55 protein-coding genes and 4 tRNA genes (2 of these 59 cut by a window edge) are annotated in these 57,671 nt (G+C 57.8%); 42 read left to right on the top strand and 17 right to left on the bottom strand.

Features of this window, described 5'->3' with window-relative positions:
* A protein-coding gene (locus tag QP868_RS03705; RefSeq protein WP_284925286.1) for a DEAD/DEAH box helicase crosses the window boundary here: on the bottom strand, positions 1-535 show its 5' portion. It extends 1,232 nt beyond the left edge of the window; 535 of the gene's 1,767 nt are visible here — the first part of the coding sequence; it begins with the start codon at positions 533-535; its stop codon lies beyond the left edge, outside the window.
* Positions 536-771: 236 nt separating this feature from the next.
* Between QP868_RS03705 and QP868_RS03700 the strand changes: the two genes are divergently transcribed.
* The 6 genes from QP868_RS03700 (at position 772) to QP868_RS03675 (ending at position 6,569) form a co-directional block, all read left to right on the top strand.
* The gene (locus tag QP868_RS03700; RefSeq protein WP_284925285.1) at positions 772-2,148 is read left to right on the top strand and encodes a glycine--tRNA ligase; all 1,377 of its coding nucleotides are present in this window, start codon (positions 772-774) and stop codon (positions 2,146-2,148) included.
* Positions 2,149-2,162: 14 nt separating this feature from the next.
* On the top strand, positions 2,163-3,281 hold the full coding sequence (locus tag QP868_RS03695; RefSeq protein WP_284925284.1) for a YibE/F family protein: 1,119 nt from the start codon (positions 2,163-2,165) through the stop codon (positions 3,279-3,281).
* A 93-nt stretch (positions 3,282-3,374) separates the two neighbouring features.
* Positions 3,375-4,127, top strand: a complete 753-nt coding sequence (locus QP868_RS03690; RefSeq protein WP_284925283.1) for an amino acid ABC transporter ATP-binding protein — start codon at positions 3,375-3,377, stop codon at positions 4,125-4,127.
* Positions 4,128-4,137: 10 nt separating this feature from the next.
* A complete protein-coding gene (locus QP868_RS03685) occupies positions 4,138-5,025 on the top strand; it encodes a glutamate ABC transporter substrate-binding protein (RefSeq protein ID WP_284925282.1) in 888 nt (295 codons plus the stop codon).
* Positions 5,026-5,079: 54 nt separating this feature from the next.
* Positions 5,080-5,742, top strand: coding sequence for an amino acid ABC transporter permease (locus QP868_RS03680; protein ID WP_284925281.1), 663 nt, complete (start codon positions 5,080-5,082; stop codon positions 5,740-5,742).
* The gene (locus QP868_RS03675; protein WP_284925280.1) at positions 5,739-6,569 is read left to right on the top strand and encodes an amino acid ABC transporter permease; all 831 of its coding nucleotides are present in this window, start codon (positions 5,739-5,741) and stop codon (positions 6,567-6,569) included. Before QP868_RS03680 ends, QP868_RS03675 begins: the two co-directional genes overlap by 4 nt.
* A 4-nt stretch (positions 6,570-6,573) precedes the next feature.
* On the opposite strand, the gene QP868_RS03670 is transcribed toward QP868_RS03675, so the two are convergent.
* Entirely contained in the window at positions 6,574-7,923 is a 1,350-nt protein-coding gene (locus tag QP868_RS03670) for an L-lactate permease (protein ID WP_284925279.1), read from the bottom strand.
* Positions 7,924-8,012: 89 nt separating this feature from the next.
* Here QP868_RS03670 and QP868_RS03665 point away from each other — a divergent pair, with 89 nt between their 5' ends.
* From QP868_RS03665 to dnaG, 7 genes are read left to right on the top strand one after another with little or no spacing between them, the layout of a single operon-like run.
* Complete coding sequence (locus QP868_RS03665) at positions 8,013-8,945, top strand: ABC transporter ATP-binding protein (protein ID WP_284925278.1); 933 nt, start codon at positions 8,013-8,015, stop codon at positions 8,943-8,945.
* On the top strand, positions 8,942-9,721 hold the full coding sequence (locus QP868_RS03660) for an ABC transporter permease (RefSeq protein ID WP_284925277.1): 780 nt from the start codon (positions 8,942-8,944) through the stop codon (positions 9,719-9,721). Before QP868_RS03665 ends, QP868_RS03660 begins: the two co-directional genes overlap by 4 nt.
* 10 nt (positions 9,722-9,731) lie before the next feature.
* Entirely contained in the window at positions 9,732-10,790 is a 1,059-nt protein-coding gene (locus QP868_RS03655; protein ID WP_284925276.1) for a sensor histidine kinase, read from the top strand.
* Positions 10,787-11,395 (top strand): response regulator transcription factor, encoded by a 609-nt coding sequence (locus QP868_RS03650; RefSeq protein ID WP_284925275.1) that lies wholly within the window; start codon positions 10,787-10,789, stop codon positions 11,393-11,395. Before QP868_RS03655 ends, QP868_RS03650 begins: the two co-directional genes overlap by 4 nt.
* 42 nt (positions 11,396-11,437) lie before the next feature.
* On the top strand, positions 11,438-12,613 hold the full coding sequence (dusB, locus tag QP868_RS03645) for a tRNA dihydrouridine synthase DusB (RefSeq protein ID WP_284925274.1): 1,176 nt from the start codon (positions 11,438-11,440) through the stop codon (positions 12,611-12,613).
* Positions 12,614-13,894 carry a deoxyguanosinetriphosphate triphosphohydrolase gene (locus QP868_RS03640; RefSeq protein WP_284925273.1) on the top strand — a complete coding sequence of 427 codons (1,281 nt, stop codon included), beginning with the start codon at positions 12,614-12,616 and terminating at the stop codon, positions 13,892-13,894.
* A 14-nt stretch (positions 13,895-13,908) separates the two neighbouring features.
* Entirely contained in the window at positions 13,909-15,786 is a 1,878-nt protein-coding gene (gene dnaG, locus QP868_RS03635; protein ID WP_284925272.1) for a DNA primase, read from the top strand.
* Position 15,787: 1 nt separating this feature from the next.
* Here dnaG and QP868_RS03630 read toward each other — a convergent pair whose 3' ends face one another.
* The 7 genes from QP868_RS03630 to QP868_RS03600 all read right to left on the bottom strand — a co-directional run bounded on the left by QP868_RS03630 (position 15,788) and on the right by QP868_RS03600 (position 24,574).
* Positions 15,788-16,402, bottom strand: a complete 615-nt coding sequence (locus QP868_RS03630) for a response regulator (RefSeq protein WP_284925271.1) — start codon at positions 16,400-16,402, stop codon at positions 15,788-15,790.
* Positions 16,399-17,583: a sensor histidine kinase gene (locus QP868_RS03625; protein WP_284925270.1), complete on the bottom strand. Its 1,185-nt coding sequence runs from the start codon at positions 17,581-17,583 to the stop codon at positions 16,399-16,401. The genes QP868_RS03630 and QP868_RS03625 overlap by 4 nt, the downstream gene beginning before the upstream one ends.
* A complete protein-coding gene (gene glpK / locus QP868_RS03620; protein WP_284925269.1) occupies positions 17,584-19,059 on the bottom strand; it encodes a glycerol kinase GlpK in 1,476 nt (491 codons plus the stop codon).
* A 2-nt stretch (positions 19,060-19,061) separates the two neighbouring features.
* Positions 19,062-20,495 (bottom strand): glyceraldehyde-3-phosphate dehydrogenase, encoded by a 1,434-nt coding sequence (locus QP868_RS03615; protein WP_284925268.1) that lies wholly within the window; start codon positions 20,493-20,495, stop codon positions 19,062-19,064.
* A gap of 88 nt (positions 20,496-20,583) precedes the next feature.
* Positions 20,584-21,624 carry a YhjD/YihY/BrkB family envelope integrity protein gene (locus QP868_RS03610; protein WP_284925267.1) on the bottom strand — a complete coding sequence of 347 codons (1,041 nt, stop codon included), beginning with the start codon at positions 21,622-21,624 and terminating at the stop codon, positions 20,584-20,586.
* Between the two features lie 10 nt (positions 21,625-21,634).
* On the bottom strand, positions 21,635-22,687 hold the full coding sequence (gene ppk2 / locus QP868_RS03605; protein WP_284925266.1) for a polyphosphate kinase 2: 1,053 nt from the start codon (positions 22,685-22,687) through the stop codon (positions 21,635-21,637).
* Positions 22,688-22,759: 72 nt separating this feature from the next.
* Complete coding sequence (locus tag QP868_RS03600; RefSeq protein WP_284925265.1) at positions 22,760-24,574, bottom strand: AMP-dependent synthetase/ligase; 1,815 nt, start codon at positions 24,572-24,574, stop codon at positions 22,760-22,762.
* 210 nt (positions 24,575-24,784) lie between these two features.
* Between QP868_RS03600 and leuS the strand changes: the two genes are divergently transcribed.
* Together leuS and nadE are read left to right on the top strand one after the other, a co-directional pair.
* Entirely contained in the window at positions 24,785-27,613 is a 2,829-nt protein-coding gene (gene leuS / locus QP868_RS03595; RefSeq protein ID WP_284925264.1) for a leucine--tRNA ligase, read from the top strand.
* A gap of 90 nt (positions 27,614-27,703) precedes the next feature.
* The gene (gene nadE / locus QP868_RS03590; RefSeq protein ID WP_284925263.1) at positions 27,704-28,531 is read left to right on the top strand and encodes an ammonia-dependent NAD(+) synthetase; all 828 of its coding nucleotides are present in this window, start codon (positions 27,704-27,706) and stop codon (positions 28,529-28,531) included.
* A 26-nt stretch (positions 28,532-28,557) separates the two neighbouring features.
* Here the strand turns inward: nadE and QP868_RS03585 are convergent, their stop codons facing one another.
* From QP868_RS03585 to QP868_RS03575, 3 genes are read right to left on the bottom strand one after another with little or no spacing between them, the layout of a single operon-like run.
* Entirely contained in the window at positions 28,558-28,911 is a 354-nt protein-coding gene (locus QP868_RS03585; protein WP_284925262.1) for a fluoride efflux transporter FluC, read from the bottom strand.
* Positions 28,905-29,279: a fluoride efflux transporter FluC gene (locus tag QP868_RS03580; protein WP_284925261.1), complete on the bottom strand. Its 375-nt coding sequence runs from the start codon at positions 29,277-29,279 to the stop codon at positions 28,905-28,907. Before QP868_RS03580 ends, QP868_RS03585 begins: the two co-directional genes overlap by 7 nt.
* Positions 29,279-29,968, bottom strand: coding sequence for a hypothetical protein (locus QP868_RS03575; RefSeq protein WP_284925260.1), 690 nt, complete (start codon positions 29,966-29,968; stop codon positions 29,279-29,281). Before QP868_RS03575 ends, QP868_RS03580 begins: the two co-directional genes overlap by 1 nt.
* A 103-nt stretch (positions 29,969-30,071) precedes the next feature.
* Between QP868_RS03575 and QP868_RS03570 the strand changes: the two genes are divergently transcribed.
* The 7 genes from QP868_RS03570 to QP868_RS03540 all read left to right on the top strand — a co-directional run bounded on the left by QP868_RS03570 (position 30,072) and on the right by QP868_RS03540 (position 37,177).
* Entirely contained in the window at positions 30,072-31,382 is a 1,311-nt protein-coding gene (locus tag QP868_RS03570) for a UDP-glucose dehydrogenase family protein (RefSeq protein ID WP_284925259.1), read from the top strand.
* On the top strand, positions 31,379-32,275 hold the full coding sequence (locus QP868_RS03565) for a DegV family protein (RefSeq protein WP_284925258.1): 897 nt from the start codon (positions 31,379-31,381) through the stop codon (positions 32,273-32,275). Before QP868_RS03570 ends, QP868_RS03565 begins: the two co-directional genes overlap by 4 nt.
* 102 nt (positions 32,276-32,377) lie before the next feature.
* The gene (locus QP868_RS03560) at positions 32,378-33,115 is read left to right on the top strand and encodes a helix-hairpin-helix domain-containing protein (protein ID WP_284925257.1); all 738 of its coding nucleotides are present in this window, start codon (positions 32,378-32,380) and stop codon (positions 33,113-33,115) included.
* A complete protein-coding gene (locus tag QP868_RS03555; protein ID WP_284925256.1) occupies positions 33,115-35,313 on the top strand; it encodes a ComEC/Rec2 family competence protein in 2,199 nt (732 codons plus the stop codon). The genes QP868_RS03560 and QP868_RS03555 overlap by 1 nt, the downstream gene beginning before the upstream one ends.
* A gap of 45 nt (positions 35,314-35,358) precedes the next feature.
* On the top strand, positions 35,359-36,336 hold the full coding sequence (gene holA / locus QP868_RS03550; RefSeq protein ID WP_284925255.1) for a DNA polymerase III subunit delta: 978 nt from the start codon (positions 35,359-35,361) through the stop codon (positions 36,334-36,336).
* Between the two features lie 95 nt (positions 36,337-36,431).
* Positions 36,432-36,863 carry a hypothetical protein gene (locus QP868_RS03545; RefSeq protein ID WP_284925254.1) on the top strand — a complete coding sequence of 144 codons (432 nt, stop codon included), beginning with the start codon at positions 36,432-36,434 and terminating at the stop codon, positions 36,861-36,863.
* On the top strand, positions 36,863-37,177 hold the full coding sequence (locus QP868_RS03540; protein ID WP_284925253.1) for a transcriptional regulator: 315 nt from the start codon (positions 36,863-36,865) through the stop codon (positions 37,175-37,177). The genes QP868_RS03545 and QP868_RS03540 overlap by 1 nt, the downstream gene beginning before the upstream one ends.
* A gap of 86 nt (positions 37,178-37,263) precedes the next feature.
* On the opposite strand, the gene rpsT is transcribed toward QP868_RS03540, so the two are convergent.
* Together rpsT and QP868_RS03530 are read right to left on the bottom strand one after the other, a co-directional pair.
* Positions 37,264-37,524, bottom strand: coding sequence for a 30S ribosomal protein S20 (gene rpsT / locus QP868_RS03535; RefSeq protein WP_102238159.1), 261 nt, complete (start codon positions 37,522-37,524; stop codon positions 37,264-37,266).
* Between the two features lie 161 nt (positions 37,525-37,685).
* A complete protein-coding gene (locus QP868_RS03530) occupies positions 37,686-38,357 on the bottom strand; it encodes a type II toxin-antitoxin system PemK/MazF family toxin (RefSeq protein ID WP_284925252.1) in 672 nt (223 codons plus the stop codon).
* Between the two features lie 115 nt (positions 38,358-38,472).
* Here QP868_RS03530 and lepA point away from each other — a divergent pair, with 115 nt between their 5' ends.
* Together lepA and hemW are read left to right on the top strand one after the other, a co-directional pair.
* Complete coding sequence (lepA, locus tag QP868_RS03525) at positions 38,473-40,329, top strand: translation elongation factor 4 (RefSeq protein ID WP_284925251.1); 1,857 nt, start codon at positions 38,473-38,475, stop codon at positions 40,327-40,329.
* Positions 40,330-41,538: a radical SAM family heme chaperone HemW gene (gene hemW / locus QP868_RS03520; RefSeq protein ID WP_284925250.1), complete on the top strand. Its 1,209-nt coding sequence runs from the start codon at positions 40,330-40,332 to the stop codon at positions 41,536-41,538. It abuts the gene before it with no gap.
* A 51-nt stretch (positions 41,539-41,589) separates the two neighbouring features.
* On the opposite strand, the gene QP868_RS03515 is transcribed toward hemW, so the two are convergent.
* Together QP868_RS03515 and QP868_RS03510 are read right to left on the bottom strand one after the other, a co-directional pair.
* The gene (locus tag QP868_RS03515; RefSeq protein ID WP_284925249.1) at positions 41,590-42,276 is read right to left on the bottom strand and encodes a DUF4870 domain-containing protein; all 687 of its coding nucleotides are present in this window, start codon (positions 42,274-42,276) and stop codon (positions 41,590-41,592) included.
* A gap of 107 nt (positions 42,277-42,383) precedes the next feature.
* On the bottom strand, positions 42,384-43,229 hold the full coding sequence (locus QP868_RS03510; protein WP_284925248.1) for a DUF3097 domain-containing protein: 846 nt from the start codon (positions 43,227-43,229) through the stop codon (positions 42,384-42,386).
* A gap of 91 nt (positions 43,230-43,320) precedes the next feature.
* Here QP868_RS03510 and hrcA point away from each other — a divergent pair, with 91 nt between their 5' ends.
* The 9 genes from hrcA to QP868_RS03465 are packed head-to-tail and all read left to right on the top strand — an operon-like array spanning position 43,321 to position 51,894.
* Entirely contained in the window at positions 43,321-44,322 is a 1,002-nt protein-coding gene (gene hrcA / locus QP868_RS03505; RefSeq protein WP_284925247.1) for a heat-inducible transcriptional repressor HrcA, read from the top strand.
* Between the two features lie 31 nt (positions 44,323-44,353).
* Entirely contained in the window at positions 44,354-45,460 is a 1,107-nt protein-coding gene (gene dnaJ / locus QP868_RS03500) for a molecular chaperone DnaJ (protein WP_284925246.1), read from the top strand.
* Positions 45,457-46,236 carry a 16S rRNA (uracil(1498)-N(3))-methyltransferase gene (locus tag QP868_RS03495; RefSeq protein WP_284925245.1) on the top strand — a complete coding sequence of 260 codons (780 nt, stop codon included), beginning with the start codon at positions 45,457-45,459 and terminating at the stop codon, positions 46,234-46,236. The genes dnaJ and QP868_RS03495 overlap by 4 nt, the downstream gene beginning before the upstream one ends.
* A 58-nt stretch (positions 46,237-46,294) precedes the next feature.
* Positions 46,295-47,233 (top strand): PhoH family protein, encoded by a 939-nt coding sequence (locus QP868_RS03490; RefSeq protein ID WP_005885046.1) that lies wholly within the window; start codon positions 46,295-46,297, stop codon positions 47,231-47,233.
* Positions 47,230-47,709 (top strand): rRNA maturation RNase YbeY, encoded by a 480-nt coding sequence (ybeY, locus tag QP868_RS03485; protein WP_284925244.1) that lies wholly within the window; start codon positions 47,230-47,232, stop codon positions 47,707-47,709. The genes QP868_RS03490 and ybeY overlap by 4 nt, the downstream gene beginning before the upstream one ends.
* A gap of 3 nt (positions 47,710-47,712) precedes the next feature.
* The gene (locus QP868_RS03480) at positions 47,713-48,990 is read left to right on the top strand and encodes a hemolysin family protein (protein WP_284925243.1); all 1,278 of its coding nucleotides are present in this window, start codon (positions 47,713-47,715) and stop codon (positions 48,988-48,990) included.
* A complete protein-coding gene (era, locus tag QP868_RS03475) occupies positions 48,974-49,909 on the top strand; it encodes a GTPase Era (protein ID WP_284925242.1) in 936 nt (311 codons plus the stop codon). Before QP868_RS03480 ends, era begins: the two co-directional genes overlap by 17 nt.
* Positions 49,910-49,930: 21 nt before the next feature.
* Positions 49,931-50,938, top strand: coding sequence for a cell division protein ZapE (gene zapE / locus QP868_RS03470; protein ID WP_284925241.1), 1,008 nt, complete (start codon positions 49,931-49,933; stop codon positions 50,936-50,938).
* Complete coding sequence (locus tag QP868_RS03465; RefSeq protein ID WP_284925240.1) at positions 50,935-51,894, top strand: PPK2 family polyphosphate kinase; 960 nt, start codon at positions 50,935-50,937, stop codon at positions 51,892-51,894. Before zapE ends, QP868_RS03465 begins: the two co-directional genes overlap by 4 nt.
* Here QP868_RS03465 and QP868_RS03460 read toward each other — a convergent pair.
* On the bottom strand, positions 51,847-52,293 hold the full coding sequence (locus QP868_RS03460; protein ID WP_284925239.1) for a PGPGW domain-containing protein: 447 nt from the start codon (positions 52,291-52,293) through the stop codon (positions 51,847-51,849). The two genes, QP868_RS03465 and QP868_RS03460, sit on opposite strands and share 48 nt — an antisense overlap.
* A 140-nt stretch (positions 52,294-52,433) precedes the next feature.
* On the opposite strand from QP868_RS03460, the gene QP868_RS03455 reads away from it, so the two are divergent.
* The 9 genes from QP868_RS03455 to QP868_RS03415 form a co-directional block, all read left to right on the top strand.
* Positions 52,434-52,506, top strand: a tRNA-Gly gene (locus QP868_RS03455).
* 43 nt (positions 52,507-52,549) lie between these two features.
* A tRNA-Cys gene (locus QP868_RS03450) sits at positions 52,550-52,620 on the top strand.
* Positions 52,621-52,626: 6 nt separating this feature from the next.
* Positions 52,627-52,698: transfer RNA gene (locus tag QP868_RS03445), tRNA-Val, on the top strand.
* A gap of 47 nt (positions 52,699-52,745) precedes the next feature.
* Positions 52,746-52,817: transfer RNA gene (locus QP868_RS03440), tRNA-Val, on the top strand.
* 141 nt (positions 52,818-52,958) lie between these two features.
* Positions 52,959-54,017, top strand: coding sequence for a DUF4190 domain-containing protein (locus QP868_RS03435; RefSeq protein WP_284925238.1), 1,059 nt, complete (start codon positions 52,959-52,961; stop codon positions 54,015-54,017).
* Positions 54,018-54,196: 179 nt separating this feature from the next.
* A complete protein-coding gene (gene thrS / locus QP868_RS03430) occupies positions 54,197-56,149 on the top strand; it encodes a threonine--tRNA ligase (protein WP_473964623.1) in 1,953 nt (650 codons plus the stop codon).
* A gap of 3 nt (positions 56,150-56,152) precedes the next feature.
* Complete coding sequence (locus QP868_RS03425) at positions 56,153-56,710, top strand: HIT family protein (RefSeq protein WP_284925236.1); 558 nt, start codon at positions 56,153-56,155, stop codon at positions 56,708-56,710.
* A gap of 49 nt (positions 56,711-56,759) precedes the next feature.
* On the top strand, positions 56,760-57,377 hold the full coding sequence (pgsA, locus tag QP868_RS03420) for a phosphatidylinositol phosphate synthase (RefSeq protein WP_284925235.1): 618 nt from the start codon (positions 56,760-56,762) through the stop codon (positions 57,375-57,377).
* On the top strand, positions 57,374-57,671 hold the 5' portion of the coding sequence (locus QP868_RS03415) for an NUDIX hydrolase (protein WP_005885067.1). It continues 182 nt past the right edge of the window; only the first 298 of its 480 coding nucleotides appear in the window; the start codon lies at positions 57,374-57,376; its stop codon lies beyond the right edge, outside the window. Before pgsA ends, QP868_RS03415 begins: the two co-directional genes overlap by 4 nt.

Raw genomic sequence — 57,671 nt, 5'->3', positions numbered from 1 at the left:
CCTCTTGGAAGCCCATCTTGAGCATTTCGTCGGCTTCGTCGAGAACCAAATGTTCAACGTGGCTCAAATCAAGCGTGCCACGCTTCATGTGGTCAATAACGCGACCGGGCGTTCCCACGACCACGTGCGCGCCACGTTTCAGACCGGAGATCTGTGGAGTGTAGGACTGTCCGCCGTAGATAGGGAGAACAGAGAAGTCGCCGAGGTGGGTGGCATAGCTGGTGAGCGCCTCGGCTACCTGGATTGCGAGTTCGCGGGTGGGAGCAAGGATGAGCGCCAGCGGGGTCCGTGGGCGTTCCCGCCCGGCAATGCTACTCAAAAGAGGAAGCGCGAAAGCCGCGGTTTTACCCGTTCCCGTCTGAGCCAAACCAATCACGTCGCGACCGTCGAGCAGAAGCGGAATCGTTTGGGCCTGAATGGGGGAGGGAGACTCATATCCTAGTTCAGCGACTGCGCGTGCGACACGTTCGTCGAGATCGAAATCGGAAAAACGAATGTCGTTGTTGTTTGAAGCCTGTTCGTTGGCGTTACCCATGGATATCTCTTTCTTGATTGAACACACTTGACCGCAGATGACTGTTTGGCGGTCTACCGAGGCTCGCGTGTGCAACCCGAAAGCACGAGGAGCCATGAGATGGTTTGGGTGCTGTTCAAGTGTACCCGTGCTTGGACAGGGGCGAGTGTGAGCCTGGGTGTGATCTTGGGTACGCTTACTCACGTGCACATAGGCCCGGCAGCCAGCCGGTTGCACCTAACTAAAAGGAGAGATTCGTGGCATCGACACTAGATTCCGTCATCACCCTGGCCAAACGACGTGGCTTCGTTTTTCAGGCCGGTGACATTTATGGCGGGTCTCGTTCGGCATGGGACTACGGCCCGCTGGGCGTGGAACTGAAAGAAAACATCAAGCGACTGTGGTGGCAAGAATTTGTCCGAGGTCGTGAAGACATGGTGGGGCTGGACTCGTCGATCATTCTTCCGCGTCAGGTGTGGGAAGCATCGGGCCACGTCGAAACCTTCGTAGACCCGTTGGTGGAGTCCCTGCACACGCACAAGCGCTACCGTGCCGACCACCTCATTGAAGCGTATGTGGCAAAGCACGGAAAAGAACCGGAAAACGGTTTGGCCGACATCAACGACCCAGAAACCGGACAGCCTGGCAAGTGGACCGAGCCACAGCAGTTCTCGGGTCTGATGAAAACCTTCTTGGGTGCCGTTGACGACGGTCAAGGTCTCCACTACCTGCGCCCGGAAACAGCCCAGGGTATTTTTGTGAACTTCAACAACGTGGTCACAGCCGCTCGCCGCAAACCACCGTTCGGTATCGGCCAGGTGGGTAAGGCGTTCCGCAACGAAATTACTCCCGGAAACTTCATCTTCCGCACTCGCGAATTCGAACAGATGGAGATCGAATACTTCATCCACCCAGACGACGCGCAAAAGTACTTTGACGAATGGGTCGACGCGTGCTGGAACTGGTTCGTGGACTTGGGGATCAACCCGGACAACATGCGCAAGTTCGATGTGCCAGCAGCCGAACGCGCGCACTATTCGGATGCCACGATTGACCTGGAGTACAAGTTCGGGTTCCAGGGCAACCCGTGGGGAGAGCTCATGGGTGTGGCAAACCGCACGGACTTCGACCTGTCCAACCACACCGACGCCTCGGGTGCCAAACTCCAGTACTTCGACCAGGCGACAGGAGACAGGTACACCCCATATGTCATCGAACCGTCGTTCGGCCTGACCCGTTCCATGATGGCGTTCCTCGTCGACGCATACTGCGAAGATGAAGCGCCCAACACAAAGGGCGGAACCGACAAGCGCATCGTGCTCAAACTCGACCCTCGTCTGGCACCGGTGAAGGCTGCGGTACTTCCGTTGTCACGCAACGAAAAACTGTCACCACAGGCGCGCGCTTTGGCGGCGAACCTGCGCAAGCGTTGGAACATCGACTTCGACGACGCAGGTGCGATCGGTCGCCGCTACCGCCGCCAGGACGAAGTCGGTACCCCGTTCTGCATCACGTTTGACTTCGACTCGCTCGATGACAACGCGGTGACCGTGCGTAAGCGCGACGACATGAGCCAGGAACGCATCGCTATCGACGATGTCGAAAACTACCTCGCTCAGGGCCTGGGCTGCTAGAGCGCTAAGAACTCGTGCACGTCACTTCGCAGCATGAGCCCCGCGCGTCGCGGTACGTGTGGGCGCTCATGCTTGTAGCGCTCGCTCCTTTCGCGCTGCTGACAATTGTGGGCGTGATCGTATACTGGCCGCACCATGTCGAGAGCACTGACGACCGCAATATTTATACGGTCACGGTCACTGCCGTTGACGCAGGGAAATGCCAGGAAGCGGTCACCCCTGAATGCGTGACGGTGAAAGCCGGCGACAATGTGGTGAAGCTTCCTCAAGAAGCGTCCATTCCCGAGGTGTCAGACACCCTGCGTGTCGTCGATGGGCACACCGATGGAGAAGTGGTTTTCATCGACTACGATCGGCGCGTTCCCTTGGGTGTTCTAGGCGCGATCTACGTCTTAGCGATTCTTGTGGTGGCAGGATTCAGAGGTGCCCGTGCACTCATAGGGCTCAGTATCGCGATGGTGGTCATTGTTGGGTTCATGCTCCCATCGATTCTGAGTGGTCATTCAGCGATCGGCGTGGGCCTGACATCATCGGCTGCTATTCTTTTTTCTGTCCTGTACCTGGCCCATGGTTTGAACGCGAGAACGACCGCGGCGCTCATCGGGACGTTGGCAGGTGTCGCAATTTCCGGAGTTCTTGCGGTGATCTGGACGCGCTGGGCACATTTGGGCGGACTGTATACGGACGCACTGTACATTCTGAACACGTACTACGGACTTTCAGCATCTGACATTGTGATTTGTGGTGTGTTGATCTCCGGTATTGGTGTTCTTAACGATGTCGCTATTACACAGGTAGCAACTGTGTGGGAGCTTGCACGAACCGCACCGGGTTCCTCTGTGCGATCTCTTTTCACCTCGGCCATGCGGATCGGTAGAGATCACATCGCCTCGACTGTCTATACCGTGGTTTTTGCATTCGCAGGTAGCTCACTTGCGGTTCTCTTGGTGACTCTGACAAGTGGAGCCAATCTGTTCACCCAGCTCACCTTGGGTGAAATGTCGGCCCATGTTGTCCTTACCCTAGTGACATCTATTGGGCTGGTATGTGCCATTCCGCTTTCGACCCTCATCGCTGCGTTTGTCGTCTCAAGCGACGACGACGCGGCACATTGCTCAACTAACAACGCGTAGTTAGATCAAGAAACGGTTACAAATTACGATAATCGGCCACTGATCGGCGAGCTGAATTGTGACGTAGATCAATAAATCATTAGAGTTCACTTTATGACCGATCAGACTTCAACTCCGCTTGTGGAGCTTACAGGTGTGGAAAAGTATTACGGCGATTTCCACGCTCTGAAAAATGTCAACCTCACTGTCGACAGGGGCGAGGTTGTTGTTGTGATTGGGCCGTCCGGTTCAGGTAAGTCCACGTTGTGTCGCACCATTAACCGTTTGGAAACCATCTCTGAAGGTTCTATCAAGATCGACGGAAAGGACCTCCCACAGGAAGGTGCTGAGCTTGCAGCCCTGCGGTCTGATGTGGGAATGGTTTTCCAGTCATTTAACCTCTTTGCGCACAAGACCATTTTGGAAAACGTTACGCTGGGCCCCATCAAGGTTCGCAAGATGTCGCAGAAGGACGCCGACGAACTCGCGATGCAACTCCTCAAGCGTGTGGGCGTGGATCACCAAGCTCAAAAGTACCCCGCGCAGCTGTCTGGTGGTCAGCAACAGCGTGTGGCGATCGCCCGCTCGCTGGCAATGAAACCCAAACTCATGCTGTTTGACGAACCCACCTCCGCCCTTGACCCAGAAATGATCAACGAGGTTCTGGACACCATGATCAACCTGGCTAAAGAAGGTATGACCATGGTGGTGGTCACCCACGAAATGGGCTTTGCCCGCAAAGCGGCAAACCGCGTGGTGTTCATGGCCGACGGCGAAATTGTGGAAGTTGCCGAACCAGAAGAGTTTTTTACCAACCCCCAATCGGATCGTGCAAAAGACTTTTTGTCTAAGATCCTGACTCACTGAGGAGAAACCAATGAAGAAAGTAACGACACTCGTTGCGGGCTTGGCTGTGGGCATTCTCGCTCTTGCCGGTTGCGGTAAAGAAGGCGCACCTGGCGAACAGGGTGCTGGCGGCGAAGCTCCTGAATACAAGGTTGCTGAAGACGTTGACCTGTCGGACAGCCCCACCTGGAAGAAAGCCAAGGACGCTGGCAAGATCAAGGTGGGCGTGAAGTACGACCAGCCTGGTCTGGGTAATATCAGCGCAGGTGCTGACGAGCCCGAAGGCTTTGACATCGAAATCGCCAAGATGGTGTCCGCAAGCCTGGGATTCAAGGCTGACGAAATCGAGTATGTCGAAACGGTTTCGGCTAACCGCGAACCGTTCCTGCAACAGGGTAACGTCGACATGATCGTGGCAACATACACCATCAACGACCAGCGTAAGGAAGTCGTTGACTTCGCTGGTCCGTACTACGTTGCCGGTCAGGACCTTTTGGTCAAGAATGACTCAGACATTACGGGTCCCGACAGCCTCGCCGGAAAGAAAGTGTGCTCGGTAGATGGTTCGACCCCTGCACAGAACATCCAGGAGAAGTACAAAGACGCTGAACTGGTTACCTACGACGCATACTCCAAGTGTGTGACCGACCTTCAGAGCGGAAACGTTGACGCCGTCACCACTGACGACGCGATTCTGCGTGGATACGCCGCTCAGTACGAGGACGAATTCAAGGTGATCGGCGAACCATTCACGGAAGAGCCGTACGGAGTTGGTCTGCCAAAGGACGACAAAGCTCTGCGCGACGCAGTGAATGACGCTCTCGAAGCGTCGAAGGACAGCGGCGACTGGAAGAAAGCATTCGAATACACACTGGGTGACTCCAGCGGCGTTGAGCAGCCTCAACCTGACCGCTACTAATGTTGATGTGGTCGCCGGGTAATCCTGGCGACCACCAGTCTGAGAAGGATCCTCGTGGATTTCGCTGATCTTTTGATGCTGTTCCTCAGCGGTGTGTGGGGAACGGTCAAACTGTTTGGTGTCACTTTGGTGGGGTGCCTGGTTTTGGGTTCGATCCTCGCCGCTATGCGGGTGTCACCAACCCCGGTGTTGCGCGCCGCCGCCTCGGTGTACATCACCACGGTTCGAAACACACCACTGACGCTCGTCATGTTCTTTTGCGTGTTCGGGTTGCCGTTTCTAGACATTCGCGCAAGCCGTGATTCAGCAATCAACTCGTTCGTGCTCGCGTGCGTCGCCCTGATCGCGTACACCAGCTGTTTCGTCGCAGAAGTTCTCCGTTCAGGTATCTCAACGATTCCGGTAGGGCAGGCAGAAGCAGCCCGTGCGATCGGTCTGAATTTTGGCCAGACCTTGCGGTACATCATCATGCCGCAGGCATTTCGTACGGTGATTCCGCCATTGGGAAGCGTCATTATTGCGATGCTGAAGAACACCTCAATCGCATCAGCGTTTAACAACCGAGAGATCATTTCCGCGATGCGCAACGCGATCGAGGTGCGCGGTGACATCACGCTTCTGGTCATTGCCGGAGCGGCCGTGGCGTACCTGATTTTGGCGCTGATTCTTGGTCGGGTGTTCACGATTCTGGAAAACAAGTGGGTGATTCACCGATGAGCGCGTCTACTCAAGTGCTATTCGATGAGCCGGGCCCCAAAGGCAGACGCAACAATGTGATCCTGTCGATCGTCTCAGGTGTTCTGCTCCTTGGAATTGTCGCGTTTGTTATCTGGAAGTTCTCTGCTGCCGGCCAGCTCGACGCCGCCAAATGGGAACCGTTCGCATACGCGACGATCCAGAAGGCACTTTTTAAAGGTCTCCTTGCTACCTTTAAGGTCGCAGTTGTGGCATCTGTTCTGGCGCTCATTCTGGGGGTCGTGTTTGCGCTTCTGCGCTTGTCATCCAAGAAGTGGATCTCGGTCCCAGCGACCTTAGTGCTGGAGTTCTTCCGTGGACTCCCGGTTCTGTTGTTGATCTTTGCAACGTACCTGCTGTTCGGAAAGACCATTGGGTCGTTCTGGCCGGTGGTGATTGGTCTGACGCTGTATAACGGTATGGTGATCGCCGAGGTCGTTCGCGCCGGGATTTTGGCAGTGCCCCGGGGGCAGCGTGAAGCAGCGCAGTCGATCGGGCTGTCCGATTCGCAGACGATGAGTCTGGTACTGATGCCACAGGCGTTCAGGGCTATGATGCCCACGCTGATCGCTCAGATCGTGGTTCTTCTTAAAGACTCGGCCCTGGGCTACATGGTGACGTACCAAGACCTTCTTCATCAGGTCAACGTTATTGGTCGCCAGTATGGTAACTTGCTCCCTACGTTCATCGTGGGTGCGGTGATCTACATTGCGATCAACCTGATCGTCGCCGGAATTGCGAGGTGGCTCGAATCGCGCATGCAGCGCAAGACCGCGGCTACCACCGGAACTTCTAAGGGCGAAGACTAAAGAACTACAGCCATATCGCCAGCGCTACCGCACCTACAAGTGGGGGAGCGCTGGCGATTGCTATTGCGCGCATGAGCGTGCGGCCGTAGGACTCGCGGTCGCCAGCCAACGTGACGGCCATGAGAACACGCGGTGGGGCCGCCAAAATCATAAACGAACCAGCCACGTTCGCCGCGGCGACAACGCTTAAGCTTCCAGTTGCCGAGAGCGTGGCAATGGTAGGGGCGAACATCGCGTTTGACGCGGTATTTGAACCGGTCAGGATCGACCCCACGGCACCCAAGAGGGGACCCGGCCATGCGCCTGCCGGACTCAACGCCTCTCCAATCGCGGTACTCATATCGGAGGCCGCCATGACCCACCCCAGGATCATGAACAGACCGGTACTCACGCCAATGGGAACCCATGAGCGTAAGGCGTCTGGCACCTCGGCGATCATCCCTGACTGCCCGGGCAACACCCGGTACGCAACGACGCACGCGACAGCCAACCACACGGGCGGTAGTGCCAACCACTCCAGGGCAGGAACCAGCATCGCAACCACACTGGCGCACAACAGTCCGCCTGCTAACACCGCATAAGGGACGAGCTCGCGAACCGGAGGGGCCGGGATGCGGGCCCCACCCATGCGGTACACCACCAAGGACAGCCCCATGAGCAATGCGGAGCCGATCACGCCGGCAAGCGGTGTTCCAATGAGCATGTTTGTCACAAGGATTGAACCCCACAGGAAGCCGGCTGAGGCGAACGTGGGTAGGGCGGCTCGCACAAACCCTGTTCCCCACGCAACCGTAAGCGCAACGACGACGAGCACCACCGAGTTGTACCACCCGGAGATGACTCCCAGGGTGGTGAAATCGAAACCGGTCAGCGAGCTCGCAACGGCGGTGCCGGGAGCCAATGCGCCCCACGGAACTGCGCACAAACCCAGAAGGCCAAACAGCGCTGCTTTGGCGGGTTTATGGCCCAAAGTTAGCAGGATCGGGACGCCCACGGTCACGCCAATTCCAAATCCGGTGACGCATTCGACGAACGGCACCACCCCAAACACCACGAACGCGGTTCCAGCGCCGATCCCAGGGGTGGCGCTTGAGACCCAGTTGCCAATGGAGCGCATCGCGCCACTGATCTGCATGAGTCTGGCCAGGATCATGCCGTTGAGAAGGATGAAAAGGACCTCAGCGGTAATGCCCACATACTCCGGCAGGCTGGGCCAGTCGATGGGAACGCCGGTGAGCAGGACCACCAGCACGGCTGCTCCCACCGCGCTGACGCTGGCAACAGTGGGCGAAAGTCGGCACGCCAACAGCACGCACGGAAGCACGAGAGGCGCAGACGCGAGTAACGGATTCACTTCTCTGTTCTATCAGCATGACATTTGTCATGGCTAGATCATGATGTCTGCCTCATGTGCTCAAACGCTTGGTTCTCAAGAATAAAAGTATGAACGAAAAAAGCTCGCTCACAGGCAGTGGTAAGGATACTCCCGCACTTGAGATCAGACACGTCGTTAAGTCCTTCCGCGGTTCAGGTGGTAAGCGGATACGCGCGGTGAATGACCTCTCACTCACCGTTGGCAAAGGCGAGATCGTGGCCTTTTTAGGCCCCAACGGGGCAGGGAAAACCGTGACCCTTGACATGGTGTTAGGGCTGTCGCAACCAGACGGCGGTTCGCTGAGCGTACTGGGCGTGTGTCCCAAAGAAGCGGTGCGTTCAGGGTATGTTTCAGCAATCCTGCAAACGGGAGCGCTCTTAGGAGACCTCACGGTTAAAGAGACCGTACAGATGATCGCTTCTACGCATACGAATCACATTGGGGTCGATGAAGCTATCAGCCGGGCCGGCATTGAATCGCTTGTACACCGCAGGGTGTCCAAGTGTTCTGGCGGTGAGCAACAGAGGCTCCGCTTTGCTTTGGCGTTGCTTCCGGACCCCCGTTTGCTGATTCTTGACGAACCCACCACGGGGATGGACGTCAACGCTCGTACCGCGTTCTGGGAAACGATGCGCGCAGAAGCTACCGAAGGACGCACCATCATCTTCGCGTCGCACTACCTGAAGGAAGTCGAAGACTTCGCACAGCGGACGGTGCTCATGGCACACGGGCAGATCATTGCCGACGGCTCGACGAGTAAGGTGCGCGCTCGTCTAGGGGGCAAAACAATCACCGCGCATCTGGATGCTGATGTGGATATCAGCAAGCTACCAGGGGTGACGGACGTACAACGGTCCGGAGACCGCGTTGAGCTCACGTGTGACGATGCGGACTCCGTTGCACGCTATCTGCTCACCGAAACCACAGCACGCGATCTAGAGATCCACATTGCCAGCCTCGACAGCGTGTTCGCGCACCTCACAACCAAGGAGAAGTCATGAGTACGATTCTGAACACGGGATATATCTGGATTGACCTCAAGCGCAATCTACGACAGTATGTGGGGCTTTTCTTTGCAGTCTTCTTGCCGGTTTTCATGTTCGTCATTTTCGGAACTATGGCTGACTTCTCGAGTAATGAACTCGGTAGCGGTCGGGCTAATGTGACCGCGAGCATTATGGTGAATATGGGTGCCTACGCCGCGATTACGGCAACGACAGGACTCGCAGGGTCAGCGGCAGTCGAACTTCAACAGGGGTGGGGTCGGCAAATAGGTATTACTCCATTTCCCACGTCTGGCTTCATTGCAAGCAAAGTTGTCGTTGCACTCGCGTATTCGATCCTCGCGGTGGGAGCGGTGTATGTCACGGGGCTGTTCGTTGGTACGCGCATGGACGCGTGGGTGTGGCCAGCGACGTTCGGACTGTTGATTGTAGGCGCAGTGACCTTTGCTCTCTATGGCTTAGCCTTTGGACTGCTGTTCCGTAGTGAAGCGGCAGTGAGTGCTGCTAGCGGGCTCGTTGTTGTCATGATGTTTTTGGGCAACGCGTTTATGCCCTTGTCAGGAATCTTGCTCAAACTGTCGGTGTTTGTCCCGGTGTGGGGCATCACTCGGTTGGCGGCGTATCCACTCGATCAAGGCGAAACTTTCGATGCGGCTACAGGTGACGTGATTCAGTACGAACTGTGGCAGATCCTTCTCAACGTGGTGGCGTGGTCGATTGTTTTCGCGGTACTTTGTGTCCTAGGCGCTCGTCGCGGAACTGGGCGCAAATAGGAAGTAGGGCATGAACGCGCGGAATATGTACGGGTTGATCTGGCTCGTTTTTCTGGTCATCCCGCTGGTGCTCGTGTGGACACTGCACCCGGTAGCACACGGGTGGAAGATCCTGGGGACGTGTGGAACAGTTCTCTTCGGTGCGGTCTACTGCTGGATTGCGGTGAGTGGGCAGAAGCCGTTTAACAGAGACGAACCACTGCAGGTACGACACGTCGCTGTCGCAGCGGGACTCCTGCTCATTCCGGTGTTTGTAACGGTGCCGTCACTGGGCGTGGCGGTAACGTCCTTTGCTCCGTACTTTGCGTCCCTGGGAGTCTTCGGACTGTCGTTCGTTGCCGCTCTGGGTTGGTCAGCTGTGACTCTTCTTCTCACGGTTGCAGTGCCTCTGATTTTTAGTCCACAGACTTTCCTTATGCCCGTAGCGGGACCCGCTCTCGTGATCCTGTGTTTAACATTGGTGAAGTTCATTGAGGTTCGTGAGCTTGCCGAACAGAAGATGAAGAAAGAGCTCGACCTTGTAAAAGAACGCGAAGCGATTTCACGCGACGTACACGACATGCTAGGACACACGCTCACTGTCGTGTCGTTGAAATCCCAGCTTGCCCTGAAAACTGTGCGCACTGACCCGGCGCGATGCGAAGCTGAACTGAGGGAACTCATGACCCTGAACCAGCGTGCGCTTGAAGATGTGCGAACGACCGTTGGACGTTTGCGTACACCAGATTTGGCGACGCAAGTGGATGAAGCAGAAGCTGCCTTGCGTGCCGCCGGTATTCACATTGCTCGCCACGGGGACTGGGCGGCGTGGGATCCGGAACGCCGAGCGGTCGTGGCATGGGCCGTACGAGAAGCCAGCACCAACATCATCCGTCACGCCGGCGCGACATCATGCACACTCGCATTTGATGAAAATGGGGTCACCGTGACGGATAACGGAAACGGCCTAGAAGGAAGCTGTGAGGGACACGGCCTCACTGGGCTACGTCGCCGAGTAGAAGAAGCAGGTGGAACCGTGACGTTGAGTGACTCAGGTGGCGGAACCGAGCTACGTGTGGAGTTTGCATGACCATCAACATTGCTATCGCAGACGATCAGGCGCTTGTCAGGGGTGCCCTTTCGGCACTCCTCGGGCTGGAACCAGATATCACCGTTGTGGGCGAAGCAGCATCGGGAACCGACGCCGTTGACATGTGCCTCAACAACGATGTCGACGTGGCGCTTTTCGACATCGAAATGCCGGGCCTCAACGGAATCGAGGCGACACGCGAACTGTGCAACAAGGGAAGCGATACCAAGGTTCTCATTGTCACCACATTTGGTCGACCCGGGTATCTGCAACGGGCACTTGCTGCTGGTGCGAAAGGCTTTGTCGTGAAAGACGCCCCTGCGGAAGAGCTTGCTGAGGCCGTCCGGAAGATTTACCGTGGCGAACAGGCAGTCGACCCCGCTTTAGCAATCGAGTCGATCTCTTTGGGCCCGTCACCGCTGACGGAACGCGAACGCGAAGTCCTTGCAGTTGCCCACACCGGTGCCAGCGTCCGTACAATCGCAGACTCACTGTTCCTATCCGAAGGGACAGTCCGCAATCACTTGTCATCTGCCATCAGCAAGCTCGGGGTAGACAACCGCTCATCGGCAGCAATAGAAGCCGCCAAACGCGGGTGGTTGTGAGTTCAGCTTCACCCAATTTGACTACCACGAGACAATAGAAGGGTGACTGCTGTAATCGAACGACCCAATGTGCCTGCCACCCCGACCGCGCTCTCAATCGGTCCCATTGAATTGGACTCCCCGGTTGTGTTGGCGCCCATGGCTGGAATCACCAACACGGCCTTCCGCCGTCTGTGCCGCGAATACGGTGCTGGCCTCTACGTCACCGAAATGGTGACCACCCGCGCACTGGTCGAACGCAGCCCCAAAAGCATGCGGATCATCCACCACGAACCCTATGAAACACCTCGGTCGGTTCAACTCTACGGAGTGGACCCGGTAACCGTAGGGCAGGCGGTACGGATGCTGGTCGAAGAAGACCGGGCCGACCACATTGACCTCAACTTCGGCTGTCCGGTGCCCAAAGTGACCCGCAAAGGCGGGGGATCGGCACTTCCATGGAAGATCGACCTTTTCACCGCAATCGTCACCACCGCAGTCCGCGAAGCCGGCGACATTCCCGTGACCGTGAAAATGCGCAAGGGCATCGACGCGGACCACTTGACCTACCTTGACGCCGGCCAGATCGCAGCCCGTGCCGGAGTCGCAGCCATGACCCTGCACGGTCGCACGACCGCCGACCTCTATTCCGGAACCGCCGACTGGGACGCGATCGCCCGGCTCAAAGACACGATCGGCGACGCCGTACCTGTGCTGGGCAACGGTGACATTTTCAGCGCCGAGGACGCCCAAGCCATGATGGCAAAAACCGGTTGCGACGGAGTCGTGATCGGCCGAGGTTGTCAGGGCCGCCCGTGGCTGTTCGGTGATCTGCAGGCGGCTTTGAACGGATCCGATGAACGCATTCGCCCCAACCTAGGCGAAGTCGCCCAAACCGTGTACACCCACGGCGTGTACCTGGCCGAATACTATGACGACGAATTCTACGGCGTGCGTGACCTGCGCAAACACATCGCCTGGTACTTCAAGGGCTACCCCGTGGGCGGAGACCTCCGCAAGCGCCTTGCACACGTGTCCTTGCTGGAAGAACTGCGCGCACTGCTAGACGAACTCGACCACACCGCACCGTACCCCGGTGAAGCGGCAGAAGGGTCCCGAGGTCGCACCACCCGGGCGAAGCGTCCGCACCTTCCCGACGGGTGGCTGTCATCGCGTACCTTCAGCGAAGATCTGCGCGAAGAACTGTCCCTTGCTGAACTCGACGTGTCAGGCGGATAAGTGTTGGTAAGTCAGACAGGCGAATACAGCGACACCGACCGGGAACGGTGGGTCGAAGAAGCCGCAAAGAACCCGCGCCGTTCAGCTTTCCAACGCGACCGAGGTCGTGTCCTGCACTCCTCGGGACTGCGCCGCTTGGCCGCAAAAACCCAGGTCGTCTCACCCGGAACTGACGACTTCGTCCGTAACCGCCTCACCCACTCACTCGAAGTGGCCCAGGTAGGACGCGAACTGGGCCGCTACCTAGGTGCGGACCCGGACATTGTAGAAACAGCGTGCCTGAGCCACGACCTCGGGCACCCTCCCTTTGGGCACAACGGCGAAACCGTCCTCGACGAGGTGACCAAAGACATTGGCGGGTTTGAAGGGAACGCGCAAACGCTGCGTGTCTTAAGCCGTCTGGAACCGAAGGTTCTGCTGGAAGACGGCAGGTCTGCTGGCCTCAACCTCACGCGCGCAACCCTGGACGCCTGTATCAAATACCCGTGGAGCCGGGCAGAAGCCCCCACACCGAAAAGCGCGTCAGGGTCGATTCGAAAATTTGGCGTGTACGACGACGACCGCGACGTCTACGACTTTGTACGCGACGGCCGGGACAGTGGAACCAGGTGTATCGAAGCCCAGATCATGGACGTGTCCGACGACATCTCCTACTGCGTTCACGACGTCGAAGACGCCGTGAACTCCGGCCACTTGAACCTGTTCGCGTACACACATGACGAGGCGCTCGCAGGGCTCATTGACGTGACCCGGTCGTGGTACATGCCAGGCGCGCGCGACGACGACATCGTGGCGGCATTCGACCGCCTGCAAGCCGCCAAGTACTGGCCCAAGGAACCCTACGACGGATCGCGCCGGGCACAGGCAGCACTCAAGCACATGACAAGCCAGCTCATCGGACGGTTCACCTCGGCAACCGAAGCGGCCACGCGTGAAGAATACGGGTGGGAACCCCTGACCCGGTATGCGGGCAACGTCGTCGTTCCGGTTACCACGCGTCATGAGATCGCGGTTCTCAAGGGACTCGCTACCGTGACGGTCATGGTGGCCGAAGACCGCGTGCGCCTACAACGTATCCAAGCCGGGGTGCTTCGCGATCTGTGCGACTACTACATGACCCACCCTGAGTCCATGGACACCCTGTTCTGGTGCGACTACCGTGACGCGGAAGACGACAGTGCACAAGTGCGCATCGTCGTTGACCAAGTGGCCTCGCTCACCGACCACTCAGCATGGGCGGAATACCACAAGATGCAAGCCAACACCGCAACTCTGTTGTAGGCAGTGAAGACACCATGGCAGGACGTATCGGTAGAGAAGATATCGACGAGGTTCGGTCGCGTTCGCCTATCGACGAAGTCGTAGGCGAATACGTATCGCTCAAGAGAGCGGGAATCGACTCGTTGAAGGGCCTGTGCCCCTTCCACGACGAACGTACCCCCAGTTTCAATGTCCGGCCCTCGATAGGGCGCTATCACTGTTTTGGGTGCGGGGAATCCGGCGACATTTTCGAGTTCCTCATGAAAATGGACGGCGTGACCTTCGTCGAAGCCGTTCAACGCCTGGCCGAACGCGCCGGCGTCCAACTGTCATATACCGGCGCACCCAGCGGCGACTCGGGCTCCGTGCGTCAAAACATTCTGGAAATGCACCAGGTCGCAGCGGACTTCTACCGTGAACAGTTCGCGTCGCCTGCCGCGTCGGTTGCACGGGAATATATGGCGGGCCGAGGTTTCGAACAGCAGACGCTGGACACCTTTGGCGTGGGTTTCTCTCCGCAGGGCTGGGATGGTCTGCTGTCGCACTTACGTGGGCGCGGTTTCCGAGTTGAGGACATCGAAAAAGGTGGCCTTGCCATTGCGGGCAGGCGCGGTCACTATGACCGTTTCCGAGGTCGTCTCATGTGGCCCATCAGGGACGTCACCGGGCGGGTGATCGGTTTTGGGGCTCGAAAACTGTTTGACGACGACCAAGGACCCAAATACCTCAACACCCCAGAAACTCCCGTGTATCACAAGAACAAAGTGCTCTATGGCCTTGACCTTGCGAAACGTCCTATCGCAAAGACGAAACGCGCAGTGGTTGTTGAAGGCTACACCGACGTCATGGCCGCCCACATCAGCGGTGTCACCCAAGCCGTTGCCACGTGTGGAACCGCTTTTGGGTCTGAACACGTGAGCATTCTTCGGCGCATGATGAACGACGACGCGACCGCCGAAGTGATCTTCACCTTCGACGGTGACGAAGCCGGCCAGAAAGCAGCCTTGAAAGCGTTCGGTGACGATCAGCGGTTCTTGGCCCAGACCTCGGTCGTGGTTGAACCGGGCGGACGTGACCCCGCAGACCTGTGGAAGGAAAAAGGCGAAGGGGCCGTGCGTGACCTCATCGAATCCAGGCGCCCGCTTTTTGAGTTCGTTATCGACATGACCGTGGCACAGTTCGACGCCTCAACGGTCGAAGGCCAAGTGGCAGCGATCAGAGCGGCCGCACCTGTGATCGCGGGAATCAAGGACGTGGCGCTTCGGCCCGGGTACGAACGCTACGTGGCCGGCCTGGTGGGGGTCGACACCGATCAGGTGGTGCGCGCGGTGCGGGCGTACCAGCGTAATCAAAACCAGCGTCAGCAACCAAACCAGCAACAACCCAACCAGGCTCAACAACAGTTTCAACAGGCTGCTCAGGGTTCGCCCAGTGGGCCAGACCCCAGCCAGTCAGCCGGGTACCGGGTAGAACGCGGAGCACTCATGGTGGCACTCCAGTACCCGCAGTACGTCAACGCCAAACTCTTTGACGCGCTCAACGGAAAAGTGTTCGACGACCCTCGTCACCGCGCCATTCACGAAGCGATGAAACAGGTAGGGGGAGTGCGGGGCGGAGCTGAAGACCCCGCAGCCTGGGCCGACGCTGTCCGTGAAGCCACCCCGGACGAACTCGTTCCCCTGGTGAGCGAACTGACGATGGCATCACTTCCCGCCAACAACGCCGACGGAATCGAGCGCTACAGCCGAGGAATCGTAGCGCGTCTGTTTGACAAAGACATGGTGCGGATCAGCGGGCTCCTCCACGCCCGCCTGCGACGCACGGACCCGAACGACGCCGCAACGACCTCGGAACTGTTACAACAACTCACACTGCTGGAACAGCAACGCGTTCACCTACGGCAGTTCATGTAGGTCAGTCGATCAGTTGCTGTTCGCGTGCTTTCGCAACGGCGCTGGTGCGATTGTCCACTCCCAACTTGTCGAAAATATGCACCAAATGCGTCTTCACGGTGGCCTGGGAAATGAACAACTCCTGGGCAATCTCTTTGTTCGTGTGCCCGGTGGCAACAGCTTGAAGAATCTCAAGCTCACGGGCAGATAAGGACGTGCGCGGTTGCGTGAGCCTGCGGGTTAGGGCCACAGTCACTTGGTCCGACATGACGGGCTTGCCTTCGTTGACAGCGCGAACAGCACGCGCGAGTTCCTCGGGAGGAGCATCTTTCAACAGGTACCCCTGCGCGCCGGCGTTCATGGCGGCCACAATGAGGTTCTCCGTGTCGAACGTGGTGAGAATCAGCACCGGAGGGCCACCGATCTTTCTTAACTCAGCAGTGAGCTCCACCCCGTCCATCTGGGGCATTTGAATATCGCTCACCACGACATCGACCTGAGTGGACGCCAGAACCTCGAGCGCTTCGCGTCCCGTTCCGGCCTGTGCCACCACGTCAATGTCGTCGCCTGTGTTGAGAACCGCGCTCAGGCCCGCGCGCACAACCGGGTGGTCATCGACTAAGAGAACTCGGATCATGTTTTCTCCACGGGAATCACAATGTGAACCGAACAGCCTTCGCCCACGGCGGTTTCGACAGTCAGCTGACCCCGTACACTTGCTACCCTCTCAGTCAAAGCGCGCAAGCCGTAACCGTAGGCTCCTGCAAAGCCCACTCCGTTATCCACAACATCCAAGCTCACATGGGAATTCCAGTACGCCAAAGTCACCTTCGCACGCGTGCACCGTGAATGGAATGACACATTGGACAACAGGCTTTGCGTGGCACGGATCAGCGTCTGTTCCACCTCTGGTGTCAGAGGGTATGGCTCCCCGGTCGCTTCAAATGTGCAGTCGATTTCAGCGCCCACTGCGGCACTCGCCCGCTCAACTGCGTGACATTCGGCTCTCAGAGTGGGGTGTAAGTCCGAGGCGCCAAGAGGGGACCCGTGTAAGAACTCGCGGGCCTGTTGCAAGTTGTTTTGAGCGGTATCTTCGATGAGATGAAGGGTTTCACGCCCGGAAGTGTCCACGTGCGGTTCGAGTGAGCGACTCAATAGAAGGATCGAGGTGAAGCCCTGTGAGAGCGTGTCGTGGACATCCGCTGCGAGCTTCTCGCGCTCAGCAAGACGACCAGCCCGGTGCTGGCTCAAAGAAATCTGCGTTTGTGCACGTTGCAGTTTCTCGTACGCGTTGCCCATGGCTTCGGCCTCTTTGCGTAGCTCTTGGTACAAGATGCTCACAACGGTTGCGACACACGCCCCTATAGTAGGGCCCAACAAGTACCCGGTATTGAATACTCCGTGGCGATACGAGCTGGCCAGAATCGTGAACAACATGACCATGATCACTGGGGCTGCAACATACGGCCGATACGCGTGGAGGACAATAAAGAACAGGGGAAAGCTCACCCACGCGAAACTCATGGACGACAGCATGAGGCCTGCCCACAAAATGAGGATCGCCGCCAGCCACCACGACCTGAGCGGAATAGGGTTGAAACGCTCGGGGTGTTTGGAGTGCTGCATTTCGGCAACCGTGCCCACCAGGTACAGCCCCGCGAGCATCAACGTCAAAATGAGAATCATTATGAGCACGGCCGGGTGCTGATCAAATGTGACGATGAAGCGCACGACTCCAACACCCAGCATGACGGCAAATGCGACATGCAGGGTCACGCGCATAGCGCGCAGGATCTGCGGCAACTGACTGTGCGACACCTAGTTCTCCCAGTTGAGGCTACGTTCGACCGCCTCATTCCACCGGGCACGCAAATGCTCACGTGTACGCGAATCCATGTGAGGGATAAATTCGCGGTCTTTTCTCCACAACGACGCGACGTCCCCGTGCGAATACAAACCCGCTCCCACGCCAGCGGCGAAACTTGCCCCAACAGCAGTCGATTCGGTTTCCTTAGGGCGTACAACCGGAGCGTTGAGAACATCGGATTGGAACTGCAAGAACGCGTCGTTCACGCTCATCCCGCCGTCTACCCGGATCACTCCCAGATCCGTACCCACATCCGAAACCAAAGCGTCAACGACCTCGGCGGCCTGAAAAGCCGTTGAGTCCAAAGCCGCGCGGGCAATGTGGGCCGCGGTCGTAAAACCCGTCATGCCCACAATGGTTCCACGCGCATCCGGTCGCCACCGGGGCGCAAACAGCCCAGCGAACGCGGGAACAAAGAATACGCCACCAGAATCTTCCACGGAAGCAGCCAGCGTTTCGACCTGTTCAGACGTTGAAATGATTCCCAGGTTGTCGCGCAACCACTGAACCAAGGAACCGGCAACCGCAATTGAGCCCTCCAACGCGTAATGGAGAGGCCCGTCTGCGATCTGATACGCCACCGTGGAAACAAGGCCGTGGTTCGAACGCACAATTTCAGTGCCCGTATTGGTCAGCAAAAAACACCCAGTGCCAAACGTGACCTTGGTGTCGCCGGGATTGAAACACACCTGACCAAACGCGGCAGACTGCTGATCACCCAGAACACCGGTCACCGCAGTTCCGCTCAACAGCTGATTGGAACGCACCGTGCCCAGTTCGCCCACTGACGGGCAAATGCGGGGGAGAAGTTGTTCCGGAATCCCAGTGAGCTCCAACATATGCTGCGACCATTGGCCCGTACGAATGTCCATGAGCATGGTGCGCGACGCGTTCGTCACGTCAGTGACGTGCTCACCCGTGAGGTTAAACAAGAGCCACGCGTCGATCGTGCCGAACCGTAGCTCGCCTTTTTCGGCGCGTGCGCGGGCGCCCTCCACGTGGTCAAGAATCCACATGAGCTTAATGGCCGAAAAATACGTGTTGACGGGTAGGCCAGTGATCGTGGCGATGTCGTCAGCATTTTCGCTCAACCGCTCCACATACTCAGTTCCACGCGTGTCTTGCCACACGATCGCCGGGTAAATGGGCCGGCCCGTGGAGGCCTCCCACACGACTGTGGTTTCGCGTTGATTCGTCACTCCCACACACGCGATATCGGTGCCGGTGAGCTGGGCTTTACCCAGAGCAGAGCCGATCACTTGGCGACTTGTGCGCCAAATTTCCAGAGGGTCGTGTTCAACCCAACCGCCCCGCGGAAAGTGCTGTGTGAACTCTTGGGAGGACTGAGCAACAGTGCGGCCATCTTCAGTGAAGATGACCGCACGTGTTGACGTCGTTCCCTCATCGAGTGAAAGAACGTAACCCATCTTTAGGCGCGCTTAGGCAGGGCAGGGAAGTCGACTCCAGCCATGTCAGCCAAACAACGGACTACCTGGCACGAGTAGCCGTACTCGTTGTCGTACCACACGTAGACCACAACGCGGTCGCCGTCGACGATCGTCGCCAGACCGTCGACCACACCGGCACGCTTCGAACCCACGAAGTCGGTGGAAACGACCTCGGGAGAGTTGATGTAGTCAATCTGATTGCGCAGGCTCGAGTGCAACGAGGTGTTGCGCAGGAACGTGTTGAGTTCGTCAACCGTGGTTTCGCGCTCCAGGTTGAGGTTCAGAATCGCCATGGACACGTTAGGCGTGGGGACGCGAATCGCGTTACCCGAAAGCTTGCCCTTGAGTTCAGGGAGTGCCTTGGCAACGGCCTTAGCGGCACCGGTCTCGGTGAGCACCATGTTGAGTCCGGCAGCACGTCCACGGCGCGCACCCTTGTGGAAGTTGTCGATGAGGTTTTGGTCGTTGGTGAACGAGTGAACCGTCTCCACGTGACCGTTCTTGACACCGTATTCGTCGTTGATCACCTTAAGCACTGGGGTGATCGCGTTCGTGGTGCACGACGCAGCTGAAAGGATGGTGTCGCTGTCTTCGATAGCGGAGTTGTTGACACCGTACACAATGTTCTTGATGTCGCCCTTACCAGGAGCGGTGAGGATGACTTTGCCAACACCCTTGGACTTCAAGTGCTGGCCCAGACCCTCTTCGTCGCGCCAACGACCAGTGTTGTCCACAACAATGGCGTCCTTGATGCCGTACTGGGTGAAGTCGACAGAGGACGGGTCGGAGGAGTAGATGACCTGGATGAGGACACCGTTGGCTAGGATCGTGTTGTTTTCTTCGTCCACGGTAATGGAGCCGTCGAACTTGCCGTGAACGGAGTCGCGGCGCAGAAGCGAGGCACGCTTGATGATGTCGTTTTCACCGTTTTTGCGGACCACGATCGCGCGGAGGCGCATTCCGGTTCCACCGTTGCGGTCAATGAGAATACGCGCAACCAGACGACCAATACGTCCAAACCCGTAGAGCACAACGTCGCGTGGCTCTGGGGTTTCGGCTCCGTTGGTGACGTCGGAAAGTTCGTTCTTGAGGTATTCGCCGAGGTCGCCGCCGGCTTCGCGGTATCCGGCAGCCAGGCGACCCAGGTCAAGGCGGGCACCGGACAGGTTGAGTTTCTGGAGTTCGTTGACGATTGCGAGGGTTTCGTTGAGGTCCAGATCTTTTCCGTCAAAGTGGCGTGCGTAGCGGTGCGCCTTGACGATTCCGATTGTGGACTTGTTCAGCAGGGAACGTCCGTAGATAGTCAGCAGAACGTCGTTGTTACGGAACAGACGCCCAACGCCAGGCAGGATCTGTTCGGCAAGTTCGGACTTGGTGTTCCACTCTTGCAGTTTGGTGTTAGCCACTTCGCTCACAGCGACTCCTTCGTGTTTGTGTGCACGCTTTGTGCCGATTTATCTTGCTCGCAGGGTTGCTGCGCTTAAACCTTTTCTTGTGGTGTGTTTATTCACGACCCTCGTACCGTTTGAGGCCAAACAGTGTGAGGAAAATGAGTCCGACAGCAGTCAGCACTGCAAGCAATGAACTAGTGAGGTCGATGTCGTCGTCCTTCTGCTGAGCTTGCAGTGGTTTGCCTTGGGGAACCGTGTGGAAAACTCGGTCGTCGTGGCTGGTACCCATCCACGCGGCGACCATGAGCAGGATCCTGATGAACAGGTTCATGGACAGCATGATCGCAATAATGGGTCCAAAGAGTGCCGCTGTGGGCGAACCGGAGAAGATGCTGATGAGCACGGTTGCCAAGTTCAACAGGACGGTCAGGGCCAAAGCACCTGTCAAGGATCCGATCGCACGAGTGCGCATAGGGATCTTCTTGTCCGGGATCGTGGTGAAGATGAACATGAACAGCAACCAGTTCATGGCAACCGCAAGCGCAATCGTGAGGATATTAAACACGATCGCAAACCAGCCGGGGAGGTTCAGCCAGTTCGCGATTGCGCTTTGCAAACCGGTACCCAACACGGTTGCTGCCAGCGTGAGGAAAATGAGAACCAGAATTCCTAGAAGCGTGTACACATTGTTGATAGTGCGCGCAACAAACGGCTCTTTAGGAATGTTGTCCATGTCGTCGGTGAGCTGCGCCCGAATCGCGACCTTGAGATTCCCGATGAACCCCTGAGCGGTGAACAGGGCAGACAAGATACCCACGATTCCTACAGCTTCCCAGTTGTCCAGGAAGTTCTGAAGCATGGAGACGAGTTTGTCTTGACCAGGAGCCGTTTCGGTAATCCAGTCGTTGACAACCCCCACCCATTCGGGTTTGAGCACGTCCAGTGTGAAGCCCAGGATTGCGAACGCAAACATGAGGATGGGGATGATCGCAAGAACGAGGAAGTAGGTGATCGCTGCGCCAAATTGGTTCCCCAGCCTGGCGCCGAATCGCGCGACCGTGTCCTTGAGGTGAACGACAAACGGCTTGTTGAGCAGTTTCTGCGAACGCGCTTGAGCCGACGAACGCTTAGTCAGAAGAGCTACGTGTGACATTCAATCCTCGTCAGATTTCCAGAGCGTTAAAGTCTGTGGGGCCTTCGCCCTGATCGTAGATATCTTTGGGGCTGCCCACCAGCAAGTGGTCGGGGCGACGTGCGACGCGACGGTCCTTGTTCGGATAGTCGAACTGTGCGAGTACGTGGCGCATCGCTTCCAGCCGAGCGCGTTTCTTGTCGTTGGACTTCACCACGGTCCACGGTGCCTGAGCCGTGTCCGTATAGAAGAACATTGCCTCTTTGGCTTCTGTGTATGCGTCCCACTTGTCCAAGCTCGCCAGGTCAGTGGGGGAGAGTTTCCACTGCTTGACAGGGTCGGTTGAACGGGACGTGAAGCGGTGGAGCTGTTCTTCGCGTCCAACTGAGAACCAGAACTTGATGATCTTGATTCCCGAGTTCACCAGCATGGTTTCGAACTGTGGGCACGAGCGGGTGAAGTCGAGGTATTCAGCTGGCGTGCAGTAGCCCATCACGCGTTCGACACCGGCGCGGTTGTACCACGAACGGTCGAACATGACGATTTCGCCCGCAGCTGGCAAGTGCTGGACGTAACGCTGGAAGTACCACTGGGTCTGTTCGCGTTCCGTGGGCTTTTCTAGGGCTACGACGCGGGCGCCACGTGGGTTGAGGTGTTCGGTGAAGCGCTTGATGGCGCCACCTTTACCTGCTGCGTCACGTCCTTCGAAGATGATGACGACACGTTCGCCGGTTTCCTTGATCCACGTCTGAAGCTTGAGAAGCTCGATCTGAAGTTTGCGTTTTTCGCGTTCATACGCCGGCCGCGCCATTTTAGTGCGGTACGGGTACCCCTTCTTCCAGGCCTTGGATTTTGATTTGGTTCCTGAAACCTGCCTCTGGAGGGAACGCAGAGAGTCAATTTCGTTGGCGAAGTCAGGAATGCCGTCAGGGGTCAGCTCAAACTTAGGTGTTTCCTCAGCTGATTCGCTCTGAGATGCGTCAGCCTTCTTGGAATCAACCTGATTGGCGTCGGCCTCGACACCGTCGTCTACGTTGTGTGGGGCAGTTGTTTCGGTGTCGTTTGTGGGCGTGTTTTCACTCATACCTTTAAGTCTATATTTTGAAGTACCCAGGTGCCACAAGTGGTGGGACCAGAGCCCGCATGAAAGCTAGTATCACGCGTTCTCTGGGCCGTAAATGTCGTCAATGTAGGAGCTGAAGTCCTTGTTGACAATGTGGCGTTTCACGGACTGCTTTGCTGAAAGGTAGCCATTTTGTTCCGTGAGTTGAGCGGGAACAATCCGGTATTCGCGGATCGACTCAGCACGTGAAACCCTGCGGTTGGCCACTTCGATTGCCCGCGAGACAGATTCGTTGATCTTTTCATTGCCGGGTACGTCTTCGAGTGATAGGGCAGGCAGGCCACGGTTTTCCAACCAGGCCGGAAGCATCTCCATGTCCGGGAAGATCAGAACCGAGACGAACTTCTTACCTTCACCAATCACGACTGCTTGGCCAATGACCGGGTGGCGTCGCAGCTCATCTTCAAACGGGGCAGGAGCAACGTTCTTGCCACCAGCAGTAATAATGAGTTCCTTTTTGCGTCCGGTGACACTGACATATCCGTCTTCGTCAAGCGTTCCAAAGTCACCCGTGCAGAACCATCCGTCGACAAAAGCGTCTTGGGTAGCTTGCGGGTCGTTGAGGTATTCCTTAAAAACGCTGACACCTTTGGCAAGAATCTCGCCATCAGGTGCCACTGCAACCGTGTTTCCAGGCAGTGGCACGCCCACGGTTCCAATCTTGGACTTACCGGGAGTGTTTACGGCGATTGGGGCGGTGGTTTCTGTCAGTCCGTACCCTTCGAGAATGTCCACGCCGATTCCCTTGAAGAAGTGTCCCAAGCGGAAGCCCAGCGGGCCACCGCCGGACACGGCGTGCGTTGCCTGTCCACCCAGAACTGCGCGGAGCTTGGAGTACACCAAAACGTCGAAGAGTTTGTGCTTGGCTTTGAGCCATGGGGATACCTTGCCTTCGCTCAAAGCAACGGAATATTGCACTGCGACGGCTTCAGCCGCCCGGAAAATGGGTGCCTTCTTCTCAGCCTCAGCTTTTTGCAGTGCGGAGTTGAAGACCTTTTCAAAGACGCGCGGGACACCCAGAATAAACGTAGGACGAAACGCTCCCAGAGCCTCCGTGAGTTTCGTCAGATCCGATTCGTGTGCCAGCGTGACACCGTGAAGAATGCTCATCACTTCAATGAAACGGGCGAACACGTGCGCGGTGGGAATGAACAGGAGACACCGGGCGCCAGGAGTGACAACCTGGTTGATCTGTACGGCGGCGCTGGCTGCGGTGTCAACGAAGTTCGCGTGGGTGAGAACGCATCCGCGTGAGCGGCCCGTTGTTCCCGAGGTGTAAATGATGGTCGCGTCGTCAGACTTCTTGCGTGAGGAGCGGGCGGCCTCGACGACCTCGGCGGTCACATCCCGGCCAGCGACGACAAGCGAACGGCGACCGTCCTCATCCCACACGCTGATGTCCAAAGTTTCTTCGATCCCACCTGCTTTAGCAGCCTGAGCCACGCGGTCACTGTGGTCCTGGGACTGTGCGACAACAAATTTCAGGCCGGTGTCCTTGAGGATCCACGCCAGCTGGTCTTCACTCGACGTGTCGTAGAACGGAACTGACACGCCACCAGCGAACCAAATGGCGAAGTCGTAGGTAGTCCACTCGTAACTGGTGGCCCCAAAAATCCCCACGCGGTCACCAGGCTTGATGCCCCGGGCAATAAGACCCTTGGCCACTTCAACAACTTCGCGGTGGAATTGCTGCGCAGAAATTGCGACTTCGCGGTCGTTTTCCAAAAGAGACAGCATGTGCGCGTGTGGATCTGATGTGACCCTGGCTACAAACACGTCGGTGATGGTGTCGCTTTCTGGCAGGTCAAAAGTTAAAGGCGTGGAAGATGAACTCATCGTTGCGGACATCGAAGCTCCCTATTGTATATGCGACATCATCGGCGTGGATATTCAAGTACCTATCCTACGGGGTAGAGGGGTATTTTCTAAGCCGTACGTTACTGATGAGTGAAAGAGTTACGTTGGCAGGCGTGAGATAGCCTAAAGTGGCTGTACGTAGGTCATGCCACTTCAGGCTCGCCACGCAAGGCGCAGTCTTAGAAACCCGAAAGGACGCCAATGAGTAACGCTCCCGAGCAGCCCACCTATCGCTACGATGCGCAGCTGGCGGGAGACATTGAACTCAAATGGCAAGACCGGTGGGAAGAAGACGGCACTTTCGCCTCCTCCAACCCGGTAGGTGACTTGGCCGGTGACAACCGCAATTTGGGCGCACCCATGTACCTCATGGACATGTTCCCGTACCCGTCCGGGAAGGGTCTCCACGTAGGACACCCGCTGGGGTACTTGGCAACTGATGTGTATGCCAGGTACCAACGCATGTTGGGCCGTAACGTGATGCACGCGCTGGGATATGACGCGTTTGGTCTGCCAGCTGAACAGTACGCGGTGCAGACGGGCCAGCACCCACGCATCACCACCAATCAAAACATCGACAACATGCGCAGGCAGTTGCGACGCTTGGGTCTGGGGCACGACCCTCGCCGTTCGTTTGCGACAACCGATCCCGAGTTCGTGAAGTGGACGCAGTGGATCTTCGCCACGATTTTCGACGCGTGGTATGACGCTGACGCAGCCAAGGCGCGCCCCATCGGCGAACTGATTGAGCAGTTCGAAACCGGTGCACGTGACACCGGACGGGGTGCGTGGGCTGAGCTGAGCCCACGTGAACGCGAAGAAGTTTTGCAGGACTACCGGTTGGCGTATGTGAGCGAATCGCCAGTGAACTGGTGCCCCGGACTGGGCACAGTGCTCGCGAACGAAGAAGTGACAGCAGAAGGTCGTTCTGAGCGCGGTAACTTCCCGGTCTACACGCGCAAACTCAAGCAGTGGAACATGCGCATTACTGCGTACGCCGACCGTTTGGACGCGGACCTGGACACAGTGGAGTGGCCCGAGGCGGTCAAACACATGCAGCGCAATTGGATTGGGAAATCTGTGGGTGCGTTGGTGCGTTTCACTGGTCATAACGTCCCCAAGCTCGAGGTGTACACCACACGTGCCGACACGCTGTTTGGAGCGACATTTGCGGTTCTTTCTCCAGAACACCCGCTGGTCGATGAGTTTGTGACTGCTGCGTGGCCAGAAGATGTGAACCCAGCGTGGACCCAAGGGGCGGCGACCCCCGCCGAGGCGGTCGCCGAGTACCAGCGTGCCGCGGCAGCGAAGACTCCGGCCGAGCGTCAGGAAGACAAAAACAAAACGGGTGTGTTCACGGGAAGCTACGTGAAGAACCCTGCAACCGGACAAGATATGCCCGTGTTTGTGGCCGACTACGTGCTCATGGGGTACGGAACCGGTGCGGTCATGGGTGTTCCGGCTGAAGATAGCCGCGACTGGGACTTTGCGAAAGCGTTTGGTCTGCCCTATATCCGCACGGTTGAACCGCCTGCGGATCACGATGAAGACCAGCCGTACTTGGGTGAAGGCCAGAAGATCAATTCGGCGAACGAACACATTGACGTCAACGCTGTGGAAGTCGATGAGGCTAAGAACCGCGTGGTTGAGTGGCTGGCTGAGCAGGGGCTCGCACAGGAGACCACGCAGTACCGCTTGCGTGACTGGCTGTTTAGCCGCCAGCGCTACTGGGGTGAACCGTTCCCTATCGTCTACGACGAAGAAGGCACACCCCACTTGGTTCCAGAAGACCAGTTGCCCGTTGACCTTCCTGAACTCGAGGACTTCAGCCCCAAGACCTTTGAGCCAGACGACGTGGAATCTGAACCAGAACCACCTCTGGGACGTAACCACGACTGGGTCACGGTTGAACTGGACCTGGGCGACGGGCTGAAAACCTACACCCGTGAGACCAACACCATGCCGAACTGGGCAGGATCGTCGTGGTATCAGTTGCGCTACGCGGATCCGCACAACAGCAACGCACTCGTGGATCCAGAGAACGAAAAATACTGGTTGGGCCCACGGGACGACAAGAAGCCCGGCGGCGCGGACCTCTACATCGGCGGTGTTGAGCACGCGGTCCTGCACCTGCTGTACGCCCGCTTCTGGCACAAAGTCCTTTACGACCTCGGGCACATTTCCAGCTTTGAACCGTTCTACAAGCTCATCAACCAGGGGTACATCCAGGCGTACGCATTTACCGATGCGCGCGGCGTGTACGTCCCAGCCAATGAGGTTGAAGAGAAAGAGGACGGCACCTTCTGGTACCAGGGCGAACAGGTGTCGCGTGAGTACGGGAAGATGGGTAAGTCGCTTAAAAACATGGTGACACCCGATGAGATGTACGAAGAGTACGGCGCCGACACTTTCCGGGTGTACGAAATGTCGATGGGGCCACTCGAAGTGTCGCGTGCATGGGAGACCCGCGCGGTCGTGGGTGCCCAGCGGTTCCTGCAGCGTGTGTGGCGTCTGGTGGTGGACGAAGATTCCGGTGAACTCAAGGTCACGGACCAACCAGCTGACGAAGACACCTTGCGCGTTTTGCACTCCACAATTGCGGGTGTGCGGGACGACATGGACAACTTCCGGTTCAACACGGTCGTTGCCAAGCTCATCGTGCTCACCAACCACCTCACCAAGGTGGGGGTTTCGCCACGTGAGGTCATTGAGCCGCTCGTCGTCATGCTCGCGCCTTTGGCGCCGCACATCGCGGAAGAGCTGTGGAGCAAGCTGGGCCATGAGGGCACCATCACGTATGAAGCCTTCCCCGAGGTGGACGAGCGTTATCTGGTTGAAGAAACCGTCACGTGCGTTGTGCAGGTGAAGGGCAAGGTTCGCGACCGACTGGAAGTGTCCCCTGACATTTCGGACGATGAGCTCGAAAAGCTGGCGCTGGCCTCTAAGGGTGCCCAGCGCAGCTTGGATGGCGCCGAAGTGCGCAAGGTGATCGTGCGCGCGCCCAAGCTCGTGAATATTGTGCCCATGTAGTGAGGGTGTGGCGAAAGTCACGCGTAATCTTCGTTACGAACTGCCGTATTCGTGACGTTTACGATCGGGTAAACGTTTACTGTGTAATGCATGAATGTTTCACCCGAAGAGATTCGATTGGCTTTGGGCGTCAGCCCCAGCATCGATCCCCGAGGAGCGATTCAGCGTCGCGTCCAGTTCCTGGTCGATTACTGTTTGACCACCGGCACAAGAGGTTTTGTGCTGGGAATTTCCGGAGGGCAAGATTCCACTCTTGCCGGCAAACTGTGCCAACTGGCTGTTGAAGAACTGCGCAGGCGCGATTATGACGCGACGTTCGTCGCGATGCGTCTGCCGTATCGGCTTCAGCAAGACGAACAGGACGCACAAGACGCACTCGATTTCATCGAGCCCGACCGCGTGGTGACATTCAATATCGGGGAAGCCACGGACGAAGTGTCCAAAGAGTTCACTACGGCGATGGGGCATGAGACCTCGGACTTCAACCGGGGCAACGTCAAGGCCAGAATGCGGATGATCGCGCAGTATGCGGTCGCTGGTGATCTGGGACTGTTGGTTGTTGGAACCGATCACGCTGCCGAGGCCGTTACCGGTTTCTACACGAAGTTCGGTGACGGGGGTGCCGACGTCACACCTCTTGCGGGTCTGACAAAACGTCAGGGGCGGGAAATGCTCCAAGAGCTGGACTGCCCGGAACACCTGTACCTCAAGGTGCCCACCGCTGACCTTCTGGACGACGAACCGGCCCAAACGGATGAAAGCGCTCTGGGCCTGACGTATGACGACATTGACGACTACCTCGAAGGAAAACCTGTCACAGACGACACCGCGTTTTCGATCGAGGACAAGTATCGTCGCAGCCACCACAAGCGCGTGATGCCCGTGACTCCCGCCGACACGTGGTGGATTCGCTGCTAGAAGCGCTACTAGCTTCTAGAACGCCACTACAGGCGTGAGCCGGTCGCAAGACCCAGCCACACGCTCAGCACGCATGCCAGGAGCGTCCCTCCCACATAGAGGACGCCGTGAACCGGGCGTTTGCGGAGCGTAAGTTCTAACCACCCCACCATGAGCGTTGAAAACGTGGTGAAGGCACCACAGAATCCGGTTGTGCACACGTTGAACACCGGAAACTCCACGGTGGCGCCCGTAAGTACCCCAGTGAAGAAACTTCCCACCACATTGATGAGGAACACGGCAACTGGCCACGACGCATTTAACCACCGGGTCAAGGCCGTATCGCACGCCCACCGGCACACGGCCCCTACCCCGCCAGCTAGCACGACCGCGATCAGCATAACGACCTCGGCGATGGGCGGACAGCTGAACCAATGAGCCACCCACTGATGGCGGCACAGACACCAGTCACCAGCGACACCAGGGTGAGGGTGAGTCCACCAAAGCTGGACTGTACGGTCATGAGGGCGAGCGTGGACTGTGTGGTGAGCGCCCCGCATATTCCAGCACCAACGAACAGCTTCACGGGCGCGGCCCACGGCGTTCGCGCATCCAACAGAAGCCCGGAAAGAAAAGCCAGAATGAGCGTTCCCACGGTGTTGACCGTGATGAGGCCCGCCGTTTCACCAAGCTGGAAAACCGCGACACGGCCCCAGGTGCCTAGTGCACCACCGGCAAACACCAGAAGAGGTGGGAGAAGACGCGACACTACGAGTCGAGTGAGTTTTCGAAGACGACACGTTCAAAGGTAGCGCGTGCCGTGACAAAACTGTTTGCCAGGTTCTCACCGTGGTTCTGGGCGCGGCTGAATTCATGCCAGCCACCTTCACGCGTGTCACCAGGTTTGACCACCAGCTCGTTGGCGTTCTGGTCGTCAGGTGTCATCTCTTGTTTGACCCAGTCGCGTAGAGCAGTCCCTGTGCGGAAGAGATCCATAAAGGCGTAGTGAGCGTCGCGGTTGATAAATGATTCGTGCTCACTTTGCGACAGGAAGGTCTCGAGGGCGCGCAGTGACTCTTGGCTGAGTGAAGCGACCTGCGACACGCGCAGTTCCTGTACAAGCCCAGTGTCCTGGGGGAACAGGGACCGAATCCGGGTTGCGTGTTCAGCATCAGGGTTCTGGGGTTCGTCCTCAACCTGAGTGAGCTGCACACGGTTGGACTGCTCATACGCTTGAGTCAGCTCATTGCCGAGTCTGTCGATGCGGGCCTGTGTGGAAGACCATTCGTAGGCCAGTCCCACGACGCCCAGTGCGGTGATGGCAGCCGAGATCAGACCAATGATCCACGCCACCGAATGTAACGGGGGGATCAGGAACAGGATAAGAGCAAGGACGGCGACTGCAAGGATAAGAGTCGCTGCCCATGAATTCACTAAAAAGTCTCCAAAACGCCTCACGGCTGAAAGTCTAGCGAAAACAGTGTGCGAGATTGTGGACTTCTATACTGATCTGAGGAACGAGCCTCATCAGACATCTAGCCTACGGAACGGAAAAACTTTAATGAGCACAATATCGGTAGTCGGGTGCGGGTACTTGGGTGCTGTTCACGCGGCAGCCATGGCGTCGGTTGGACACACGGTGATCGGTGTTGATGTAGACGAAAACAAGGTGCGTGCACTGTCGAATTTTGACGCGCCATTCTTTGAACCGGGCCTGCCTGAGCTTCTCAAAAAGGGACAGGAGTCAGGAAACCTCACGTTCACGACCGACATTGAACAAGCCAAGGACGCAACGGTCCACTTCGTGTGCGTGGGAACCCCGCAACGTCAAGGCGAATTCGCAGCTGACATGACATATGTCGAGGCGGCGTTTGAATCGGTGGCCACTATTCTCAAGCCCGGTGATGTGGTGGTGGGGAAGTCAACCGTTCCCGTGGGAACAGCCGCACGTATGGAACCTACTGTGACCGAACACGGTGCGGTTTTGGCATGGAATCCCGAATTCTTGCGCGAAGGGCACGCAGTTGATGACACTTTGACCCCTAACCGCATTATTTACGGGGTGCCGGAGGGCGAAGCTGGTGAGAAGGCTACCGCTGCTCTTGACGAGGTGTACGCGCACAACCTCGAAACTGACACGCCACGCCTCATCATGGACTACGCAACTGCTGAGCTGGTGAAAACCGCAGCCAACTCGTTCCTTGCGACCAAGATTTCTTTTATCAACGCCATGGCGGAACTGTGTGAAGCCGCCGGCGCTGATGTTACGGTCCTTGCCGATGCCATTGGGATGGACGACCGGATCGGTCGTAAGTTCCTCAACGCGGGTCTGGGCTTTGGAGGCGGGTGCCTGCCTAAAGACATTCGAGCCTTTATGGCTCGTGCCGGCGAACTGGGTGCTGACCAAGCCGTTGCGTTCTTGCGGGAGATCGACTCGATCAACATGCGCCGTCGCGTCCGCATGGTCGACTTGGCACGTGAGCAGGTCCACGGTTCCTTCATCGGGAAGAAAATTGCCGTTCTCGGAGCAGCGTTCAAGCCGTACAGCGACGATGTGCGCGATTCGCCGGCTTTGGCTGTAGCAGGTCTGATTTCGCTACAGGGCGGTTCAGTCGTTGTGACCGACCCACAGGCGATTGAGAACGCGCGGAAGATGTTTGGGCAGCTCACGTATGCGGAAACGGCAGAAGAAGCCCTGCACGATGCCGACGTGGTGCTCCTACTGACCGAATGGCGCGAATACCGTGACCTTGACCCTGTTGAGGTGGGGAAACTGGTGAAGAGCCGGGCCATTGTCGACGGGCGCAATGTTCTAGACCCATTGCAGTGGCGTGAAGCTGGCTGGTCGTACCGCGCTTTGGGTCGCCCGTGACGCGCGGGATTATTGTCGATTCCACTGCTCGCTTAACACAACAGGACATTGAGGAGCTTTCGGCTCACTGCGTTGTGCGAACGGTGGACTTGACGGTTCGTGTGGGGGAAGAAGACCGGCCCGACTCAGACTGGACTCCCCAAGAAGTGTGTGACGGGCTCAGAAACGGGCAACGCGTTTCCACGTCAATGCCTGAGCCTCACGCTTTCACGCAAGCACTCGAAGAGCTTACATCGGCCGGGGTTGACGATGTTCTGATTCTCACCCTGTCTGGGGCGCTGTCGGGAACAGCGGAGTCCGCCCGTGCTGCGGCCGCGTCGAGCCCTATCCCCGCCGAGGTGGTTGATTCCCTCACGCTGTCGGCAGGTTTGTTGGGGGCTGTGCGGGTGGCGGCACACACCTCGGGCGTGGTACTTGGGGCCGCTGCCAAGGAGGTTGAGCAGTGGTGCCAGGGGAACACCCGGGTGGCGTTTATCCCCGAGTCTTTGGACTGGTTGCGTGCCGGAGGGCGGATTGGGGCAGCGTCAGCGTTGCTTGGGAAGACGCTGTCGATCGTTCCTGTTTTGGGCCTGTCCGATGGGCGTGTGGTGGCGCGTACCAAGGTGCGGACGCGCAGCAAGGCCGTGGCGAAACTGGCAGACTTTGTGAAGGACTCGTGTGAGCTTTTAAGTGGCCATGGGCCTGTGGATATCGTGGTGGTCCACTCAGAGCAAGACATCGACAGTGCCAATGTGGCCGCCCGGGACCTGGTTGATGCCGTCGCCGAGGTGGTCGACAGTCTGGGTGCGAAAGTACAGGCCCGCCTGGAAACACGGGTGGCGTCAACAGTGGTGACCGGGCATGTTGGGCCGGGCACTGTGGGGGTTTTTGTACAGTCACGCCCCGGTGGATAATTCGGCCGTGTAGAAGGCACGCGCTGTGTGGATGATGAACTGGTTTCCACAGAGGCGTTTGTGCGCGATGCGTCAAGTGAGTGGCGTTCATAGGGTGAGGCCATGTCAGCTTCACCAGATGATCGTTTTGCCGGCCTAGTAGGCGCGTCGCATCAGGGGTGGAAACCCGAAGACGACCTTGATGACTTGGTGCCGGGGAACCGGCCCGTGCCCGCGCGCGTGATCATTGTGGCGGTTGCCGTGGTCGTCGTTCTTGCGGTTGTTGGGCTCATCATTTTTACCGCCCTTAAACAGTCACCCGACTCTGGGGGAGAAGCTGCTGGGGCCACTGAGCCTGGGCCACCGGTTGCATCAGAGGTGGGATCAGAGGTGGGGCCACCTGCGAACTCACCTGCCAGCGAGGTGACTGTTCACGTTGCTGGCGAGGTGAAGAACCCGGGAGTCATGACTCTGCCGGCAGGTTCCCGTGTCACGGATGCGGTCCAGGCCGCAGGAGGAATGACGCACAACGCTGACCCGTCTGCGCTCAACCTGGCACAGCCACTTAACGACGGTGAACAGATCAAAGTTCCCAAGGTGGGGGAGCCCGAGGTGTCGAGCGGTGCGTCTGGCTCATCTGACGGGGCTTCAAGCGGTGCGTCAGGCGCTGGCAAAATCAACGTCAATACCGCTTCCGAAAAGGAACTGCAGGAGTTGCCAGGAGTGGGGCCTGCAACCTCGGAAGCGATCATCAAACACCGGGAAGAGAACGGCAGATTCGAAAGTATTGAACAGCTCGAGGACGTGCCAGGAATCGGGCCTGCGATCCTTGAACGCCTCACCCCGCTTGTCACGGTGTGATGAGGCGCGTCATTCTGAAGTTCCCGGCCACAGTCCGGCTCGTGGTGGCAGCCACTGCCGCGTGGACGTGCGCGGTTTTTGCGCCTCCTTTGTGGGTAGCCGGTCTGTGCGCAATGGGCGCGAGTGTCGCGGCAATTGGGTGTACCGTGTACGCGCAACGCGGCGAGCGTTCCAGTGCCCCATTCCGAACGACCCTGCGCGCGCTGATATTCGTTTTGCTTTTCGCGTGCGGGGCAAGCGGCATCGTGGTGGCCAGTGTGCACGCTCGCAACCCACCCGGAAACATCCGTGGAGAATTCACTGTCATCACCGACCCCACACAACTCGAAGCCGGCATACACGTCGCCCAGGTTGCCGGGCGAACCGGAGTGCTCAGCGCATTCAGCAGGAAAGAACTGCCTGCAGCGGGTACGCGCATCTACCTAGACACCCACGGCACGCGCGACGGACCTCAAACCAAAGCCTTTATCGACACTTGGCACGTCACTGGAACCCCCAACGCGGCCTGGCGCGTCCGGGCTTCCCTCCGCGCCCATTTGCGCGCCACCTCGGGACACAGCCACGCAGGCGCCAGGCTGCTTCCCGGCCTCGTTGTGGGGGACACCTCGGGACTGGATGCCACCTCGGAGACCAACATGAAAGCCATGTCGCTCACCCACATCACGGCGGTCTCTGGCTCCAACATCTCTTTAGTGGCACTCACCGTGCTCAGCCTGATGCGCCTTGCCACCAACCGACGCCTCATCACGGTAGGCGCGGCGGTTGCAGTGACAGCCGGCTACGTGTTCGTCGTGGGGCCCGACCCGTCCGTCATCCGGGCCGCCGGCATGGGGCTTTTAGGCGCAATCGTGCTGGTTCGCGGGACCGGACGCGCCGGCATCTCCATCATCGCAAGCACCGTTGTCGTCCTGCTGGTGATGCGACCAGAACTCGCAGTATCCGCAGGCTTCATCCTCTCAGTCGCAGCCACCACGGCACTCATGGTGATGGGCGACCCCGTAACGCGCCTCGGAACGCGCCTAGGGTTGCCCAGATTCCTCGCACAAGCGCTCGCAATTCCGCTTACCGCTCAAATCGGAGTGTTCCCCGTAACAGTCGCTTTGGGGAACCCGCCGAGCGCGTGGGCCGTGCTGGCCAACGCAGTGTGCGCCCCTGTAATCGCGCCAGCGACACTCGCTGGCATGCTCGTTCTGTGCACGCAAATGATTCCGTTTGTGAGCGGGGCGATCGCGTGGTTCGGCGCAGTGTGTTCGTGGTGGATACCGGCAGTCGCGCAGTTCGCCGTCACCCTCCCGGGAGCACACAGCGCATGGCCCACCGGCCCCACCGGAATCGTTCTAGCCACGTGTGTGAGTCTGTTGAGCGCTGTGGCGGTGATACTGCGCTCGCGTGTGTGCGTCGCGCTGGCCGCCCTGGCATTGCTGCTGGGAAGCTGCGTCCCACTGATTGCGACCCCTCGCTACACGGACTGGGTTGCCGCCGTATGTGATGTGGGGCAGGGGAGCGCAACCGTGATTAAAACAGGGCCGTCCTCGGCACTCGTTATTGACACGGGTGCCTATGACGACAAGATAGACGCCTGCCTCCGTAGCCTGAACGTCACCCACGTAGACCTGGCGCTGTCCCACCTGGATAAAGATCATGTGGGAGCCATAGAAGGAGTGTCCCGAGGTCGCACCCTGGGAACCGTGTATGTGTCACCTGCCGACGCAGGAGGGGCAGAGTTGAGAGCCTTGCGCTTACCTGGAATCCCCACCACAGTAGAACAAGGTCAGGTGTTCCAACACGGGCAGACGACGTGGTCAGTCCTGTGGCCCGGGGCCACGCGCAAGCCCGGCTCCAACGCCACCTCACTGGTCATTCGAGCGGAAGTCGCAACCACCTCGGGCACGGTCTCCTTACTAATTCCCGGGGACGTGGGCAAGGACGAACAGCGCGTGCTTGCCCGCGACATCGAACCTGCCGACATCCTGCTGGCACCCCACCACGGGTCACGCGACCTAGACGAAAAGTTCTTCCGCGCAGTGAAGCCACGTGTGGGGGCGGTATCCGTAGGGCCCAACACATACGGACACCCCACCGGGCACGCACTCAGGGCTTTTGGGCCCATTCCCGTATTGCGTACGGATCAGTGCGGAACACTCGTCCTTGACGAAGAAGGGAACTTTACCGGGAGTGAATGTCAGGCACGGCTGTGACGCGTACGGGCGGTGTGACTCCCCGTGACTCGGTAGGGTAGGAGCGTGGCGAAAAAGAACCTGGTGAGCTGGCTTAAAGCGAAACCCACACCCCTTGCCGTGGTGTCGGGGTCAGAAGCTGTTTTAGTGCGAAAAACGCTGGAACGTATCAGCGCCAAAGTGGATCCGGATGTTGAGCGGGTGCGCTTGGACGCGTCGCACTACGAGCCCGGATCACTCCTGCAAGCGTGCATGGCCAGCTTGTTCTCAGCTCAGAAGTACGTAGTTGTGGACTCACTTGAGTCGATGAGTGACGACTTCCTTGCCGACGCTCTGTCATATGTAGGCGATGCCAACCCCGACGCCGTGGTGGTCTTTCTTCACGGGGGTGGTAACCGTGGCGCGAAGCTCTTGAAAGCGCTCGCCGCGCAAGGTGCGCCCACGTATGACGCGACACCACTGAAAACCGATGCTCAAAAAAGCGATTTTGCTACCGGGGAATTTAAACGCGCCGGCCGTTCAATTGAACCCGATGCCTTCGCCTCACTCATGTCGGCACTGTCTGCGGATGTGAGTGAGCTGGCGGCCGGAATCGAACAGCTGCTCTCTGACACGCAAGGCACGATTGACCGAGCCACCGTGGAAAAGTACTACGCGGGGCGAATCGAAGCGTCTGGCTTCAAGGTCGCCGATGCGGCGATTGCGGGGAAACGCGCAGAGGCGTTGAGCCTGTTGCGGCACGCTCTGGAAACTGGAACTGATCCAGTGCCTTTGGTGGCCACGATTGCTATGAAACTGCGCCAGTTAGCAAAGGTTGGCGGGATGCGTGGAAGTGCAGGTCAACTGGCCGGAGAACTCAAGATGGCTCCGTGGCAGATCGACAAGGCCAGGCGGGAACTCCGGTACTGGAGCCCAGAAGCATTGGGGGATGCGATCATGCTCACCGCCTGGGCCGATCACGCGGTCAAAGGTGGGGGACGCGATCCCGAATACGCAGTCGAACGACTCATCCTGGGTGTAGCGGAATACGCAAACCAAAAATAATTTCCGGAAAGCACTTGCCAATGTGGAAAGTAGTAGATATTGTGAAACTACATTCCACAACAGCCTGATGGCTGGTTTGCACAAGGAGAATCCCCATGGCACATGTAAACCCGGAAAACGTTAGCCCAGAACAAGCGCGTGAAGCCCTCAACGTTGCGGACGGCGCGCGCAAATCATTCGACTCCGCCAATAACCTGCCATTAGCGGGACTGCTCATTTCTACTGGATCAACAGCAACCACGATTCCACTTTTGGTGGCCGTGAGTGAAGAATTCCCTGTCGTTGGTTTCGTCTTCGCGATGGCTCTCATGGTCCCAGGGTTCACGGTGTACACACTCGCCCGCTCGTGGTCCAAGACAGACTCGCCCATTTTCTTCTCGGTTTTAGGTGGCCAGCTGCTGGGGTTCATGGCGGGAGTCATCGGTTGGGGTGCGGGCGCACCTCCGGTCGTCTTGTATGCCGGAGCTGCAGTTTCGCTGGTTGCAACAACAGTGGGAATGCTGATGCTGATGAATCGGGGTAAGTAATGACGACGCACGCACTTGAACAGTTATCGCCTCTGCTGTCCAACCCCACCCGCCTAGCTTTGGTCGCAGGCCTAGACGGTTGCGTGAAGTCGGACTTCCAAACGATCAAGCAACAGCTGTCCGTCACCGACTCCACCCTGTCAAAACATATCGCCGTGCTTGAGAAAGAGGGGTTGGTGGACGTGAAGAAGGGGTTCGTCGGCAAGAAAACAAAGACCACTCTGTCGCTGAGTAAAAAGGGTCGCGAGGTGTTTGAAGCTCACATGCAGGGGCTCAAAGAGATTGCGCGAATGTCATTTGCCGAAGAAGAGTAAGGCAAGGGTAGACGGATGCTATCCAAACACAAATGTGGCCCGGTGAAAACCGGGCCACATTTGTGTCTGTACTGAGAAGGTAGCTCTTAGAGAGCGTTGACCTTCTGAGCCAGCTTCGACTTGCGGTTAGCAGCGTTCCGCTTGTGCAGGACACCCTTGGAAACTGCCTTGTCCAGCTTGCGAGTAGCAGCAGCGAAAGCGGCCTGTGCTTCTTCAGCGTTGCCGGCTTCGATCTGTTCGCGGACCTTGCGGATCGCGGACTTCACTTCCGAACGCACTGCTACGTTGCGCAAACGAGCCTTTTCGTTGGTGCGGTTGCGCTTGATCTGAGACTTAATGTTTGCCAATTCAACACTCTTCTGTCGAAACGTTCATGGTCGTGAGGGCTCTTGAACCGGATTGAAAACTGCGGGGAAACACAGAGTTCACTAACGGATCAAGCGTGCGAACACCCGACCTGGGCGAGACACACGCCCTGGTGAACACACAGCGTAAAACTTTACACCATTTACTGCACGGCATCAACGACGCGCGAAAACATGCTCATGGGCATAATGGCGCCTTCGCGCCTGACATCGCGGGCGTCGATGCGAATGACGCGGTCGAGCCGAATTTCAGATGGTCGCTTCTGCTTGTCCCAATCGCCAGTGCCCACGTTGATGTAGCGACTTCCGTGTTCGGATTCACGTACTTCACCAACTCCACCGGGAACATTGTCTTTGCTGGTGAGCATAAGTCCCAGAAGCCATTTGTTGTCCCGCCCAATAATGAGCACTGGGCGGTCTTTGCCTTGCGTGGGGTCTTCTTCAAAGGGCACCCACCCCCACACGATTTCACCTGGGTCCGCATCACCGTCGAGGTCGGGGGAGTAGAGAGGCTTGATGGGGCCCGTGTAGTCGCCGGGGTATCCGCCGTCGGGCTTCTTTGGAAAGCGTTGCTTGGGGCGGTCGCGCTGTGCCTTGCGGCTCGCGGTGTAGTCGCCGCTTTTTCGGCCCGAGGTGGGTTCCGGCTTGCGCTCTTTAGCCGGCGACTGGTCCTGTTTGGGGGGATCGGACTTTTGGCCCAGGAGGTCGGTGAGGAGATCGGCATTCTTGGGGTCGCTCAGTTGCCGAGCTGCAAACCTGATGCCTGACCGAATGCTTGACTGCACGTGTCGTCGAGCGAATGACTTGAAGTCCATGTCTTTAAGCGTACTAGGCCACCGGTTTCTTCGCAGTTGGTGGGCATGAGACAATGAGGAATTGGTCCACTTTCGTCAGGTGGATGTTTTCGCTGTAAAGAAAAGGACGTTTTGCATGCCCAAGGTGAGCGATTCACGATCAATTAAGGTTGCCTCGACCGCGCCGGAGCAGTTGCGCAACTTTTGCATCATCGCCCACATCGACCACGGCAAATCAACACTTGCTGACCGGATGCTTCAGCTCACGGGTGCTGTGCAGCCGCGTGATATGCGCGCCCAGTACTTAGACCGGATGGACATTGAGCGGGAACGCGGCATCACGATTAAGAGCCAGGCCGTGCGTATGCAGTGGGAGTTTGACGGGACTCCGTATGCGCTCAACATGATTGACACCCCCGGTCACGTGGACTTTACGTACGAAGTTTCGCGTTCTTTGGCGGCGTGTGAAGGTGCGCTTCTGTTGGTGGACTCGGCGCAAGGTATCGAAGCACAAACCCTTGCCAACTTGTATTTGGCAATTGAAAACGACCTCACCATTATCCCGGTGCTCAACAAGATTGACTTGCCGGCTGCTAACCCAGACAAGTATGCGCAAGAACTTGCGAACTTAATCGGCTGTGAACCAGAAGACTGCCTGCGCGTCTCCGGTAAGACCGGCGAAGGTGTTGAAGCGGTTCTTGACCGGATCGTCCGAGACATTCCCGCGCCTGTTGGCGAGAAGAATGCTCCTGCCCGCGCCATGATTTTCGACTCGGTGTACGACACGTACCGCGGAGTGGTGACGTATGTGCGTGTTGTGGACGGAAAGCTCGAGCCGCGCGAAAAAGTCGAAATGATCTCGACGCACGCGACGCACGAAGTCCTCGAAATTGGTGTGTCGAGCCCCGAACCAGTAGCTTCAGAGGGGCTCGGTGTGGGCGAAGTGGGATACATCATCACGGGCGTGAAGGATGTGCGCCAGTCCAAGGTGGGTGACACCGTGACATCGGCACGCAACCCTGCCCAAGAACCACTAGCTGGTTACCGTGACCCTAAGCCCATGGTGTTTTCCGGTCTGTTCCCCATTGACGGTTCGGACTATCCCAACCTGCGCGAAGCTCTCGACAAACTCAAACTCAATGATGCCGCGCTCACATATGAGCCTGAAACATCGGCTGCCCTGGGCTTTGGTTTCCGTTGTGGTTTCTTGGGGCTGTTGCACTTAGAGATCGTCCGCGAGCGTTTGGAGCGTGAGTTCGACCTCGACCTCATTTCGACTGCACCTTCGGTGGTGTACAGCGTGACCATGGAAGACGGTTCGGAACACACCGTGACCAACCCTAGTGAGTATCCGGAAGGGAAGATCAAAGAGGTTCGCGAACCCATGGTGCGTGCCACTGTTCTGACTCCGTCGGAGTTTGTGGGCGCGGTCATGGAGCTGTGCCAGAACAAGCGTGGGCAGATGCAGGGAATGGACTATCTGTCTGAGGACCGTGTGGAAATTCGTTACCGCATGCCACTGGCGGAAATCGTGTTTGACTTCTTTGACTCGCTCAAATCCCGCACGAAGGGATACGCGTCTCTCGACTACGATAACGACGGTGATCAGGCGGCCGCGCTTGTCAAGGTGGATATTCTCCTCCACGGCGACAAAGTGGACGCGTTCTCTGCCATTGTCCACAAGGACAAGGCGTACAACTATGGCGTGCTCATGGCGTCCAAGCTCAAGGATTTGATTCCACGTCAGCAGTTCGAGGTGCCCATCCAGGCCGCTGTTGGTTCGCGCATTATTGCGCGTGAAACGATCCGTGCGATTCGTAAGGACGTGTTGTCCAAGTGTTACGGCGGTGACATCAGCCGTAAGCGCAAGCTTCTGGAGAAGCAAAAAGAGGGTAAGAAGCGCATGAAGATGGTGGGCTCGGTCGAGGTGCCACAGGAAGCGTTCATTGCCGCGCTGAGCTCTGACGATTCCAAGTCGGAAAAGAAGAACTAAGTGCCTGCTCAGCCTGAGGGTGACGTTCCGCCGCTTGAGGGTTCGTTACCTGCTTCTGCGCTCGACTCTTCTCGAACTCTGGCGGCGTACGTTCACGTCCCGTATTGCCGAGTGCGGTGCGGTTACTGCGATTTCAACACGTACACCGCCTCGGAGTTGGGAAAAGGGGCTAACCGCGAAGATTATCCGGACCAGATCGCTTCCGAGATCGACCTGGCGGCCCGGGTTTTAGGTGAGTCGCGCGCGTTGAACACTGTGTTTTTCGGCGGAGGTACGCCCACGTTGCTGCCTGCCTCTGTTTTGGGTGGCGTGCTGTCGCAGCTGAAATCGGTGTTCGGGATTGTAACCGGTGCCGAGGTGACGACCGAGGCGAACCCGGATACGTTGAGTCCGGAGTACGTGAGTGAGTTGGCTCGTTCTGGGTTCACCCGGGTATCGGTGGGAATGCAGTCAGCGGTTGATCATGTGCTGCAGACTTTGGACCGGACGCATGACCCGGCCCGCATTCCCGAGGTCGTTAAATGGGTCAAGGACGCCGGCCTGCAGGTGAGCCTAGATCTCATTTATGGAACGCCGGGGGAGTCGTTAGATGATTGGAAGCGTAGCGTTGAGGTTGCGCTTGCGTGCGAGCCGGACCATATTTCGGCGTACTCCCTGATCGTGGAGCCGGGAACCAAAATGGGTGCACAGGTCAGGCGGGGCGAGCTGCCTATGCCCGATGAGGACGACCTCGCCGATAAGTACGAATGGGCCGACTCTGCGTTTACATCAGCCGGACTGAACTGGTACGAAGTCTCCAACTGGTCGCGGTCTGTAGACACGCGGTGTGAACACAATATGAGTTATTGGACCGGCGATGACTGGTGGGGCTTTGGGGCGGGTGCTCATTCGCATATTGGTGGAGTGCGTTTTTGGAACGCGAAGCACCCACGCGCGTGGGCTGACCGGTTAGCGAACGGGCAATCCCCGGCAGTTGGCAGGGAAGAACTCGACGCACCCACCCGGGAAGTCGAACGGATTCTGCTCTTAGCTCGGGTTCGTGAAGGTCTCGCCCTCGACTCTCTGCCATCAGCCGCCCAGAGTCTCATTGAGCGATTTGTGCGCATGGGGTATTTGCACGAAGACCGCACCTGTTTTACACCCACGCTTTCGGGCCGTCTCATGGTCGACTACATGGTCCGTGAACTGGTTGACACCTTAGATGCGTGAAAAGCCTGCGCATACACATGTATGCACAGGCTCTCACTCGGTCACGATTTCTTACTTAAAAATTGGAATGGCGACAGGAATCTTGTAGCCCTGGCCGTCCTTGGCTTTCAGCAGTGCCAAAATCTCAAACACCAGTGACCCGATGAAAATCAGTGGCGTGAGAAACGCTCCAATGCCCACGAACGTCAAGATTCCAGCAACGAAGTGCGCGAGCAAAATCGTGATTTGGAAGTTGAGGGACTGAGCTGCGTGGTGACGCACGAACGGCGATTCGTCCTTTTTGATCACGTACAGGATTGCGGGCCCAACAACGTTGGTGAGGATACCCAGAATGTGTACCAGGAGACCCATGGTGCGGTCGTCGTTGCTGGAGTTCCAGTACGATTCGGATCCTGGCCCGTACGCGCTGTCCGGAAGCTCGCTGTCCGCAGGCTGAGTCTGAGGGTATGGCTGGCCCTGGCCGGTGCTGCCGTATGACTGCCCCTGGCCGGTGTTCCCATACTGTGGCTCATTCGGGTTTGCAGTCCCGTATGCGCTGCCCTGTGATGGTTGTGGCGCTTCCGGTGCGTCTGCAGACTTAGGTGCTTCTGGAGCCTTCGGAGCTTCGGATGCCTGGGGGGCTTCAGGAGCCTTCGGCACCTCGGCGTTGGAGTTGTTGGAGGCAGGTCCTGAACCGAAGCCTCCGGTGGGGTTGGAGCCAAAGCTAGGTGGGCCGTCAGATCCGTGGGGGTTGGTCATTTTTCTCCTTGAGGATGAGAACAGTCTCTTTTTCAGTATCTACGTTACCTGCGTAAATGTGAAGGCGACCTGGGGGGAATCCCTCCATTTGGTGTCATAAATGTCGACTAGCTGGGGTCCACGGTGACAAAGTCGATAAGTTCTTCGACTCGCCCAGACAGCGAGTGGTCGAGGTCGGCGATCGTGTTCACTCGGGACAGAATGTGTGCCCACGCGCGTCCGGTGTCACCGGGCTGTTCGTATGGCCACCCCAACCTGCGGCACACGCCAGTTTTCCAGTCTTCACCACGTGGCACGGTTGGCCATTCGGGGATGCCCACGCACTGTGGTTTGACGGCTTGCCATATGTCGATGAACGAGTGCCCGATCACGTGAACAACCGGCCCGAAGCGTTCCTGCACGCGTTGGGCGATGCGGGTTTCTTTTGAACCGGACACGATGTGGTCGGCCAAAACGCCCACGCGATGAGAAGTGTCCGGTTGGAACTGTGCCAGCTTCTCTTCTAGATCATCCAGTCCGCCCAGTTCTTCGACGACGACGCCTTCGATGCGCAGGTCGTCACCCCAGATTTTTTCGACGAGTTGCGCGTCGTGCTTTCCCTCCACCCAGATACGGGAGCCGCGTGCCACGCGGGCGCGGGCGCCGGGAACGGCCACAGAGCCCGAGGCGGTCCGCTGGGGTCGCGTGGGCGTGGTGGCTGTGGGGCGGGTGAGTTCGACTGGTTTACCGTCGATCCAGAACCCTGGGCCCAGCGGGAAGCTTTGCACGTGACCGTTGCGGTCTTCGAGCCGTACCGCAAACCCGCCAGGGGCCTTTTCGACTCCCAGAATTGCGCCCACGAACCCGGTGCTCACTTCCTCAACGACCAGGCCGCGTTTGGCCGGTACCTTCCGGGAAGTGGGGCGTCGGTGGGAACGTGGCCCGCCGGATAACACGTCTGATCCGTAGTTCATCACCCCATTACCCTAGAGGGCGTTTGGTTCCGCTGTCACCCCGGCGTAGAATTGGCACTCGACGACCTAGAGTGCCAGTGGAGGGGGATCCGTGAACGACGATCGGCGAAGTCGTGTCTTGCGCGCAATCGTCGAAGACTACGTTGAGACCAAGGAACCAGTGGGCTCAAAAGCGTTGGTCGAGCGCCACAGTTTGGGTGTTTCGCCGGCCACGATTCGCAACGACATGGCCGCGTTGGAAGCACAAGGTCTCATCGCTCAACCACACACGTCTGCCGGTCGGATTCCTACCGACAAGGGCTACCGCAAGTTCGTGGATACGATCGACGAAATTAAGCCGCTGTCGGCTGCGGAACGCAGAGCGATTACTCGGATTCTGTCTCACCCTGTCGATATTGAAGACATGCTGGAACGTACAGTGCGGCTACTTGCGGATCTCACTTCGCAAGTGGCCGTGATCCAGTATCCGGTGCGTTCCCGCGAGAAGTTTCGCCACCTCGAACTCGTGGACTTAGGTGGCAACCGTCTGCTCGTGGTGTTCATTACCGACTCCGGTCAGGTGGATCAGCGCATTGTGGAAATGCGAACGACCATTGACGACTTTGAGCTCGGTACTCTGCGCACGCTATTTAACAGCGTGCTGGACGGGCGGGCGTTAGACGATGTCGCCCCGGCGCTGAGTGTTCTGGACGTTCCCGTTGCGCTGGCCGCTCCCGCGGCAGCCGTCGCCGAGGTCGTTGCCGAGTTGGCCTCGGGTCGCAGGCAAGAGCGGTTGGTGATGGCAGGAACAGCCAACCTTGCACGCTCCTCGGGCGGGATTTATGAGCATGTTGCCCCGCTTCTGGAAGCGTTCGAAGAGCAGGTGGTTCTGCTCAAGCTGCTCGCCCACATGAGCGCTGATGGCGTCAGCGTGAGCATTGGGCACGAAAACCCTGAGTCCTTGGCAACGACCTCGGTCATTGCCAGTAACTACGGATCCGAGGACTCCCGCGCCTCCCTAGCCGTGCTGGGACCCACCCGCATGGACTACCCCACAACGATTGCGGCCGTGCGCGCGGTTTCGCGTTACATTACGGTCATTTTGGACAAGTAGATTTTCAACCCACAACTAGATGAGGACACACGTGAGCGATCACTACGAAACCCTGGGTGTTTCCCGCGACGCGAGTGCTGAGGAGATTAAAAAGGCCTACCGCAAGCTCGCACGTAAGTACCACCCGGATGTCAACCCTGGCCACGACGATGAATTTAAAGCGGTCTCGGTTGCCTATGACGTCCTGTCTGATCCACAGAAGCGACGCAACTACGACGCCGGTGGTGGCGAATACGGCCAGCCAGGTGCGTCAGGGTTCGGTGGCTTCTCGGACATATTTGACGCGTTCTTCGGCGGTGGCGGAGGTGCACATCCTGGGCCCGCGTCACGTAAGCGCCCCGGCCGCGATGCGCTGGTGGGCGTGTCGATCGACCTCAAGACCGCGGTTTTTGGTGGAACGGAAGACATCTCGATTGTCACCGCCAAACTGTGCGATACGTGCCACGGTGACGGAACGCGCCCTGGGACCTCGCCCCAGACCTGTTCGCTGTGTAAGGGAGCCGGTTCCGTGCAACGCATGACCCGCACACTCATGGGACAGATGGTCACCAACCAGCCGTGCAACAACTGCGGTGGTTACGGCACCATCATTGCTGACCCGTGCCAGTCGTGTAACGGTGACGGTCGCGTGCGCGCAGAAGAAACCTTGTCAGTCAAAATCCCAGCAGGTGTCAAAGACGGAACCCGGATTCTGCTGTCCGGCCGTGGCGAAGTTGGGCCCGGTGGTGGACCTGCAGGTGATTTGCACCTCGAAGTGGCCATCCGCGAACACCCGGTGTTCACTCGCGATGGCGACGACCTGCGTGCAACAGTCACGATCCCAATGACCGCTGCAGCCCTGGGAACCACCATCAGCTTGGAAACTTTTGACGGTGAACGCGAACTTGAGATCGCACCGGGAACCCAAGTGGGCACTACGGAAACTCTGACCGGGCTGGGAGTTGGCCGCTTGCGTCGCTCTTCCCGCGGTGACCTGTTGGTCACCGTCAACGTCGAAGTGCCGTCCAAACTCGACGCAAAACAGCGTGAGCTGCTGGAACAGCTTGCCCAAATACGTGGCGAAACCACTCCAGACGTCAAACTGGGCAACCACCACCGTGGACCATTTAGCCGTCTGCGGGACCGGTTCAACCTGTGACGCTTCCGGTTTTCCTCACCCAGACCCCCTTGGCAGGCGCCGCGGGGTCTATCACGGTGGGTCCCGAGGTCGCCGGCCACGCAGTGCGCGTGCGCCGCATGGGTGCCGGAGAAGAACTCGAACTCATCGACGGCACCGGGGTGCGCCTGCGGGGAACGATCCAGGAAGGCACCTCGGAGTCAGTGACGTTAAGCGTCACCGAGGTGACAAAAGAACCCCAGCAACGACCTCGGCTGGTTCTTGTGCAAGCCCTTGCCAAGAACGACCGGGACATCCAAGCGATCGAAGCTGCCACAGAAGTGGGCGTGGACGCTGTGATTCCGTGGGCTGCGCAACGCAGCATCGCCGACTGGCCGGCCAAAAAAGCTCACAAAATGGCCGCTAAATGGAGCAATGTTCTCACCGCTGCCACGTTGCAGGCCCGGCGCGCCCGGGTGCCCGAACTGGGTGAGCTGATCCGCGGAACTGCTGTTACCCAACTGGTGACCCCCACTTCACGTGTGATCGTCCTGGACGAAACGGAATCCACCGGACTTACGGAAGCGGTGAACGACCTCGGGCAGGGGAACACTACCCAGGGGAACACTACCCACGGAGACATCGCACAGATTGTGGTGATCGTGGGACCGGAAGGTGGGATCACGCCTGCAGAAATCGACGCGCTGGTGTCAGCTGGTGCCCGGACGGCCGTTTTAGGTCCCACGATTTTGCGGGCCTCAACTGCAGGTCCTGTGGCCTTGGCGATTGTGCAGACGCTGTTGGGGCGATGGAAGTAACCCGGGCTAGACTGGTGATAGCTCAAGGAAAGGACACATTCTGGAAACCGCACCCACTGTGCAACTGACGATTCCCGATTCGATTGACCCTGTTGCACTTCTTGGCCCGGCAGATTCCAATCTCAAAACGCTCGAACGTTTAGAACCCTCAGTCGACATTTTGGCTCGCGACAGGGGCTTAAGGATTCGCGGGCCACAGGCAAATGTCGATGCGGTTGTTAAAACCGTGGGGCAGCTCAAGCGCTTGGTGGCTGCGGGGCAGCAGGTGACCTCGGGGACTGTTGAGCAAGTTCACGGAATGGAGCACGCTGAACCCGCCCAAGTCCTCACCGACAACGTGGTGTCGCATCGGGGTCGCACGGTACGTCCCAAGACTTTTGGGCAACACGAATATGTCAACGCGATCCGCAAGCACACCATCACGTTTGGGATTGGGCCGGCGGGTACCGGAAAGACGTATTTGGCCATGGCCATGGCGGTGAATGCCCTGAGCCGAGGTGACGTCAAGCGCATCATTCTGACGCGCCCGGCCGTGGAGGCGGGGGAGAAGCTGGGGTTCTTGCCGGGAACCCTGGATGAAAAGATTGACCCGTATGTGCGCCCGCTGTATGACGCGTTGCACGACATGGTCGAACCTGAACGCATCAAAGGGCTTTTAGAGTCCGGCATTATTGAGGTCGCGCCGCTTGCGTACATGCGTGGTCGCACGCTGAACGACGCGTTCATTATTTTGGACGAAGCTCAAAACACCACGCCCGAACAGATGAAAATGTTTCTCACCCGCCTGGGCTTCCAATCGCGCATGGTGGTAACGGGAGACATCAGCCAAATTGACTTGCCCGGCTCGACCCCCAGTGGCCTGAGGATTGTGGCGAACATCCTCAAAGATGTCGACGACATCTGCTTCTTCAACCTCACCAGTAAAGACGTGGTCAGGCACCCGTTGGTAAGCAAAATCGTTGACGCATACGACTCACAGCCGGGTGGTGGGGCATGAGTATCGAACTGGGCAATGAAACCGAACTCCCAGTTGAGTTGGAGCGAGTGCAGGAATGCGCGCGGTTTGCCCTTGACACTCTGAACGTTCACCCGGCCGTTGAGCTTTCTATTCGCTTTATCAGCGACGAGGTGATGAGCGAACTGCACGAAGCCTGGATGGGGCTACCGGGAACAACCGATGTGATGTCGTTTCCTATGGACGAACTCAAACCGGGGCACGACGAACCGGGTGTGCTGGGTGACATTGTGATCAGCCCATCGGTGGCTGCAGAGCAATCCGTTGCTGCCGGACACTCCATGAGCGACGAAATTTACTTGCTCACAGTCCACGGGATTTTGCATTTACTGGGCTACGACCACGGCGAGCCAGACCAGAAAGCCGAAATGTTTGCGCTGCAAAGAAAACTGTTGCTCATGTGGTTCGCTCAGATCGAACCCGGCCGTACGCACGTTCCCGAACCAACAGAAGAGTAAACCGTGGACGTTTTTATCTATTTTGCGGTTGCAGTGGTGTGCGTTCTGCTCGCATCCGTTCTCGCTGCCGCTGATTCGGCGTTCAGCGTGGTGTCTCACCACGAAGTTCACGATGCCGCTGAGGACGGTAGGCGTGGTGGCGAACGTGCGTTGAAGGTTGTGCGTGATCTACCCACCCACATCAATGTGATCACGTTCGTCCGCCAGCTTTTTGAAGCGAACGCTGTGGTGTTCATCGTGTGGGGCTTTGTCGAAGTTCTGGGCGCTAACTGGAAGAGTATGGTGCTTGCAGCTCTGATGGGAAGCGTGGCCATTTTCGTGATCGCGGGAGTGTCCCCGCGTACGATTGGGCGTCGTCGTTCGCTCCCCGTCACTTTGGCTCTCGCGGGCCCAGTTGCCGGTCTGCGCACGATGCTTGGACCACTTGCGCGTGTCCTGGTGTGGTTGGGCAACATGCTCACCCCGGACCGGGTGTACCGCGACGGGCCTTTTGTGACTCAAGAGCAGCTCCGTGACTTGGTTGAACGGGCGAGTGCTGGCAACATCATCGACGATGACGAACGCGACATGATCGGCCGCATTTTCAACTTGAGCGATACGCGAACGTACAAGGTGATGGTGCCCCGCACCGATGTCGTGACGATTGACGCGAACGACACTTTGGGCCAGTCTCTCAGCCTGTTTTTCCGTTCCGGGTTTAGTCGTATACCGGTGGTCAACGGCGATATCGATGAGATGACCGGAGTGCTCTACCTCAAGGACGTCTCACGTAAGTTGTACATGGATCCTGACGCAGCTGATACGCAAGCAGCTACCTTAGCGCGGAAGGTTCCGTATGTTCCCGAAACGAAACCGGTTGCGGATTTGTTGCGCGAAATGCAACATGAAGCCACTCACGTGGCTGTTGTCGTTGACGAGTACGGGGGCACTGCCGGGATCATCACGATCGAAGACATTGTGGAAGAGATCGTGGGAGAGATTGCTGACGAGTATGACTCGGAAGACGATGAAATCGTTGAGATCGAGCCTGGCGTGTACCGAGTAGACACGCGCATGCTCATCGACGACCTCGCGGAGTTTTTCGATGTCCGGATTGATGAAGACGACGTCAGTTCCGTGGGTGGGCTTTTGACTACGCTGATTGGAAAAGTGCCTATCGAAGGCTCGCGGGCTGAATGCGCGGGCTTGAGCATTGAGGCTGAACCCGGGCAGGGGCGACGTCACCGCGTCCACCATGTGATTGTGAAGAGAATCGAGGAACCAGATGAGTCTGTTTCGTGAAGTGCCTAGTGACTTTCGGGCCGGGTTCGCATGTTTTGTGGGCCGACCCAACACGGGAAAGTCCACGCTGACAAATGCGCTTGTAGGCACCAAGGTTGCGATTACCTCAAACAAGCCCCAGACTACTCGCCACACGATCCGTGGAGTTGTTCACAGGGACAACCACCAGCTGATCGTCGTTGACACGCCGGGCCTACACCGACCTCGGACGCTTTTGGGGTCCCGACTTAATGACCTGGTGGCTTCGACGCTGGCTGAAGTCGATGTGATCGGGTTTTGTCTGCCTGCCAATGAAAAGATTGGGCCGGGGGACCGGTACATCGCAGAGCAGCTGGAGATGATCGCGCGCAAGACTCCCGTGGTTGCGATCGTGACGAAAACGGACACCGTTCCCAAAGGGCACGTGGTTGAGGCACTCACCGCTGTCAATGAGTTGGGGGACTTCGCCGAGGTCGTCCCAGTTTCCGCGGTGGACGGATTCCAAGTGGATACGGTCGATCAGGTTTTGGCTAAGTACTTGCCGGAAAGTCCGCCGCTGTACCCGGACGGAGACATTACGGACGAACCTGAGTCCGTGCTGATTGCTGAGCTCGTGCGTGAGGCTGCGTTAGAGGGAATCCGCGAAGAATTGCCCCACTCTTTGGCCGTTCAAGTCGAGGAGATGATTCCGCGCGAAGACCGCCCGGAAGACAAGCCTCTGGTCGATGTACACGTGAACCTGTATGTTGAACGCGACAGTCAGAAGGCCATCATTATTGGGCGGAAGGGGGCTCGTTTGAAACAGATCGGGTCTCAGGCCAGGCAGGGGATCGAAGCATTGTTGGGTACGCCCGTTTTTTTGAGCCTCCATGTCAAGGTGGCTAAAGACTGGCAACGCGACCCCAAAGCGCTTGGCCGTTTGGGCTTTGACTTCTCGTAGCCCCGGTTAGACTTAGCGATTGTGACTTCAGTACACCTCGTAGATCGTTCTCCCAGCATCAGCCCCCACGAACTAATTGCTCAGCTGGTTCCACCGCCACATTTTGAAGACGTGTCGTTTGAGTCCTATAAACCGGACCCCACACAACCGTCACAGGCAAAAGCACGTGATGCGCTCCAGGCGTTTACGGACAAGAGCACCAAGAAGAGCATTTTTAAGAAGATGCTAGGGAAGTCCGACAGCTCAGCGAAGGGGCTGTACTTGGACGGTGGTTACGGTGTGGGTAAGACCCACCTGTTGGCTTCCGCGTGGCACCGGTCAGAAAAGCCGGCCGCGTTTGGAACGTTCGTGGAATACACCAACCTCATTGGTGCTCTAGGTTTCAAACAAGCAGCTGCTGATCTGTCGCAGTGCAAGCTCGTGTGCGTCGACGAATTCGAGCTTGATGACCCGGGCGACACAGTCATGATGAGTCGCCTCATGCGAGAGCTCACCGACGCGGGTGTGAAAATTGTGGCCACCTCCAACACCTTGCCGGGAGCGTTGGGACAGGGACGTTTCGCCGCGCAAGACTTTTTGCGCGAAATTCAAGCGCTGGCCGATCAATTTGAGGTTCTCAGTATTGACGGAGACGACTACCGTCACCGCGGAATCCCGAATCCTCCCGAGCCTGTGTCGAACGACGAACTACAAGCCGTAGCTCAGGGCTTCTCTGGCACGATCGCGTGTGATGAGTTTGATCAACTCATGGAACACCTTCCACGCGTGCACCCATCGCGCTACCGCCTGCTCCTAGACGATATCGATGCTGTCGCATGGCTGGACGTACACACGATCGAGAATGAATCGGTGGCACTCCGCTTTGTTGCTCTTGTCGACCGCATGTATGACCGCGGTGTGGCGATTCACAATTCGGGTGTGCGCCTCGACAAAATTTTTACCGAAGACATGCTGGGTGGGGGATACCGCAAGAAGTACATGCGTTGCTTGTCGCGTTTGACCGCTCTGGCTACAGGTGAGGAACGATGAAACTCAACAACGATCCGATCGTGGAACCGGCTCACAGCGTCGAACCGGCTCTTTCGCCCAAGCTCGCTGATGAAGTCGATCAAGCGTCACCTGCGGAACTGGTTCAGATGTTGCGGTGGAAGCGCGGCGCTTCGTTCGATGCTATCGACCCCACGGCTAAACCCGGGTTCAGTGGCAACAAGGACCAAGGAAAAACAGCCCGAGGTGCCGACAGTGAGGTTTTGAGCGATCTGCAAGAGCGGCTGTACGCGAATGCGAAAACCGGAGTCGAGCGAAGCCTCCTGGTAGTCATCCAGGGGCGGGACACGGCCGGCAAGGGTGGAATCGTGAACCACGTTGCAGGAGTCTTGAGTCCGCACGGCGTGTCAATCGCATCATTTGGTGTTCCAACGGAAGAAGAAAAGCAGCATCACTTCCTGTGGAGGATCAAGAAGAAGCTCCCGGAGCACGGCCAAATCGGAGTTTTCGACCGCTCCCACTACGAAGACATTCTGGCAGTGCGCATGCACAACTTGGCGTCCGAATCAGTGTGGCAGGGTCGCTATGAAGAGATCCGTCAGTTTGAGCAGGGCTTGGTCCAATCGGGAACAGCTGTTGTCAAGATCATGCTGACGGTATCCCAGGAAGAACAGTACCAACGTCTCGCTAAACGCTTAAGCCGCGAAGACAAACTGTGGAAGTACTCTCCTGGAGACGTGGATGACCGTTTGCGCTGGTACGACTACTCTCAAGCGTTCTCCGATGTCATGGACGAAACTGACACGAACGACACGCCGTGGTACGTGGTTCCTGCAGATCGCAAATGGTATGCGCGCTGGGCAGTAACTCGCATCGTGATTCACCACTTGCTGGGTATGAATGTGGCATGGCCTCCGCCAGCGTTCGATGTGGAAGAAGAGCGTGCGCGCTTAGAAGAAGCGCGTTATATCGAACCCGCTGAACCACAGGACACATAGCATTGCGAAAGCCACGCAGAGGAACGTGACTAAGCCAATTGCGGCGCCCACCGACCAGTGAGAGCGTTTGATAAAGACCGTCCATGCGTGCAGTTTTTTGCGCGCCCACATGAGTAAACGGTGGGCCCAGTGAAATTCCGACGCAATGATTGCTACGCCGAACAGGACGATCAGCCAGCCTGGCCCTGGCAGAGGCACTAGCACGAGTCCTACAACAATGACGATCCCGCCAACGATGCCCACGGTCCACTTGTAGAACGCATCCGTGGTGGGGTGGGCGGCAATGGACTGTCGCCAACGCAAATAACTTAAATGGCTTGCTCGAATCCAACGAGGACGGTGAGTACGAGGTCGAGCCTCATACGGTGACTCGGGTTTTTCCTCGCGATTTTTGGGCATGAAACAAGCCTACTTCCCCTGTCTGGACGCGGGTTTAACGGCACTGAACATCCATAGGTGACACGCGTCACAGCAAATCGATTTGGCATCTGGGGAAAGACCGTATAGAGTTTCTATTCGTTGCCAGGGAAACCTGACACGCGGATGTGGCTCAGTTGGTAGAGCATCACCTTGCCAAGGTGAGGGTCGCGGGTTCGAGTCCCGTCATCCGCTCTGGCGCCGGTCAGTGTGATCTGGACTCGGCGATCGCCTCCGCGGTGGCGTGGCCGAGAGGCGAGGCAGCGGCCTGCAAAGCCGTATACACGGGTTCGAATCCCGTCGCCACCTCGACCGGCGCGATTGGCGCAGCGGTAGCGCGCTTCCTTCACACGGAAGAGGTCACTGGTTCGATCCCAGTATCGCGCACGCGTGTTCAACACAAGTGCACAATAACTAAATACGCATGTTTACATGCGCGATTGGCGCAGCGGTAGCGCGCTTCCCTGACACGGAAGAGGTCACTGGTTCGATCCCAGTATCGCGCACTTATCACCCCGGCTGAGGCCGGGGTTTTTCGTTCACAGGCTGTTTTGCAACAGAATCGCAACAGGTTAGCAACATCTGCGGCCACCAATGTTTGAGCGAAGTCATTAGGCTAGGAATGTATTTTCAACGAAGGAGATCAGATGTCTAACCCTTACGGTGGCTCTAGCTACCCAGGTGGAGGTAACAACACCCCACCGTCAGCTCCTGGTTCACAGCCCCCCTCAGCCAGCTCACCCCAAGCACCTCAATATGGAGGAGGTAGCTATGGCAGCGGAAGCTACGGTAGTTCCTCGGCTGGACAATCAGCTCCAAGTGCCCCCGGCGCACCCGGCGCCCCAAGTAGCCCGGGAGGACCTTCGTACCCCGGTGGCCCAGCTGGTTCCGGAAGTAGCAGCGAAAAGAACGGCGTGGGCCTGTGGGCGATGATCCTGGGTCTGGCTGGAATTCTGTTTGGTCTTTTGACCGGTCTCCCCGGCGCCATCATGGGCATGATCGGGTTGAAGAACGTCAAGAACGGTGAAGCTGATAACAAGGGTCAGGCACTTACTGGTTTGATTGCCGGTATCATCACCTCGATCGGTGGTCTGATCGGTGGCATCATTGTCATCGTTCTGATTGCAACCGGAGCGTTGTTTAGCGGTGGTTCAGGTACGACCGAGCCCACTTCACCACAGACTCAGGGCGGCCAGGAACCAGGTGGCGACAACGGCGGTCAGGAACCAGGTGGCGACAACGGCGGTCAGGAACCTGGTGGCAACGGTGGCCAAGAGCCCGGTGGCAACGGCGGTGGAAACAACGGTGGCGGCAGCGGTGGCAACTCATCGGGTAAGAGCCCAGAAATCGAAAACGGAGTTAACCTCGGTGTGCGTTCGAAGCAAACGACGGCTGGGAAGTACGCTTACCCAACGGAAGTTCGGAACAAGGAATACATGTTCATCGAGGTTGTTATTACGAACAACTCGGACAGTGAATACTCGCTTCCGCACCCGCTCATTTCGGCAGAGCTCAACGGTAAGCAGCTGGAGCGAGTAACAGACGTGGAGACCCAGAAGAAGGGCGCCCTCGACTGGCCAAGCTCGCTTGCACCTGGTGAAGAAGCGGTTTATCAAACGGGATTCGTTGCATCAGGCGCCGATGCGAAGAATGTGAAGGTCACGGTGAGCCTCAACGGCAAGAAGTTCGACTTCAAAAACAGCTGATCTTCTTTCTCACACGGCCCAGGTCTTCACCTGGGCCGTGTGCGTATCATCAAAGGGGATAGAATCGGTTCTGTGCTCGGAACGCAATTGCTGCAAGCACAACGCAAACACATCGACAGGAGACAAACGTGGCAGACATCGTGACCCTCGACGGTAAAAATATCGATTTCGAGGAAGGCATGACAGCCACAGAGTTCTTCGCTGATCGTAAAGACGTCATCGCTATTCGGCTCAACGGGGCCCCAGCCGATCTGGACCGTGAACTGCACGCAGGCGACACGGTTGAACCAATCCTGATCTCTGAACCGGACGGACTCGACATTCTGCGGCACTCGTGCGCTCACGTGGTAGCCCAGGCGGTGCAGGAACTGTACCCGGGGTCCAAACTGGGAATCGGGCCTTACATCACGGACGGTTTCTACTACGACTTCCAGGTGGAAGAACCTTTTACGCCTGAAGATCTCAAAGCGATCGAGAAAAAAGCTCAGCGGATTGTGAAAGAAGGACAGACCTTCCACCGCGTCGTTGTCGACGAAGACGAAGCGGTCCGCCGTGAAGCTAATGAGCCCTTCAAACTCGAGCTCATCCAGGACAAGGGCAAGGGTGCTGAAGGCGCCAGCGTCGAAGTGGGCGGATCAGAGCTGACGGTGTATGAAAACCGTAACCGCAAGGGTGAAGTCGTGTGGCAGGACTTGTGTCGCGGTCCTCACCTTCCCAGCACCAAACTGATTGGCAATGGTTTCGCCGTTACCCGCGCTTCGGCCGCATACTGGCGAGGCGATCAGGACAACGCCAGCCTGCAGCGCGTGTATGGAACTGCATGGGCAAGCAAAGACGACCTCAAGGCGTACCAAGAACGCATCGCTGAAGCTGAGCGCCGCGACCACCGTCGTCTAGGAGCCGAACTCGACCTGTTCAGCTTCCCAGATGAACTAGGCTCAGGTCTGCCGGTGTTCCACCCCAAGGGTGGAGTCATCAAACGTGAAATGGAAGACTACGTACGTGCCCGTCACATCGAAGAGGGCTTTGAGTACGTGGGCACCCCACACATTTCTAAAGAGGCCCTGTACTACACCTCGGGACACTTGCCGTACTACGGCGAAAACATGTTCCCAGCCATGCAGGTTGACGAACAGCGCGACGAAAACGGCGAAATCATCAAGCAGGGCCAGCCGTATCGCTTGAAAGCGATGAACTGCCCCATGCACAACCTGATTTACCGCTCCCGAGGTCGTTCCTACCGGGATCTGCCCCTGCGACTTTTTGAGTTTGGGACGGTGTACCGGAACGAAGCCTCCGGTGTGGTCCACGGTCTGACGCGCGTGCGTGCGCTTACGCAGGACGACTCGCACTCGTATGTTGCGGTTGAGGACGCTGCGAGCGAGATCAAGCACCTTCTGGACTTTATGCTCAGTCTGTTGCGCGACTTTGGTTTGGATGACTTCTACTTGGAACTGTCCACGCGCGATGCTGAAGGGAAAAAGGCCAACAAGTTCATTGGTTCTGATGAGCAGTGGGACGAAGCCACGCGCACGCTTGAAGAAGTTGCGCGTGCAACGGGTCTGGAATTGGTTCCGGACCCGGGCGGCGCAGCGTTCTACGGGCCTAAGATTTCTGTCCAGGCACGCGATGCGATTGGGCGTACGTGGCAGATGTCCACGGTTCAGTTGGACTTCAACCAGCCGGAACGTTTCGACCTCGAATACCAGGCGGCTGACGGCAGCCGTAAGCGGCCGGTGATGATTCACTCGGCTAAGTTCGGTTCGATTGAACGGTTCCTGGGTGTTCTGACGGAGCACTATGCGGGTGCGTTCCCCGTGTGGCTCTCGCCTGTGCAGGCCGTTTTGGTGCCGGTTGCTGACGAGTTCCTTCCGTATGTGGAAGAGATCGCGCAGAAGCTCAAAGCACACGGCATTCGGGTTGAGATCGACGACTCCACGGACCGTTTCCCCAAGAAGATCCGCAACGCGTCGAAGTCGAAGGTGCCGTACACGTTGATCGCCGGCGGTGAAGATCGCGACGCTCACGCCGTGTCGTTTAGGTTCCGCGACGGTTCGCAGGAAAACGGGGTTCCCGTTGACCAGGCCGTTGAACGTATTGTGGACGCGATCAAAACCAAAGCGCAGGTGTAACCCATGATCCCAGAACCGGAAGCCGCGGCCGGGTTCCCCGGTGAACCGGACGGTCTGCAGCGACTGTGGACGCCTCACCGTATGGTGTATGTGGGTGGCGAGACCAAGCCAAAGGACGGAAGCGAAAGCGAATGTCCGTTTTGTGTAGCACCCACGAAGTCCGACGAGGACGGTTTGATTGTTGCTCGTGGGAAAACGGTGTTTGCGGTTCTCAACCTGTACCCGTACAACCCGGGTCACTTGCTTATTTGCCCGTACCGTCACGTTCCGAGTTATACGGATCTCACTGAAGAAGAAACCCTGGAGTTCGCGCAGTTTTCGCAAGAAGCGATGCGGATGATTCGGCGAGTGTCAAAGCCTGACGGTTTTAACTTAGGGATGAATCAGGGTGCGGTTGCGGGCGCTGGAATTGCCGCGCACCTGCATCAGCACGTGGTTCCCAGATGGAGCGGGGATGCGAACTTTTTCCCGGTCATAGCGCAAACCAAAGCGTTACCGCTCGTTCACGGGCAGGTGCGTGAAATGTACTCTGAAGCCTGGATTGCTCCAGATGCGTCATAGTGTGCGCAAAAGCTACTGTCCTTAACCGCAGTCCCCGTTAGGTCCCAACGTGCTCAACGCTATCGCTCGTGCGGCGTTTACGAAACTGTTCACGCCACTTGCACAGCTCCTCATCAAACTCGGCATCAGCCCCGATGCCGTCACAGTGATAGGGACGTTAGGCGTATGTGTTGGTGCTTTGGTTCTCTATCCCATGGGGCAGTTGTTCTGGGGCACGGTCGTCATTACGTTTTTCGTTTTCGGCGACATGCTCGACGGGATTATGGCACGGCTTCTGGACAGAAATTCCACATGGGGTGCGTTTTTGGATTCCACGATGGACCGATTGGCTGACTCGGCTGTTTTCGTGGGGCTGGCGCTGTGGTATTTTCTTGGGGCTGACGATCCTTTGACGGCACTTTTGGCGCTGGCATGCCTGGTGATGGGGTCGATTGTGTCGTATGTCCGTGCCCGAGGTGAGGGTCTGGGTGTGCAGGCGTCTGGAGGTATCGCGGAGAGAGCCGACAGGCTCCTGGTGACGCTGGTCGTTACTGGTTTGGTAGGGCTCGGACTTCCCGATAGTGTGCTAACTATCGCTCTCGCGATACTTGTCGTGCTGTGCTGTATTACTATCGCTCAGCGTATGAGTAATGTGTATGTGCAACTTCGTTCCAAGGAGTCCGATTGAAAGTCCGCAGTGCAGCACGGGTAGTGCTCATGAACACGGAAGGTGCTGTGTTCTTGCTGAAGGCAAAAGACCTGGGTGACTCCAGCAAAACGTGGTGGATGACGTGTGGAGGCGGTGAGGAAATGGGAGAACTCCCAGCACAGACCGCGGCACGTGAACTTGCTGAAGAAACTGGCATCGAATGTGAACCCACTGAGCTTGTGGGCCCACTTGCCAAACGGCGGGCAGTCATGGAGTTCACGGACCATACACTCCACCAAGACGAAGTGTTCTTTGGTCTTGTTGACGACTCCG

This window comes from Brevibacterium sp. UMB1308A, assembly GCF_030230605.1.
Taxonomy (GTDB): domain Bacteria; phylum Actinomycetota; class Actinomycetes; order Actinomycetales; family Brevibacteriaceae; genus Brevibacterium.
This window is presented reverse-complemented; position numbering and strand designations above follow the sequence as displayed.

Bases quoted from the DNA above. Each gene is read 5' to 3' on its own strand.
- QP868_RS03690 (WP_284925283.1), top strand. From the start codon at position 3,375: ATGACCGATCAGACTTCAACTCCGCTTGTGGAGCTTACAGGTGTGGAA.
- QP868_RS03685 (WP_284925282.1), top strand. From the start codon at position 4,138: ATGAAGAAAGTAACGACACTCGTTGCGGGCTTGGCTGTGGGCATTCTC.
- QP868_RS03675 (WP_284925280.1), top strand. From the start codon at position 5,739: ATGAGCGCGTCTACTCAAGTGCTATTCGATGAGCCGGGCCCCAAAGGC.
- QP868_RS03665 (WP_284925278.1), top strand. From the start codon at position 8,013: ATGAACGAAAAAAGCTCGCTCACAGGCAGTGGTAAGGATACTCCCGCA.
- QP868_RS03660 (WP_284925277.1), top strand. From the start codon at position 8,942: ATGAGTACGATTCTGAACACGGGATATATCTGGATTGACCTCAAGCGC.
- QP868_RS03655 (WP_284925276.1), top strand. From the start codon at position 9,732: ATGAACGCGCGGAATATGTACGGGTTGATCTGGCTCGTTTTTCTGGTC.
- QP868_RS03650 (WP_284925275.1), top strand. From the start codon at position 10,787: ATGACCATCAACATTGCTATCGCAGACGATCAGGCGCTTGTCAGGGGT.
- dnaG (WP_284925272.1), top strand. From the start codon at position 13,909: ATGGCAGGACGTATCGGTAGAGAAGATATCGACGAGGTTCGGTCGCGT.
- QP868_RS03630 (WP_284925271.1), bottom strand. From the start codon at position 16,402: ATGATCCGAGTTCTCTTAGTCGATGACCACCCGGTTGTGCGCGCGGGC.
- glpK (WP_284925269.1), bottom strand. From the start codon at position 19,059: ATGGGTTACGTTCTTTCACTCGATGAGGGAACGACGTCAACACGTGCG.
- QP868_RS03610 (WP_284925267.1), bottom strand. From the start codon at position 21,624: ATGTCACACGTAGCTCTTCTGACTAAGCGTTCGTCGGCTCAAGCGCGT.
- ppk2 (WP_284925266.1), bottom strand. From the start codon at position 22,687: ATGAGTGAAAACACGCCCACAAACGACACCGAAACAACTGCCCCACAC.
- QP868_RS03600 (WP_284925265.1), bottom strand. From the start codon at position 24,574: ATGTCCGCAACGATGAGTTCATCTTCCACGCCTTTAACTTTTGACCTG.
- leuS (WP_284925264.1), top strand. From the start codon at position 24,785: ATGAGTAACGCTCCCGAGCAGCCCACCTATCGCTACGATGCGCAGCTG.
- nadE (WP_284925263.1), top strand. From the start codon at position 27,704: ATGAATGTTTCACCCGAAGAGATTCGATTGGCTTTGGGCGTCAGCCCC.
- QP868_RS03585 (WP_284925262.1), bottom strand. From the start codon at position 28,911: ATGCTGATCGCGGTCGTGCTAGCTGGCGGGGTAGGGGCCGTGTGCCGG.
- QP868_RS03570 (WP_284925259.1), top strand. From the start codon at position 30,072: ATGAGCACAATATCGGTAGTCGGGTGCGGGTACTTGGGTGCTGTTCAC.
- QP868_RS03560 (WP_284925257.1), top strand. From the start codon at position 32,378: ATGTCAGCTTCACCAGATGATCGTTTTGCCGGCCTAGTAGGCGCGTCG.
- QP868_RS03555 (WP_284925256.1), top strand. From the start codon at position 33,115: ATGAGGCGCGTCATTCTGAAGTTCCCGGCCACAGTCCGGCTCGTGGTG.
- QP868_RS03545 (WP_284925254.1), top strand. From the start codon at position 36,432: ATGGCACATGTAAACCCGGAAAACGTTAGCCCAGAACAAGCGCGTGAA.
- QP868_RS03540 (WP_284925253.1), top strand. From the start codon at position 36,863: ATGACGACGCACGCACTTGAACAGTTATCGCCTCTGCTGTCCAACCCC.
- QP868_RS03530 (WP_284925252.1), bottom strand. From the start codon at position 38,357: ATGGACTTCAAGTCATTCGCTCGACGACACGTGCAGTCAAGCATTCGG.
- lepA (WP_284925251.1), top strand. From the start codon at position 38,473: ATGCCCAAGGTGAGCGATTCACGATCAATTAAGGTTGCCTCGACCGCG.
- QP868_RS03515 (WP_284925249.1), bottom strand. From the start codon at position 42,276: ATGACCAACCCCCACGGATCTGACGGCCCACCTAGCTTTGGCTCCAAC.
- QP868_RS03510 (WP_284925248.1), bottom strand. From the start codon at position 43,229: ATGAACTACGGATCAGACGTGTTATCCGGCGGGCCACGTTCCCACCGA.
- ybeY (WP_284925244.1), top strand. From the start codon at position 47,230: ATGAGTATCGAACTGGGCAATGAAACCGAACTCCCAGTTGAGTTGGAG.
- era (WP_284925242.1), top strand. From the start codon at position 48,974: ATGAGTCTGTTTCGTGAAGTGCCTAGTGACTTTCGGGCCGGGTTCGCA.
- QP868_RS03465 (WP_284925240.1), top strand. From the start codon at position 50,935: ATGAAACTCAACAACGATCCGATCGTGGAACCGGCTCACAGCGTCGAA.
- QP868_RS03460 (WP_284925239.1), bottom strand. From the start codon at position 52,293: ATGCCCAAAAATCGCGAGGAAAAACCCGAGTCACCGTATGAGGCTCGA.
- QP868_RS03435 (WP_284925238.1), top strand. From the start codon at position 52,959: ATGTCTAACCCTTACGGTGGCTCTAGCTACCCAGGTGGAGGTAACAAC.
- thrS (WP_473964623.1), top strand. From the start codon at position 54,197: ATGACAGCCACAGAGTTCTTCGCTGATCGTAAAGACGTCATCGCTATT.
- QP868_RS03425 (WP_284925236.1), top strand. From the start codon at position 56,153: ATGATCCCAGAACCGGAAGCCGCGGCCGGGTTCCCCGGTGAACCGGAC.